This is a genomic window from Kluyvera sichuanensis (genome assembly GCF_014218705.1).
GTDB lineage: Bacteria > Pseudomonadota > Gammaproteobacteria > Enterobacterales > Enterobacteriaceae > Kluyvera > Kluyvera sichuanensis.
On sequence record NZ_JABBJF010000007.1, the window covers coordinates 112,420 to 170,090 of the forward strand.

52 protein-coding genes and 1 tRNA gene (2 of these 53 only partly in view) are annotated in these 57,671 nt (G+C 51.8%); 37 read left to right on the forward strand and 16 right to left on the reverse strand.

All coding sequences use genetic code 11. The annotated features are described in order from the left end of the window. From uxaC to HII27_RS10635, 3 genes are all read left to right on the forward strand, one after another. On the forward strand, window positions 1-1,071 hold the 3' portion of the coding sequence (gene uxaC / locus HII27_RS10625; RefSeq protein ID WP_185667876.1) for a glucuronate isomerase. Its footprint begins 342 nt before the window's first position; the window shows 1,071 of its 1,413 coding nt (coding positions 343-1,413); its start codon lies off the left edge, out of view; its stop codon occupies window positions 1,069-1,071. A gap of 14 nt (window positions 1,072-1,085) precedes the next feature. After that, entirely contained in the window at window positions 1,086-2,573 is a 1,488-nt protein-coding gene (locus HII27_RS10630) for a UxaA family hydrolase (protein ID WP_185667877.1), read from the forward strand. Between the two features lie 81 nt (window positions 2,574-2,654). Next, the gene (locus HII27_RS10635) at window positions 2,655-3,206 is read left to right on the forward strand and encodes a YgjV family protein (protein WP_185667878.1); all 552 of its coding nucleotides are present in this window, start codon (window positions 2,655-2,657) and stop codon (window positions 3,204-3,206) included. Window positions 3,207-3,225: 19 nt separating this feature from the next. On the opposite strand, the gene sstT is transcribed toward HII27_RS10635, so the two are convergent. The 4 genes from sstT to HII27_RS10655 form a co-directional block, all read right to left on the reverse strand. Beyond that, on the reverse strand, window positions 3,226-4,476 hold the full coding sequence (gene sstT, locus HII27_RS10640) for a serine/threonine transporter SstT (RefSeq protein ID WP_185667879.1): 1,251 nt from the start codon (window positions 4,474-4,476) through the stop codon (window positions 3,226-3,228). Between the two features lie 282 nt (window positions 4,477-4,758). Beyond that, window positions 4,759-5,727, reverse strand: a complete 969-nt coding sequence (locus tag HII27_RS10645; protein WP_185667880.1) for a TerC family protein — start codon at window positions 5,725-5,727, stop codon at window positions 4,759-4,761. A 273-nt stretch (window positions 5,728-6,000) separates the two neighbouring features. Then, window positions 6,001-6,987 carry a Gfo/Idh/MocA family protein gene (locus HII27_RS10650; protein ID WP_185667881.1) on the reverse strand — a complete coding sequence of 329 codons (987 nt, stop codon included), beginning with the start codon at window positions 6,985-6,987 and terminating at the stop codon, window positions 6,001-6,003. Window positions 6,988-7,059: 72 nt separating this feature from the next. Then, complete coding sequence (locus tag HII27_RS10655; protein ID WP_185667882.1) at window positions 7,060-7,560, reverse strand: YgjP-like metallopeptidase domain-containing protein; 501 nt, start codon at window positions 7,558-7,560, stop codon at window positions 7,060-7,062. Window positions 7,561-7,643: 83 nt separating this feature from the next. On the opposite strand from HII27_RS10655, the gene rlmG reads away from it, so the two are divergent. Further along, on the forward strand, window positions 7,644-8,780 hold the full coding sequence (gene rlmG, locus HII27_RS10660; protein WP_185667883.1) for a 23S rRNA (guanine(1835)-N(2))-methyltransferase RlmG: 1,137 nt from the start codon (window positions 7,644-7,646) through the stop codon (window positions 8,778-8,780). A 68-nt stretch (window positions 8,781-8,848) separates the two neighbouring features. On the opposite strand, the gene HII27_RS10665 is transcribed toward rlmG, so the two are convergent. After that, window positions 8,849-10,867: an NADPH-dependent 2,4-dienoyl-CoA reductase gene (locus tag HII27_RS10665; RefSeq protein WP_185667884.1), complete on the reverse strand. Its 2,019-nt coding sequence runs from the start codon at window positions 10,865-10,867 to the stop codon at window positions 8,849-8,851. 145 nt (window positions 10,868-11,012) lie between these two features. Next, the gene (gene ygjG / locus HII27_RS10670) at window positions 11,013-12,404 is read right to left on the reverse strand and encodes a putrescine aminotransferase (RefSeq protein WP_185667885.1); all 1,392 of its coding nucleotides are present in this window, start codon (window positions 12,402-12,404) and stop codon (window positions 11,013-11,015) included. Between the two features lie 365 nt (window positions 12,405-12,769). Between ygjG and HII27_RS10675 the strand changes: the two genes are divergently transcribed. After that, window positions 12,770-14,290 (forward strand): methyl-accepting chemotaxis protein, encoded by a 1,521-nt coding sequence (locus HII27_RS10675; RefSeq protein ID WP_185667886.1) that lies wholly within the window; start codon window positions 12,770-12,772, stop codon window positions 14,288-14,290. Here the strand turns inward: HII27_RS10675 and HII27_RS10680 are convergent. Continuing rightward, entirely contained in the window at window positions 14,287-14,868 is a 582-nt protein-coding gene (locus HII27_RS10680) for a PadR family transcriptional regulator (RefSeq protein WP_185667887.1), read from the reverse strand. The two genes, HII27_RS10675 and HII27_RS10680, sit on opposite strands and share 4 nt — an antisense overlap. Window positions 14,869-15,104: 236 nt before the next feature. On the opposite strand from HII27_RS10680, the gene HII27_RS10685 reads away from it, so the two are divergent. The 4 genes from HII27_RS10685 (at window position 15,105) to HII27_RS10700 (ending at window position 20,622) form a co-directional block, all read left to right on the forward strand. Then, window positions 15,105-15,869, forward strand: coding sequence for a siderophore-interacting protein (locus HII27_RS10685; RefSeq protein WP_185667888.1), 765 nt, complete (start codon window positions 15,105-15,107; stop codon window positions 15,867-15,869). A gap of 573 nt (window positions 15,870-16,442) precedes the next feature. After that, window positions 16,443-17,996: a peptide MFS transporter gene (locus HII27_RS10690; RefSeq protein ID WP_185667889.1), complete on the forward strand. Its 1,554-nt coding sequence runs from the start codon at window positions 16,443-16,445 to the stop codon at window positions 17,994-17,996. A gap of 204 nt (window positions 17,997-18,200) precedes the next feature. Then, window positions 18,201-18,500 (forward strand): DUF1889 family protein, encoded by a 300-nt coding sequence (locus tag HII27_RS10695; RefSeq protein WP_191092061.1) that lies wholly within the window; start codon window positions 18,201-18,203, stop codon window positions 18,498-18,500. A gap of 1,027 nt (window positions 18,501-19,527) precedes the next feature. Beyond that, window positions 19,528-20,622: a porin gene (locus HII27_RS10700; protein WP_185667891.1), complete on the forward strand. Its 1,095-nt coding sequence runs from the start codon at window positions 19,528-19,530 to the stop codon at window positions 20,620-20,622. 94 nt (window positions 20,623-20,716) lie between these two features. Here the strand turns inward: HII27_RS10700 and prpR are convergent, their stop codons facing one another. Further along, a complete protein-coding gene (prpR, locus tag HII27_RS10705) occupies window positions 20,717-22,318 on the reverse strand; it encodes a propionate catabolism operon regulatory protein PrpR (protein WP_185667892.1) in 1,602 nt (533 codons plus the stop codon). Window positions 22,319-22,568: 250 nt separating this feature from the next. Between prpR and prpB the strand changes: the two genes are divergently transcribed. The 4 genes from prpB (at window position 22,569) to prpE (ending at window position 28,103) form a co-directional block, all read left to right on the forward strand. After that, window positions 22,569-23,450 (forward strand): methylisocitrate lyase, encoded by an 882-nt coding sequence (prpB, locus tag HII27_RS10710; RefSeq protein ID WP_185667893.1) that lies wholly within the window; start codon window positions 22,569-22,571, stop codon window positions 23,448-23,450. A gap of 63 nt (window positions 23,451-23,513) precedes the next feature. Further along, a complete protein-coding gene (gene prpC / locus HII27_RS10715; RefSeq protein ID WP_185667894.1) occupies window positions 23,514-24,683 on the forward strand; it encodes a bifunctional 2-methylcitrate synthase/citrate synthase in 1,170 nt (389 codons plus the stop codon). 39 nt (window positions 24,684-24,722) lie between these two features. Continuing rightward, entirely contained in the window at window positions 24,723-26,174 is a 1,452-nt protein-coding gene (locus HII27_RS10720; protein WP_185667895.1) for a bifunctional 2-methylcitrate dehydratase/aconitate hydratase, read from the forward strand. Between the two features lie 39 nt (window positions 26,175-26,213). Continuing rightward, window positions 26,214-28,103, forward strand: a complete 1,890-nt coding sequence (prpE, locus tag HII27_RS10725; RefSeq protein WP_185667896.1) for a propionate--CoA ligase — start codon at window positions 26,214-26,216, stop codon at window positions 28,101-28,103. A 104-nt stretch (window positions 28,104-28,207) separates the two neighbouring features. Here prpE and HII27_RS10730 read toward each other — a convergent pair whose 3' ends face one another. Next, the gene (locus HII27_RS10730) at window positions 28,208-28,498 is read right to left on the reverse strand and encodes a hypothetical protein (protein ID WP_185667940.1); all 291 of its coding nucleotides are present in this window, start codon (window positions 28,496-28,498) and stop codon (window positions 28,208-28,210) included. Window positions 28,499-28,862: 364 nt separating this feature from the next. Between HII27_RS10730 and HII27_RS10735 the strand changes: the two genes are divergently transcribed. The 4 genes from HII27_RS10735 (at window position 28,863) to HII27_RS10750 (ending at window position 32,791) form a co-directional block, all read left to right on the forward strand. Beyond that, window positions 28,863-29,069 (forward strand): hypothetical protein, encoded by a 207-nt coding sequence (locus HII27_RS10735; protein ID WP_185667897.1) that lies wholly within the window; start codon window positions 28,863-28,865, stop codon window positions 29,067-29,069. 198 nt (window positions 29,070-29,267) lie between these two features. Next, window positions 29,268-30,206: an SEL1-like repeat protein gene (locus HII27_RS10740; RefSeq protein ID WP_185667898.1), complete on the forward strand. Its 939-nt coding sequence runs from the start codon at window positions 29,268-29,270 to the stop codon at window positions 30,204-30,206. A gap of 650 nt (window positions 30,207-30,856) precedes the next feature. Next, on the forward strand, window positions 30,857-32,173 hold the full coding sequence (locus HII27_RS10745) for a tyrosine-type recombinase/integrase (protein ID WP_185667899.1): 1,317 nt from the start codon (window positions 30,857-30,859) through the stop codon (window positions 32,171-32,173). A gap of 3 nt (window positions 32,174-32,176) precedes the next feature. Beyond that, window positions 32,177-32,791, forward strand: coding sequence for a Fic/DOC family protein (locus tag HII27_RS10750; protein WP_185667900.1), 615 nt, complete (start codon window positions 32,177-32,179; stop codon window positions 32,789-32,791). Here HII27_RS10750 and HII27_RS10755 read toward each other — a convergent pair. The 3 genes from HII27_RS10755 to HII27_RS10765 all read right to left on the reverse strand — a co-directional run bounded on the left by HII27_RS10755 (window position 32,788) and on the right by HII27_RS10765 (window position 35,045). After that, complete coding sequence (locus HII27_RS10755; RefSeq protein ID WP_185667901.1) at window positions 32,788-32,946, reverse strand: hypothetical protein; 159 nt, start codon at window positions 32,944-32,946, stop codon at window positions 32,788-32,790. The genes HII27_RS10750 and HII27_RS10755 overlap by 4 nt on opposite strands. A 300-nt stretch (window positions 32,947-33,246) precedes the next feature. Then, window positions 33,247-33,849: a hypothetical protein gene (locus tag HII27_RS10760; protein ID WP_185667902.1), complete on the reverse strand. Its 603-nt coding sequence runs from the start codon at window positions 33,847-33,849 to the stop codon at window positions 33,247-33,249. A 740-nt stretch (window positions 33,850-34,589) separates the two neighbouring features. Next, window positions 34,590-35,045, reverse strand: a complete 456-nt coding sequence (locus HII27_RS10765) for a HigA family addiction module antitoxin (protein WP_185667903.1) — start codon at window positions 35,043-35,045, stop codon at window positions 34,590-34,592. A 182-nt stretch (window positions 35,046-35,227) separates the two neighbouring features. Here HII27_RS10765 and HII27_RS10770 point away from each other — a divergent pair, with 182 nt between their 5' ends. From HII27_RS10770 to HII27_RS10795, 6 genes are read left to right on the forward strand one after another with little or no spacing between them, the layout of a single operon-like run. After that, window positions 35,228-37,588 carry a type I restriction-modification system subunit M gene (locus HII27_RS10770; RefSeq protein ID WP_185667904.1) on the forward strand — a complete coding sequence of 787 codons (2,361 nt, stop codon included), beginning with the start codon at window positions 35,228-35,230 and terminating at the stop codon, window positions 37,586-37,588. Beyond that, a complete protein-coding gene (locus HII27_RS10775) occupies window positions 37,588-38,943 on the forward strand; it encodes a restriction endonuclease subunit S (RefSeq protein WP_185667905.1) in 1,356 nt (451 codons plus the stop codon). The genes HII27_RS10770 and HII27_RS10775 overlap by 1 nt, the downstream gene beginning before the upstream one ends. Further along, the gene (locus HII27_RS10780; RefSeq protein ID WP_185667906.1) at window positions 38,940-42,188 is read left to right on the forward strand and encodes a type I restriction endonuclease subunit R; all 3,249 of its coding nucleotides are present in this window, start codon (window positions 38,940-38,942) and stop codon (window positions 42,186-42,188) included. The genes HII27_RS10775 and HII27_RS10780 overlap by 4 nt, the downstream gene beginning before the upstream one ends. Before the next feature lie 29 nt (window positions 42,189-42,217). Further along, a complete protein-coding gene (locus HII27_RS10785; RefSeq protein WP_185667907.1) occupies window positions 42,218-44,200 on the forward strand; it encodes an AAA family ATPase in 1,983 nt (660 codons plus the stop codon). Then, window positions 44,197-45,555 carry an McrC family protein gene (locus tag HII27_RS10790; RefSeq protein WP_185667908.1) on the forward strand — a complete coding sequence of 453 codons (1,359 nt, stop codon included), beginning with the start codon at window positions 44,197-44,199 and terminating at the stop codon, window positions 45,553-45,555. Before HII27_RS10785 ends, HII27_RS10790 begins: the two co-directional genes overlap by 4 nt. Before the next feature lie 21 nt (window positions 45,556-45,576). Next, window positions 45,577-46,194: a hypothetical protein gene (locus tag HII27_RS10795; protein WP_185667909.1), complete on the forward strand. Its 618-nt coding sequence runs from the start codon at window positions 45,577-45,579 to the stop codon at window positions 46,192-46,194. Window positions 46,195-46,464: 270 nt separating this feature from the next. On the opposite strand, the gene HII27_RS10800 is transcribed toward HII27_RS10795, so the two are convergent. The 4 genes from HII27_RS10800 to HII27_RS10815 form a co-directional block, all read right to left on the reverse strand. Continuing rightward, window positions 46,465-46,535: transfer RNA gene (locus tag HII27_RS10800), tRNA-Met, on the reverse strand. A 15-nt stretch (window positions 46,536-46,550) separates the two neighbouring features. Then, a complete protein-coding gene (locus HII27_RS10805) occupies window positions 46,551-47,636 on the reverse strand; it encodes a phage integrase (RefSeq protein WP_185667910.1) in 1,086 nt (361 codons plus the stop codon). 3 nt (window positions 47,637-47,639) lie between these two features. Continuing rightward, on the reverse strand, window positions 47,640-48,533 hold the full coding sequence (locus tag HII27_RS10810) for a BRCT domain-containing protein (RefSeq protein ID WP_185667911.1): 894 nt from the start codon (window positions 48,531-48,533) through the stop codon (window positions 47,640-47,642). Between the two features lie 11 nt (window positions 48,534-48,544). After that, window positions 48,545-49,168, reverse strand: a complete 624-nt coding sequence (locus tag HII27_RS10815; RefSeq protein ID WP_317983848.1) for a phage repressor protein CI — start codon at window positions 49,166-49,168, stop codon at window positions 48,545-48,547. 100 nt (window positions 49,169-49,268) lie between these two features. Here HII27_RS10815 and HII27_RS10820 point away from each other — a divergent pair, with 100 nt between their 5' ends. From HII27_RS10820 to HII27_RS10885, 14 genes are all read left to right on the forward strand, one after another. Beyond that, a complete protein-coding gene (locus tag HII27_RS10820; protein WP_185667913.1) occupies window positions 49,269-49,505 on the forward strand; it encodes a regulator in 237 nt (78 codons plus the stop codon). A 34-nt stretch (window positions 49,506-49,539) separates the two neighbouring features. Continuing rightward, the gene (locus HII27_RS10825; RefSeq protein ID WP_185667914.1) at window positions 49,540-50,049 is read left to right on the forward strand and encodes a phage regulatory CII family protein; all 510 of its coding nucleotides are present in this window, start codon (window positions 49,540-49,542) and stop codon (window positions 50,047-50,049) included. Window positions 50,050-50,056: 7 nt separating this feature from the next. Then, window positions 50,057-50,302, forward strand: a complete 246-nt coding sequence (locus tag HII27_RS27135; RefSeq protein WP_223883196.1) for a phage filamentation protein Fil family protein — start codon at window positions 50,057-50,059, stop codon at window positions 50,300-50,302. Between the two features lie 162 nt (window positions 50,303-50,464). After that, window positions 50,465-50,806, forward strand: a complete 342-nt coding sequence (locus HII27_RS10835) for a DUF5347 domain-containing protein (RefSeq protein ID WP_185667915.1) — start codon at window positions 50,465-50,467, stop codon at window positions 50,804-50,806. Window positions 50,807-50,873: 67 nt separating this feature from the next. Next, the gene (locus HII27_RS10840) at window positions 50,874-51,107 is read left to right on the forward strand and encodes a DUF2732 family protein (RefSeq protein WP_185667916.1); all 234 of its coding nucleotides are present in this window, start codon (window positions 50,874-50,876) and stop codon (window positions 51,105-51,107) included. Next, on the forward strand, window positions 51,107-51,334 hold the full coding sequence (locus HII27_RS10845) for a TraR/DksA family transcriptional regulator (RefSeq protein WP_185667917.1): 228 nt from the start codon (window positions 51,107-51,109) through the stop codon (window positions 51,332-51,334). Before HII27_RS10840 ends, HII27_RS10845 begins: the two co-directional genes overlap by 1 nt. Beyond that, window positions 51,331-51,936 (forward strand): hypothetical protein, encoded by a 606-nt coding sequence (locus HII27_RS10850; RefSeq protein ID WP_185667918.1) that lies wholly within the window; start codon window positions 51,331-51,333, stop codon window positions 51,934-51,936. The genes HII27_RS10845 and HII27_RS10850 overlap by 4 nt, the downstream gene beginning before the upstream one ends. Then, window positions 51,933-52,232, forward strand: coding sequence for a DUF3850 domain-containing protein (locus tag HII27_RS10855; RefSeq protein ID WP_185667919.1), 300 nt, complete (start codon window positions 51,933-51,935; stop codon window positions 52,230-52,232). Before HII27_RS10850 ends, HII27_RS10855 begins: the two co-directional genes overlap by 4 nt. Continuing rightward, a complete protein-coding gene (locus HII27_RS10860; RefSeq protein ID WP_185667920.1) occupies window positions 52,229-53,107 on the forward strand; it encodes a DNA adenine methylase in 879 nt (292 codons plus the stop codon). Before HII27_RS10855 ends, HII27_RS10860 begins: the two co-directional genes overlap by 4 nt. Then, window positions 53,104-54,102, forward strand: coding sequence for a DNA cytosine methyltransferase (locus HII27_RS10865; protein ID WP_185667921.1), 999 nt, complete (start codon window positions 53,104-53,106; stop codon window positions 54,100-54,102). The genes HII27_RS10860 and HII27_RS10865 overlap by 4 nt, the downstream gene beginning before the upstream one ends. Before the next feature lie 20 nt (window positions 54,103-54,122). Then, window positions 54,123-56,561: a replication endonuclease gene (locus HII27_RS10870; RefSeq protein WP_185667922.1), complete on the forward strand. Its 2,439-nt coding sequence runs from the start codon at window positions 54,123-54,125 to the stop codon at window positions 56,559-56,561. A 147-nt stretch (window positions 56,562-56,708) separates the two neighbouring features. Beyond that, on the forward strand, window positions 56,709-56,897 hold the full coding sequence (locus HII27_RS10875; RefSeq protein ID WP_001154444.1) for a hypothetical protein: 189 nt from the start codon (window positions 56,709-56,711) through the stop codon (window positions 56,895-56,897). 12 nt (window positions 56,898-56,909) lie between these two features. Next, entirely contained in the window at window positions 56,910-57,143 is a 234-nt protein-coding gene (locus tag HII27_RS10880) for a DinI-like family protein (RefSeq protein WP_087898578.1), read from the forward strand. Between the two features lie 321 nt (window positions 57,144-57,464). Continuing rightward, window positions 57,465-57,671: the beginning of a DNA cytosine methyltransferase gene (locus tag HII27_RS10885; RefSeq protein ID WP_032414742.1), read on the forward strand. 822 nt of this gene lie beyond the right edge of the window; the window shows 207 of its 1,029 coding nt (coding positions 1-207); it begins with the start codon at window positions 57,465-57,467; the stop codon falls past the right edge of the window.

Sequence of the window (57,671 nt, forward strand, 5' to 3'; positions counted from 1 at the left end):
ACCGGTAAACTGCTTTCACCGTCTACCGCTGGCGAAATCTGGGATGAGTGCAACGAGCTGCTGGCTCAGGACAAATTCTCCGCGCGCGGCATCATGAAGCAGATGAACGTGAAAATGGTCGGCACCACCGATGACCCGATCGATTCTCTGGAACATCATGCGGCCGTCGCGAAAGACGGTTCCTTTGACGTGAAAGTGCTGCCGAGCTGGCGCCCGGATAAAGCGTTCAACATTGAACTGGCAACCTTCAACGATTACATGGCGAAACTGGGTGAAGTGTCTGACACCGACATCCGTCGCTTTGCTGACCTGCAGACTGCGCTGACCAAGCGTCTGGATCACTTCGCCGCGCACGGCTGTAAAGTCTCTGACCACGCGCTGGACGTTGTCCTGTTCGCGGAATCTAACGAAGCGGAACTGGATAGCATCCTGGCACGCCGTCTGGCCGGTGAAACCCTGAGCGAGCACGAAGTCGCCCAGTTCAAAACCGCCGTACTGGTCTTCCTGGGCGCTGAATACGCACGTCGCGAATGGGTACAGCAGTACCACATCGGCGCGCTGCGTAATAACAACCTGCGTCAGTTCAAACTGCTGGGTGCGGACGTCGGCTTCGACTCCATCAATGACCGCCCAATGGCGGAAGAGCTGTCTAAGCTCCTGAGCAAACAGAACGAACAGAATCTGCTGCCAAAAACCATTCTGTACTGCCTGAACCCGCGTGATAACGAAGTGCTGGGCACCATGATCGGTAACTTCCAGGGTGAAGGTATGCCGGGCAAGATGCAGTTCGGTTCCGGCTGGTGGTTCAACGATCAGAAAGACGGTATGGAACGTCAGATGACTCAACTGGCACAGCTGGGCTTGCTGAGCCGCTTCGTCGGCATGCTGACCGATAGCCGTAGCTTCCTGTCTTACACCCGTCACGAATACTTCCGCCGTATTCTGTGCCAGATGATTGGCCGTTGGGTTGCTGCGGGCGAAGCGCCTGCTGACATCCAGCTGCTGGGTGAGATGGTGAAAAACATTTGCTTTAACAATGCGCGTGACTACTTCGCCATTGAACTGAACTAAAGTCTGGGGTTGGTATGCAATACATCAAGATCCATGCGCTGGATAACGTCGCAGTCGCGCTCGCTGATTTGGCCGAAGGAACCGAAGTCACCGTTGATGGGCAGGTGATTACCCTGCGTCAGGCGGTCACGCGTGGCCACAAGTTCGCCTTACGCGATATCGCGAAGGGTGAAAACGTCATTAAATACGGTTTACCGATTGGTCACACGCTGGTGGATGTGGCGGCGGGCGAGCATATTCATGCTCATAACACGCGCACCAATCTGAGCGATCTGGACACGTATAGCTACCAACCTGATTTCCAGGCAGAGGTTGCCCAGCCCGTCGATCGTGACGTGCAGATCTACCGCCGTGCGAACGGTGATGTGGGGGTGCGTAACGAACTCTGGATCCTGCCGACCGTGGGCTGCGTGAACGCCATGGCTCGTCAGATGCAGAACCGTTTCCTGAAAGAGACCAACGATGCCGAAGGTATCGACGGCGTTCATCTCTTCAGTCACACCTACGGCTGTTCGCAGCTCGGCGACGATCACATCAACACCCGCACCATGCTGCAAAACATGGTGCGTCACCCGAATGCGGGTGCGGTGCTGGTGGTTGGCCTGGGTTGTGAAAACAACCAGGTCGATGCGTTCCGCGAAACCTTAGGGGAGTTCGATCCTGAACGCGTTCACTTTATGGTCTGCCAACACCAGGAAGACGAAGTGGAAGCAGGGATCGAACATCTCCATCAGCTGTACAACGTGATGCGCAATGACAAACGCGAGCCGGGTAAACTGAGCGAGCTGAAGTTTGGTCTGGAATGCGGCGGGTCTGATGGCCTGTCCGGCATTACCGCCAACCCGATGCTGGGTCGTTTCTCCGACTACGTGATTGCCAACGGCGGCACCACCGTGCTGACCGAAGTGCCGGAAATGTTCGGCGCCGAGCAGCTGCTGATGAGCCACTGTCGTGACGAAGAGACCTTCGGCAAGCTGGTGACCATGGTCAATGACTTTAAGCAGTACTTCATTGCCCACGACCAGCCAATCTACGAGAACCCATCGCCGGGCAACAAAGCGGGTGGTATCACCACGCTGGAAGATAAATCACTGGGCTGCACGCAGAAAGCGGGTTCCAGCAAAGTGGTTGACGTTCTGCGCTACGGTGAACGCCTGAAGACGCACGGTCTGAACCTGCTCAGCGCACCGGGTAACGATGCGGTGGCGACCAGTGCCCTGGCGGGCGCGGGCTGCCATATGGTGCTGTTCAGTACCGGTCGCGGTACCCCTTACGGTGGTTTCGTGCCGACGGTGAAAATTGCCACCAACAGCGAACTGGCTGAGAAGAAGAAACATTGGATCGACTTCAATGCTGGCCAACTGATTCACGGTAAAGCGATGCCTCAGCTGCTGGAAGAGTTCGTGGACGTTATCGTCGACTTCGCCAACGGTAAGCAGACCTGCAACGAGCGCAATGATTTCCGTGAACTGGCCATCTTTAAGAGCGGCGTCACGTTGTAATAAAAATGTGATCTGATACGATAAAACGGCGTTTCATTGTGTGAAACGCCGTTTTTTTATGCTGTTTAACAAGGACCTCTCATGACGGCGTATTGGCTGGCCCAGGGCGTTGGTGTTCTGGCATTTATCATCGGTATCACTACCTTCATCAACCGCGATGAACGGCGCTTTAAGTTCCAGCTCTCCCTCTACAGCGCCACCATTGGCGTGCACTTCTTCCTGATGGGGGCGATTCCCGCCGGGATGAGCGCCGAGCTGAACGTTATACGAACCATTATTTCGGTCTACACGCGCCGGATCTGGGTGATGTTCGTCTTTATTGCGCTGACGCTGATTCTCGGGCTTGGCAAATTGCACCATGCAATGGAACTGCTGCCGATTGCCGGCACGGTGGCCAGCACCTGGGCGTTGTTCCGCTGTAAAGGGCTGACGGTGCGCTGCGTGATGTGGTGTTCAACGGCCTGCTGGGTCATCCATAACTTCTGGCTCGGCTCGATTGGCGGCACGATGATTGAGGGCAGCTTCCTGGTGATGAATGGCCTGAACATCATTCGCTTCTGGCGGATGCAGCGTAAAGGGATTGACCCGTTCAAGGTTGAGAAGAAAGTACAGGAAGAGAACCCCTCCGCCTGATGGCGAAGGGGCCAGAACGTTAGCTACGCAGAGCGTTCTTCGCCAGACGCGCGTCTTCTGCCTGACATACGGCCGCGGTGAACATCACGTCGGTGGAGGAGTTGATAGCCGTTTCGCAGGAGTCCTGCAGTACGCCGATAATAAAGCCGACGGCCACCACCTGCATGGCGATTTCGTTCGGGATGCCGAACATATTACAGGCCAGCGGGATCAGCAGCAGTGAACCCCCCGCCACGCCGGAAGCCCCGCAGGCGCAGAGCGATGCCACGACGCTCAGCAGCAGCGCGGTTGGCAGGTCGATAGCAATACCCAGCGTATGCACGGCCGCCAGCGTCAGCACGGTGATGGTAATCGCCGCCCCCGCCATATTGACCGTGGCCCCCAGCGGGATAGAAACCGAATAGGTATCACGATCCAGATTCAGCTTCTCACACAGTGACATATTGACCGGAATATTTGCCGCCGAGCTGCGGGTGAAGAAAGCGGTCACGCCGCTTTCGCGCAGGCACATCAGCACCAGCGGATACGGGTTGCGGCGAATCTGCAAATAGACCAGCAGCGGGTTAATCACCAGCGCGACGACCGCCATACAGCCCACCAGCACCAGCAGAATCTGCGCGTAGCCCCACAGCGCGGAGAAGCCGGTTGTCGCAAGCGTCGAAGAGACCAGACCGAAAATACCGACAGGTGCAAAACGAATCACCACCTTCACGATAAAGGTGACCGCATTTGACAGGTCATTGACCAGATTTTTGGTGGTTTCATTACTGTGGCGCAGCGCAAAGCCCAAACCGACCGCCCACACCAGAATGCCGATGTAGTTGGCGTTAATCAGCGCGTGGATTGGGTTAGCGACGATGCTCATCAGTAAACCATGCATGACTTCCACAATGCCGGTCGGCGGTGAGATATCCGTCGCGCCAGTGGTGAGTTGCAGCGTGGAAGGGAAGATAAAGCTGACCAGTACGGCGGTCAGGGCTGCGGCGAAAGTGCCGAACAGATAGAGCCACAAAATAGGGCGAATATTGGTTTTCTGTCCCTGCTGATGGTTGGCAATGGAGGCCATCACCAGCGTTAGCACTAGGACTGGGGCTACGGCTTTCAGCGCACCGACGAACAGCGTACCGAGCAGGCCGGTGGCAATTGCAGCCGGTTTTGAAACCAGCGCCAGAAGGATACCGAGGATAAGTCCAACCAGGATCTGTTTTACCAGACTACCCCGAGTCAGAAGACGCATAAAACCGGATGATGCGGGTTGTTGTGTCATCATTGCATTCCTTAACGTGATGAGTTGTGTCTTTCCAGCGACGTATTATTTGTTACGTTTATGTCTGGATGTAAAAAAATGTTTGCTCGATCGAGTATAAGGAAAGTCGTGGTTTGGGGAAGTGTAAAATGCTGGAATTTACGCCATGCATCATATTTTTTAACTAATAATTTACATTGTGTGACGTAGATTGAAGTATGAAAGTAGCCCGGGCGAGGCGTTCACGCCGACCCCGGGAAGCCTCGGAGCGACTCCCGGCGTCGCTTTGCTCGGCCGGGCTACGGGTTACATCTTCTGCTTTTTCAGATCGTTACGGTGGTTAACCCAGGCGTTGAGGATCAGGGTGAATGCCAGGATCCCGCCGACCACGCCCAGCGATACCGAGATTGGGATATGGTAGAAATCGACGATCAGCATCTTGATACCGATAAACACCAGGATTACCGACAGCCCGTACTTCAGCATCGAGAAGCGCTCTGCCACGCCCGCCAGCAGGAAGTACATCGCACGCAAACCAAGGATCGCGAACAGGTTAGAGGTCAGCACGATAAACGGATCGGTGGTGACCGCAAAGATAGCCGGAATACTGTCGACCGCGAAGATAACATCGCTCAACTCAACCAGAATCAACACCAGCAGCAGCGGTGTGGCAAACAGCACGCCGTTCTTACGGGTAAAGAAGTGCTCGTTCTCGATTTTGTCGGTCATCCGCAAATGCCCGCGCAGCCAGCGCACCAGCGGTTTATCGCCAATCCCGCCTTCATCTTCCTTCGCCAGCGCCATCTTAACCCCGGTGAACAGCAGGAATGCGCCGAAGAGATACAGCAGCCATTCGAACTGGGAGATAAGCCAGCTTCCCGCGAAGATCATGATAGTACGCAGCACGATCGCGCCCAGTACGCCGTAGACCAGCACGCGGCGCTGCAGCGCCGCAGGCACCGAGAAGTAGCTAAACAGCATCAGCCAGACGAAGACGTTGTCTACCGCCAGCGATTTTTCGATCAGGTAGCCGGTGAGGAAGGCGAGCGCCTGCGGGTCAGCGACCGCGCGGCCCTGAGTTTCCGCCAGGTACCACCAGAACGCGGCGTTAAACAGTAACGAGAGGGTGACCCACACCAGCGACCAGGCTGCCGCCTGTTTCATGGACATGGTGTGCGCGCCGCGACGGCCCTGCAGGAACAGGTCGATAGCGAGCATAATCACCACGACGACAGCGAATCCGCCCCACAGCAACGGTGTGCCGACTGTATTCATAGAATTTTTCCTTACGCATAAAAAAACGGCTAACGTCAGAAGACGATAGCCGCTGCTTTTTTATGCATAGACCTCGCCTTCCGGCAAGGTCTCACTTACAACTAAAAACGAATGCGGTGGCGCATTCGTTTTCCGTTGCTCGGCGACCGGATACGGTTTTGCACGTATCGTAATGACGATCCACCGACAAGGAAGTTACTCCCCTTTGCACGTAACAAAATATGACAAGCCATTGATTTCGTCAATGGCCTGTAACATGTGCTTTACGTTGTTTTACGCGGCAGGGACATCCGCCGGGAAAACAACGCCGGTCTGGCGACGAATTTCCGTCTGAACCTTCGCGGTGATACGGCTCACTTCAAGGGCGGGATGGTCCACTTCGTTGTTTTCGACCAGGCGCGCAAACTCCTCGGCTTCATACAGCATAGTATTAATATGCTGAGGCTGGCTGAGATCCTGCGCTTTGCTGCCGCGCGGGATGAAGGAGACCTTCTGGCACTCGGAGATTTTCTCCACCACCAGCGCACCGGCTTCGCCCTGAATTTCACTCGGCAGGGTAGAGTCGCTGACCTTAGAGTGCTGCAACGTCACGCTGAAATCGCCGTAGTCGAGCACCGCGATACCGTGCGCATCAACGCCGCTATCCAGCAGGCTGGCAGACGCCTGTACCTGCTTCGGCTCACCCCACAGGGCTACCGCAGAGGCCAGACAGTAGAAACCGATATCCATAATCGAGCCGTTGGAGAAGGCCGGGTTAAAGGTATTTGGATTTTCACCGTCCAGGTAGCGCTGGTAGCGCGAGGAGTACTGGCAGTAGTTGATAAACGCCTTACGAACCGGGCCCACTTTCTCCAGCGACTGCTGCAAAATCTGGAAGTTGGGCAGGCTGGCGGTTTTAAACGCTTCGAACAGCACCACCTGATTTTCCCGCGCAAGGGCGATAGCCTGCTCGACTTCATGCAGGTTGGAGGCCAGCGGCTTCTCGCAAATCACATGTTTTTTATGCTGTAAAAACAGCTTTGTCTGCGGGAAGTGGAGCGAGTTCGGGCTGGCGATATACACCGCGTCAATGTCTTCGCTTTGCGCCATGGCGTCCAGCGACGTAAACAGATGTTCGACGGGATAATCGTTGGCGAAGGTCTGCGCCTGCTCAAGGCTGCGGGAATAGACGGCGGTCAACTTGTACTTGCCGGTCTCATGCGCGGCATCGACAAACTGGCGGGTGATCCAGTTTGTCCCAATCACTGCGAAACGTATCATAAACGCCTTCTGGCTCCATAAAGGGATTCTTTCGTCAATGTAACACGCCTTTATGACATTGCCAGTGGGCGACTACGCAGATTCCTTTAACGAAAGGTGCGTCAGCCACAAACGGGTATCAAACTCCAACTGATGGTACTGCGGCTCCATGTGGCAGCACAGCTGATAGAAGGCTTTGTCGTGCTCTTTTTCTTTTAGGTGCGCCAGCTCGTGTACCACGATCATCTTCAAAAAAGCCTCCGGCGCGCTGCGGAATACGGTCGCCACGCGGATCTCTGCTTTGGCCTTCAGCTTGCCGCCCTGCACGCGGGATACCGCCGTGTGCAGCCCGAGCGCGTTCTTCAGCACGTGGATCTTATTGTCGTACATGACTTTATTGATGGGCGGCGCGTTACGCAGGAACTGGCTTTTCAGATCCTGGGTATACTGCCAGAGGGCTTTATCGGTGGCGAAATCGTGGGTACCCGGGTAGCGTTTTTCCAGCACCGCCCCCAGACGCTGTTCAGCAATCAGCGTTCTCACTTGAGAAAGCAAATGTTCCGGGTAGCCCTGGAGGTAAGTTAGTTGGTTCATCTTTGCCCATGCCAATCATAAAAAGTGTATACTCACGCACCCTTTTCAGGGATACGCCGAAATTTTACCATTCAGGAGGGCCGATGAGCCACACAGACAACGGTTTCCGTTCACTGACACTTAAACGTTTCCCGGAGACGGACGACGTTAACCCACTGCTGGCGTGGGAAGCAGCCGATGAATATCTGCTGCAACAGCTGGACGATACTGAGATTCGCGGCCCGGTGCTTATCCTGAATGATACCTTCGGTGCGCTGGCCTGCGCGCTGGCGGAGCATACGCCGTACAGCATCGGCGACTCTTACTTAAGCGAGCTGGCGACGCGTGAAAACCTGCGCCACAACGACCTTGCCGAGTCGAGCGTGAAGTTCCTCGACAGCACCGCGGAATACCCACAGGCGCCGGGCGTCGTACTGATTAAGCTGCCGAAAACCATGGCGCTGCTGGAGCAACAGCTGCGTGCGCTGCGCGACGTAGTCACGCCAGAAACGCGCATTCTTGCCGGTGCAAAAGCGCGTGATATCCATACTTCTACGCTTGAGCTGTTTGAAAAAGTGCTGGGCCCAACCACCACCACGCTGGCATGGAAAAAGGCGCGCCTGATCAACGGCACCTTTACCAAACCGGCGCTGGCTGAAACCGCCCAGACCCTGAGCTGGAAGCTGGAAGGCACCGACTGGACTATCCACAACCACGCGAACGTCTTCTCCCGTACTGGGCTGGATATCGGCGCGCGCTTCTTTATGGAGCATCTGCCGGAAAACCTGGAAGGCGAGATTGTCGATCTCGGCTGCGGCAATGGCGTGCTGGGCATGACGCTGCTGGCGAAAAACCCAGAAGCCAGCGTGGTGTTTGTTGATGAATCGCCGATGGCGGTCGCTTCCAGCCGCCTGAATGTGGAAACCAACCTGCCGGACGCGCTGGATCGCAGCGAGTTTATGATTAACAACGCGCTCTCCGGCGTAGAACCGTTCCGCTTTAACGCGGTGTTCTGCAACCCGCCGTTCCACCAGAAGCATGCGCTGACCGATAACATCGCGTGGGAGATGTTCCACCACGCCCGCCGCTGCCTGAAAATTAACGGCGAACTGTATATCGTGGCGAACCGTCATCTGGACTATTTCCACAAGCTGAAGAAGATTTTTGGTAACTGCGAAACCATCGCCACCAACAACAAGTTTGTGATCCTCAAAGCGGTGAAGCTGGGCCGTCGTCGTTAATGGGATAGAACCTTTCCCGGCGTCGCATTCGCTCGGCCGAGCGAATGCGACGCCGGGGGCATGCTGATTTAAATATCTAGCGCCAGCTTCGTCCCCTGCGCAATCGCCCGCCGAGCATCCAGCTCACTGGCCACATCACAACCACCGATAAGATGCACCGTCTTACCTGCCGCTTGTAACGGTTCCTGCAACGCACGGTTTGGCTCCTGACCGGCACAAATAATCACGTTATCAACCGCCAACACCTGCGCTTCACCGCCTATCTCAACGTGCAGCCCTTCGTCGTCTATCTTCTGATAGCTGACCGCCGGGATCATCTTCACGCCGCGTGAAAGCAGGGTGGTGCGGTGGATCCAGCCGGTGGTTTTGCCCAACCCTTCGCCCGGCTTGCTGGCTTTACGCTGCAGCATCACAATCTGCCGCGAGCTGCGGGCCAGATGCGGCCCTTCCGGGCGCAGGCCGCCTGCCTGCTGCAGGCTGGTATCAATGCCCCATTCTACGCAAAACTCCGCGATATTCTGGCTGGTGGGCACGCCCGGCTGGCTTAAGTACATCGCCGTATCAAAACCGATGCCGCCGCAGCCGATGATCGCCACGCGCTGCCCCACCGGCGTCTTGTCACGCAGCACGTCCAGATAGGTCAGCACTTTCGGATGATCGATGCCGTCGATCGGCGGGGTACGCGGCGCGATCCCGGTAGATAGGATCACTTCATCAAAGCCGAGGAGATCGTCGGCACTGACGCGCTGGTTGAGCTTCAGCGTCACACCGGTGACGTCGATCATCCGGCGGTAGTAGCGCAGCGTTTCGTAAAACTCTTCTTTGCCGGGGATCTGTTTGGCGATATTAAACTGCCCGCCGATCTCCGCGCTGGCGTCGAACAGCGTCACCTGATGGCCGCGCGCGGCAGCGTTGATCGCAAACGCCAGCCCCGCCGGGCCTGCGCCGACGACCGCCAGGTTTTTGCGCGTGGTCGCTAGAAGGATCGGCATTTTGGTTTCGTGACAGGCGCGCGGGTTGACCAGGCATGAGGTTACCTTGCCAACAAAGATCTGATCCAGACAGGCCTGGTTGCAGCCGATACAGGTGTTGATCTCATCGCTGCGTCCCGACTGAGCTTTTGACAGCAGCTCGGCATCGGCAAGGAACGGACGGGCCATCGACACCATATCGGCATCGCCGCGTGCCAGAATATCGTCCGCCACCTGCGGATCGTTAATGCGGTTAGTGGTAATCAGCGGAACGGTGACCACACCTTTTAATTTGCGCGTCACCCAGCTAAACGCACCGCGCGGTACCGGCGTGGCGATGGTTGGGATCCGCGCTTCGTGCCAGCCGATCCCCGTGTTGATGATCGTTGCGCCCGCGGCTTCGATCGCCTGAGCGAGACGTACGGTTTCATCAAAGGTGCCGCCGTTGTCTACCAGGTCGAGCATCGACAGGCGATAGATAATAATAAAGTCTTTCCCGACACGCTGGCGTACGGCGCGCACCACTTCTACCGCGAAGCGCATGCGGTTCTCATAACTGCCGCCCCATTGATCGTCGCGCTGGTTGGTGCGCGCGGCGAGAAATTCGTTAATCAGATAACCTTCCGAGCCCATCACCTCTACGCCGTCGTAGCCTGCTTCCCGCGCCAGCTGGGCGCAGCGGGCGAAGTCGTCAATCAGCGCGAGGATACCTTCGTGGGTGAGTTCGCGCGGCGTAAAGCGGTTGATGGGGGCCTGAAGTGGGGAAGGGGCGACCAGGTTTGGCTGGTAGCTGTAGCGCCCGGTATGCAGGATCTGCAGCGCAATTTTGCCGCCTTCCTGATGGACGGCATCGGTAATGGTGCGGTGGTGCGGCAATTGGCTGATATCGTTCAGCATCGCGCCGCCGGCCATCCCTACGCCGGTAGCATCCGGTGCGATGCCGCCGCTGACGATCAGCGCCACGCCGTGACGCGCGCGTTCCGCGTAGAACGCTGCCAGACGCTCGGCGCCATCGGGATACTCTTCCAGCCCGGTATGCATGGAACCCATCAGCACGCGGTTTTTCAACTGGGTAAAACCGAGATCGAGCGGGGCAAACAGCGACGGATAGCTCATAAGGATGTCCAGTATGTGAAATTATTGTTATGTGGTCGGATGAGTTACTAATTTAGCCGTCGGCGGGAAAAAGGGAAAAGGGGAATGCGATGATTGTGATGGGATTCAAAGAACGCCCCCCCACCAAAGGGTAGGGGGCGTGAGTTTACTGCTCGGTGGCAACCTGACTCTGGCTGACACGCAGGGCCGCCAGCGCGTTACGCGCGGCCTTAAGCACTTGGTCGCATTGTTCCATCGTTAAGGTTAACGGCGGTTCGATGCGGATGGTCTTGGCATTGTTGAGCGTCCCGGCAACCAGCACGCGCTGGCGGAACATCTCGCTAGCAAAGTTATAGCCGATTTCGTTATCGACAAACTCAATGGCCATCAGCATGCCTCTGCCGCGCGCTTCACGGACTAGATCCGGATATTCACGCGCCATGCTGCGGAAACCGTCCAGCAGAATATCGCCTTTCTGCTCCGCCTGAGCGGGCAGGTTTTCGGTCAGCAGCACGTTGATGGTCGCCAGCGCGGCCGCACAGGCCAGCGGGTTACCGCCAAAGGTGGTGGTGTGCAGGAACGGGTTGTCGAACAGCACCGAGAACACCTCTTCGGTGGCGATGGTCGCGCCAATCGGCATCACGCCGCCGCCGAGTGCTTTCGCCAGGCATAAAATGTCCGGCTGAACGTTCTCATGCTCGCAGGCAAACATCTTACCGGTGCGCCCCATGCCGGTTTGCACTTCGTCGAAGATAAGCAGCGCGCCAAACTCGTCGCACAGCTTACGCACGGCGGGCAGGTAACCTTGCGGTGGCAGAATGACGCCACCTTCACCCTGGATGGGCTCGAGGATCACCGCCGCCACGTCATCGCCAGTTTTCTGGCATTCGCTCAGCATCGTGCGCATGGCGTCGAGATTACCGAACGGCACGTGGCGGAAGCCCGGCAGCAGCGGCATAAACGGCTTGCGGAACGTTGACTTAGCGGTGGCCGACAGCGCCCCAAGCGATTTGCCATGGAACGCGCCGCTGGTGGCGATAAAGGTGAACTTGCCGCGCGGCGACTGGTAGGCTTTTGCCAGCTTCAGCGCCGCCTCTACCGACTCGGTGCCGCTGTTGCTAAAGAAGCTGTACTTCAGCTTGCCCGGCGCCAGCGCCGCCAGCGTTTTGGCGAGCATCGCCCGTAGCGGGTCGAGGAGTTCCTGGCTGTGAAGCGGTTGTTTCGCGAGTTGATTCTGTACGGCGGAAACCACAACTGGATTACGGTGCCCCACGTTGAAAATACCAAAACCGCCCAGGCAATCGAGAAACTCCTGACCCTGGGTGTCGACAAGCGTATTTAACCCTCCCGCTTGCCACTCTACGGCTCCGTAATCCCCACCGGCAGTTACAGATTTTCGGTACTCTAAAAACCCCGGATTCACATGTTCTTTGAAGTATTCCCTGACCTCCTGGTTAAGAGCTTTCATCTCCTCATGATCAAGCGTTCGCTTTTCAATGAGATTCAGTGCGTGTGCGCTGCAGGCCAGAGCCGATGCGCTGGAAGGTAACCTGTTCAAAATAAGCTCCTGGGGATCACGTATCACACGATACTGATTTAAGTATTGCAGGGATTACGCCACATCAGCGTTGGCGGTGAAAATCGGGATAAACGCCAGGGGAAATCGCACTTGTACAATATTTAATCGTCCAGCGAAACGGGAGAGTGTGAAAGCGGTCACGCAGAGGTGCGTTGTGGTTGGGCGTATTGCCCTACAAAAGGGCAGGTTTTGCGCCACGACTGAGCAGCAAAGAATGACGTGGTGAAAGTAGGGCTTTTGTCGATTTTGCGATCTAACGCAAAATTAACAATTAAGGTTAATTTAATATCCTCCGATATAACAATTGTAATACATTTCTCTTTGCACCTGAAAAGGATGTTCGTATGTCTACCCTGCCCGACCTGAATTCGTCCGAATCGCTTCTGGACGACCACACCACTTTGATGTCCACCACCGATCTCAACAGCTATATCACCCACGTAAACGATGCCTTTATAAAGGTGAGCGGCTATAGCCGCCACGAGATGTTGGGCCAGCCGCACAATATGGTGCGCCATCCTGATATGCCAAAAGCTGCTTTTGCCGATATGTGGCGTACTCTGAAGCAGGGCGAGCCGTGGAGCGGCATCGTCAAAAATCGCCCGAAACACGGCGGCCATTACTGGGTGCGTGCGAACGCCATCCCCCAGGTGCGTAATGGCAAAACGATTGGCTATATGTCGATTCGCACCAAAGCCAGCGAGGAAGAGGTGGCGGCGGTTGAGCCGCTGTATCAGGCGCTTCGCGAAGAACGCAGCAATAAGCGTCTCTATAAAGGTCGTGTTATCAGTAAACGCTGGTGGGGCAAGCTGTCGGCTATCCCGCTGCGCTGGCGGGTCAGAAGCATTATGCTGGGGTTCTACCTGCTGCTTGCGGTGAGCCTGTTGGCCCTGAGCGCGCCGATTCTGGCGGTGCTGGCGTCGGCGGTGATCCTCTTACTGACCACGCTGGTACTGGAGTGGCAGATTGTTCGCCCGGTGGAAAATGTGGCGCGACAGGCGCTTAGCGTGGCAACCGGTGAACGTAACAGCGTTGATCCGTTGCCGCGCAGCGATGAGCTGGGCCTAACGCTACGCGCGGTTGGCCAGCTCGGGTTGATGTGCCGCTGGTTGATAAACGATGTCTCGACGCAGGTGAATAGCGTGAGCGACGGCAGCGATGTGCTAGCCCGAGGTAATGAAGATCTGAATCAGCGCACTCAGGAAACGGTGGTCAACGTGCAGCAAACGGTGGCGACCATGAGCCAGATGGCGGCATCGGTGCAGAATAACTCTCAGACGGCCGCCGAGGCCGATAAGCTTTCGTTGGCGGCCAGCGGCGCGGCGGCGCAGGGCGGCCAGGCGATGCACCGGGTGGTGCAGACCATGGAAGATATCGCTGACAGCACGCAGCGCATCGGTTCTATCACGACCTTGATTAACGATATCGCGTTCCAGACCAATATCCTGGCGTTGAACGCCGCCGTTGAAGCGGCGCGCGCGGGCGAGCAGGGGAGAGGGTTTGCCGTGGTCGCCGGGGAAGTTCGCCATCTGGCGAGCCGTAGCGCGACGGCGGCAAACGAAATTCGTCAGCTGATTGAGGCCAGCGCCAGCAAGGTGCAGTCGGGCTCCGAGCAGGTTCATGCTGCCGGGCGCACGATGGATGACATTGTCTCGCAGGTACAGAATGTCACCCAGCTGATTGCGCAGATTAGTCAATCTACGTCTGAACAGGCCACGGGGCTGTCTGATTTAACGCGTGCCGTGGCGAAGCTGGATGAGATCACCCAGAAAAACGCCGGACTGGTGGCGGAAAGCGCCAACGTGTCGGCGATGGTAAAACACCGCGCCAGCCGTTTACAGGATGCGGTCACCGTACTGCATTAATCCAGCTGCGAGATCTCCAGCGCCGCGCGGTCGATAATGCCAATCACCTGTTTCAGCTGCGCGTCGCCGATCTCGCCCTGATTCACCTTCAGGTCGAGCACCGCCTTAAAGTTATCCAGCGCCCGCTTCATTTGCGGGTTTTTGCGCAGCTCATGTCCGACCATCCTGGACTTCAGACGTGCCTGAATATGTTCCAGCGGTTCCTGATTTTCTTCCAGCGTCTGGATGCCTTCTGCGGTAATGGCGATTTTTTTACGCCCGCCGTCCTCTTCATGCACGGTAATCAGCCCCTGATCCTGGAGCAGGTCGAGCGTCGGGTAGATAACGCCTGGGCTTGGGCTATAGTTGCCCTGGGTTAGCGCCTCAATGGCTTTAATCAGTTCATAGCCGTGGCTGGCGTTATCCTTCAGGATGTTGAGGACCACCAGGCGTAGTTCGCCGTGGCCGAAGAAGCGCTGGCGACGTCCGCCGCCGCCGTGGCCTTCACCACGCCCGCCACGATGTTCACACTCACCGTGCTCGCCGCGATGTCCGCGACCACCACGGCCACGATGTTCAGAATCAGAGAAAGGTCTCATGATGTTTATCCTTACGTTGTTTAGATATATCTAACTTATATCTAAAGTTATGTCTTTAGCAATATCGAAAATGAGAAAATTATTAATTTATTGATATTTAATGATTTTAATTTTGGTGGTGAGTTTTTTGTGCGCTGTTATTCATATATCTTAAAAATAGCTTGCTTTCTGTTTAGTTGGCAATCATTATCATTTGCAAATGATTTAGATATATCTATTTGTGAGAGAGACGCCGAATGAAAGAGAACAAGTACCCACAGCGCGTGCGCAATGAACTCCGTTTCCGTGAACTGACCGTCCTGCGCGTTGAGCGCATTGGCGACGCTTTCCAGCGCGTGGTGCTGGGCGGCGAGGCGCTGGATGGTTTTAGTTCGCGTGGCTTTGACGATCACACCAAGCTGTTTTTCCCGCAGGCAGGTAGCACCCTGACACCACCGACGATGACCGATGAGGGCATTGTGTGGGCAGACGGTGTACGCCCGCAGGCCCGCGACTATACGCCGCTCTATAACGCCGAGCGCCATGAGCTGGCCTACGATTTCTTTATCCACGATGGCGGTGTTGCCAGCCAGTGGGCAATGGAGGCAAAAGCAGGCGATACGCTGCTTATCGGCGGCCCGCGCGGTTCACTGGTGGTGCCGGAAGATTATGCCTGGCAGCTGTATGTTTGCGATGAAACCGGTATGCCAGCGCTGCGTCGCCGTCTGGAAGCGCTGCAAACGCTAGCGGAGCGCCCGCAGGTAACGGCGCTGGTGATGGTAAAAGACGAAGCGGACACAGCCTATCTGGCCGGGTTTGATGGTTTCAATATCGAGTGGATCTCCGGCTACGATGCAGCCACCGTTGCCGCGCGGCTGGCACAGCTCACGGTGCCGGCGTCGGATTACTTTATCTGGCTGAGCGGTGAAGGGAAGGTGGTAAAAAACCTGACCGATGGTTTTGTGACCGACGCTATCGACCCGCAGCTGGTGCGTTCAAGCGCCTACTGGCACGCGAAATAACCGCATTCCGGTTGCGCTATACGATGACGTGATAGCGCGACCCCCTTCCTGCCATCTCTCTCCCTATGATTTATCCTGATCTCCCATCATCATTATGATGAACACCCCGTTTTCCATACTTTTTATACGATTATTTTGCACGATTATCAGGGCTTTACTTAGCGATTGATTTTTATCTAATTGATTGTTTTAAAATGATTATTACTACTTAAACCTATGGTTATGTGATGTCAATCACTACATTGGGTTTTCCAATACAAAATCTGTAAAACTAGAACTTTGTCGACTTTTCGTCTAAAAATACCGGGTCAAGGGCTAGACACGACCACTTAATGGTTATCAAATGGTTAAAAAATACCGTGTCAGATGTTATTCATCGACAAAATTAAAAAATGGTTAGCCCGCATATACCCTAAATAATTCGAGTTGTAGGAAGGCGGCAAGGGAGTGAATCCCCAGGAGCTTACTCTAGTAAGTGACTGGGGTGAGCGAACGCAGCCAACGCACCTGCAACTTGAAGTATGACGGGTATACACGACTTACCTGCGTTACGACGCACCTTCTGGAGAAACTATGCATTCCTCTGTTAATAAAAACGAAAGCCGAACCTTTTTCGGTCATCCGTACCCATTGGGTTCGCTGTTCTTTACCGAAATGTGGGAGCGATTCTCGTTTTACGGTATCCGCCCGTTACTGATTCTGTTTATGGCGGCAACCGTCTATGACGGCGGCATGGGCTTAGCGCGTGAAAACGCCTCGGCGATTGTAGGGATCTTCGCGGGGACCATGTACCTGGCGGCGCTGCCGGGCGGCTGGCTGGCCGATAACTGGCTTGGCCAACAAAAGGCAGTGTGGTACGGCTCCATTCTGATTGCGCTCGGCCACCTGTCGATCGCGCTGTCGGCCTTTATGGGTGACAACCTGTTCTTTATCGGCCTGATGTTTATCGTGCTGGGCTCTGGTCTGTTCAAGACCTGTATCTCGGTCATGGTTGGTACACTGTATAAAAAGGGCGATGCCCGTCGTGACGGCGGCTTCTCGCTGTTTTATATGGGTATCAACATGGGGTCATTTATCGCGCCGCTGATTTCCGGCTGGCTGATTAAATCCCACGGTTGGCACTGGGGCTTTGGCATCGGTGGTATCGGGATGCTGGTGGCGCTGGTTATCTTCCGCGTGTTCGCTGTACCGGCGATGAAACGCTACGACAGCGAAGTGGGCCTCGACTCCACCTGGAACAGCCCGGTGGCGAAGAAAAACGGCGTCGGCGCGTGGCTGCTGGCGTTAGCGGTGGGCGTGGCAGTGATTATCACCCTGATTGCCCAGGGCATCATTGTGATTAACCCGGTGGCGGTTGCCAGCGTGCTGGTGTACGTGATTGCGGCGTCCGTTGCGCTGTACTTCATCTACCTGTTTGCCTTCGCGGGCCTGAGCCGTAAAGAGCGCGCGCGTCTGCTGGTGTGCTTTATTCTGCTGGTCTCCGCCGCGTTCTTCTGGTCGGCCTTCGAGCAGAAGCCAACGTCCTTTAACCTGTTTGCTAACGACTATACCAACCGCATGATCGGTGATTTTGAGATCCCTGCGGTGTGGTTCCAGTCGATTAACGCCCTGTTTATCATCCTGCTGGCACCGGTCTTTAGCTGGGCCTGGCCTGCGCTGGCGCGTAAAAACGTCCGTCCAGGCAGTATCACCAAGTTCGTTATCGGTATTCTGTGTGCGGCGGCAGGCTTTGGCCTGATGATGCTGGCGGCGCAAAACGTGCTGAGTAACGGTGGCGCTGGCGTATCGCCAATGTGGCTGGTGGGCAGCATCCTGATGCTGACGCTCGGCGAACTGTGCCTGAGCCCGATTGGTCTGGCAACCATGACGCTGCTGGCACCGGAGAGAATGCGCGGCCAGATGATGGGGCTGTGGTTCTGTGCCAGTGCGCTGGGTAACCTGGCGGCGGGTCTGATCGGTGGCCACGTGAAGGCTGACCAGCTGGATATGCTGCCGGACCTGTTTGCCCGCTGTTCTATCGCGCTGCTGATTTGTGCGGCGGTGCTGTGCGTGCTGATTGTGCCGGTTCGCCGGATGCTGGAAAACGCCAAATCCAGCGCGGAGCAAAAGCCAGTCAGCAACGCGTAATCCCGTTCTGACACCTGAGCCGGTACAATGCTGTACCGGCTTTTTTTTGCGCAGCGTGCACCATTTCTTGCGCAAAACAGCCATAAAACGTGATTTTTGATCGAGAATAAGTGCAATAACGTGAGCGGTTCCTTTGAAATTGCGGCGGATTCCGGTCCATAGTATAGACTTGATTACTACGTGGTTAATTTTAAGGACAAGCATATGCCAGCAGTCATTGATAAAGCGTTGGATTTTATTGGTGGTATGAACACGTCTGAGCCAGTACCACAGTCCATGGATGAAAGTACGGCAAAGGGAATTCTGAAATATTTGAAAGAATTAGGTACTCCGGCGAGCGCTGCCGATGTAGCTGAACGCGGCCATCAGGAAGGCTGGAGCGACGGATTTACCGATAAAGTCGCAGGATGGGCCGACAAGGTTGAGTCCGGCGAGCATATGGTGATTAAGAACCCTGAATTTTTCTCTTCCTACATGCGTGAAGAGCTTCGCTCACTGGTGTGAGTTAATCCTGTATAAACCGCAATAACCGATCCCGGATGCTTTCACCTTCAACGTGAGAGCATCCTTTCTTAGTTTGTGCCCTTCATTTTCCAACCCTGCAATATTCGCTTTTTTGCCTCCGCGATGCTGGTATTACGTGTGGCGAAATTAAAATCACATCACGTATTTATTTTAAGCATTTTAAATATTTCATTTATTAGCAGTGATTTTATTACCAGACTATTTATTTCGGCGTTTATTTTATCGTATTTTTTCTATCAAGAAATTTAACCTTTCTTGCCGCTATTATTTTTTTTCATCATCTTAAATTAAAAAATTATGAATAAATTGCTACTAAGGTTAATCGATTACATTATTTTGATTTGCGAAAGCAGCGGTGATGATTAAAGAATCATTGCGGATTTATTGATATTTACCGTTGAAATTTGATTTTAGTCAACAAATCATGCTGATGGTTTATGCTGAAGGCACAGTGGGTATGGGGTTAAACCTACCTGTCATGAGGCTTTGCTGCCATTCGTTACCTATTTTAGAGATGTTGTTTAACAATTAATTCATGTTGACGGAGTTACATTTTAAATATTAGGCTTTACACAAATTTACGACCAGAGGTAAACGCTTTCACACCTATCTGAAAGCCAGTTATTTCTGCGTTGAAAAAAATAAAAGCACCGATAACGAGTGCATAACAAAAAATACCGTAATAAAAACTGCAAAAGCAGATGTGGTGTTTTTTGACGATCCATTATTTGTTAATTGATGAGTGGCAAAATGATACGGAATGGTTCTATGCGGAGCATGATAGCCTCTGCACGTTCGTTCGGCATACGTCAAATCGATTCTGAATCCCGCTTGCATCGCGGGATGCTCGGAAGCCAGCTCATCCTTTGAATTCGGTAATCAGCCTTAGGCTCTCCCTTGCGGGAGGGCTTTTTTAATGACGCGCGATAGCCTCGCGAGCCATTAAAAAAGCCTGGATTACCGGGCAAATCCCTACGGGGAATAATAATCAAAGGAACATAAAAAAATGATGAAAAGCAAGCTGGCAATTCTGATCGGTCTCGTGGCGCTGGCATCCACCGCTCACGCTGCTGAAATCTATAACAAAGACAGCAACAAACTTGATCTGTACGGCAAAGTGAAGGCAGAGCACGACTTCACCTCTTCCGTTGGCAACTCTGACGCGACCTATGCTCGTCTGGGCTTCAAAGGTGAAACTCAGATCGCCAACGGCGTGGTGGGTTATGGTCAGTTTGAACACCAGTTCAACGCTGACCAGGCCGAAGGCCCTGCGCAGACTGAATCTACCCGTCTGGCGTTTGCTGGTCTGGATCTGGGCGACTACGGTTCTATCGACTACGGCCGTAACTACGGTATCCAGTACGACATCGGTTCTTATACCGACGTGCTGACCGAATTCGGCGGTGACTCTTTCCAGAACGTCGACAACTACATGAACCAGCGCACCACCGGTGTTCTGACCTATCGTAACAAAAACTTCTTCGGTCTGGTCGACGGTCTGGCGCTGGGTCTCCAGTACCAGGGTGCTAACGAACGTGAAGATGCGCCGCTGAAGTCAAACGGAGAAGGCTTCGGTACTTCCCTCCAGTACGAAATTCCTGATTCTGGTGTGACTGTAGGTGCAGCATACAGCCGTGCGAACACGACGGATGTGGAATATGAAATCCCGGGAAGTGGCGCTTCTTATAAACCAGCTTTAGGCAATACTGCTGAAGCCTGGTCTGTGGGTGCAAAATATGATGCTAATAGCCTCATGCTGGCCACCACTTATACCGAAACTCATAACATGACCCCACTGAAGCCAGTGATCAATGATGTGATGATCCCGCTCTTCACCGATAAATCTAAAGCGTTTGAAGCTATCGCAGGTTACACCTTTGACTTCGGTCTGCAGCCTACCGTTGGTTACGTACAGCAGCGTGCGGAACTTGCCGGTCACTCTTTCGACGCGGTTAAATATGTTCAGTTGGGCGCTGCTTACTACTTCAACAAAAACTTTGCGGTGGATGCAGCATACAAAATCAACCTGCTGAAAGATGGTAATGACTTCGGTTTCAAAACCGACGATCAGACCGTACTGGGCGCTACCTACCAGTTCTAATTCAGGTAGCAAACTCTCATTAGTTTGTTTTTTTTATATGTGCCTAATTCTTTTGAACGTATTTTGCCCCGCTTCGGTGGGGCTTTTTTATGCCCTAATTTTTGGCTTTTAACCTGCGCCAGAAGGTGGTGCGGCTCACCCCCAGATATCGCGCGGCGGCACCTCTATCGCCGTTAAACTGCGCGAGTACCTGATGCGGTGTAAGCGAGACTGACGGCGACGAGTCGGCGCGGCATTCTGTAAGTTCAGGCAGGCACTGGCGTAAAAAATCACCGTTCAGCTCCGGCTGTGGCTCAACGCTTAAAAACAGCGCCAGCCGCTCCATCATATTGCGCAGCTCGCGGATATTGCCGGGCCAGGCGTAGCTCAGCAGTACCGACTGGCTTTGCATCAGCCCCTGATGCATCGCTTCGCCAAACGGCGCGTGTAATGCCGCTAGCGACTGCTGCAAAAAACCTTCCGCCAGCGGCACGATATCTGCCAGTCGCTCACGCAGCGGCGACAGCTTCAGCCGCAGAATACTCAGGCGATAAAACAGGTCCTGACGAAACTGCCCGCGCTTCATCTCCGCTTCCAGATCGCAGTGGGTGGCGCTAATCACCCGTACATCGACCGGAATCGGTAGGTGCCCGCCAACGCGCGTAACCTCTTTCTCCTCCAGCACGCGCAGCAACCGGGTTTGCAGAGGCAGGGGCATCTCGCCAATCTCATCTAAAAACAGCGTCCCGCCATGGGCGATTTCAAACAGCCCGGTACGCCCGCCGCGCCGCGAGCCGGTAAACGCCCCTTCTTCATAGCCAAACAGCTCTGCTTCTAAAAGCGATTCGGCAATTGCCCCGCAGTTGACGGCGACAAACGGTGGGAAGGATTTACCCTGACGATGACCGAGCCTCGCGAAATATTCACGATGGATTGCCTGCGCCGCCAGCTCTTTCCCGGTGCCGGTTTCCCCCTGAATCAGCACCGCGGCGCTGGAGCGCGCATAGAGCAGGATGGTATGGCGCACCTGCTCCATCGGCGCGGATGCCCCACGCATATCGTCTAATGCATAACGCGTGCGCAGGCCGTTACCGGCGGCATAGCGGCGACTTTGTCGCTGGGTCAGGCGGGTCATATCCAGCGCATCGCTAAACGCCTGGCGGACGGTGGCTTCGGAGTAGATAAAGATGCCGGTCATCCCGGCCTCTTCGGCGAGGTCGGTAATCAACCCGGCGCCCACCACGGCTTGTATACCGCTGGCCTTTAGCTCGTTGATTTGCCCGCGCGCGTCCTCTTCGGTGACGTAGCAGCGCTGGTCAAGGCGCAGGTTAAAGGTCTTTTGAAAAGCGACCAGGGCGGGCAGCGTCTGCTGATAAGTCACCACGCCGATAGACGCGGTGAGCTTGCCGGCTTTTGCCAGCGCCTGCAGCACGTCAAAGCCGCTGGGTTTAATCAGGATAACCGGCACGGAGAGGCGGCTTTTTAAGTACGCGCCGTTGGAGCCTGCGGCAATGATGGCGTCGCAACGCTCGGTCGCCAGCTTCTTGCGGATGTAGTTCACCGCTTTTTCAAACCCAAGCTGGATGGGCGTAATAGTGGCCTGGTTATCGAACTCGAGACTGATATCGCGGAACAGTTCAAACAGGCGCGTTACCGACACCGTCCAGATAACCGGCTTGTCGTCATTCACCCGTGGCGGAAGAGGGGTAGCTGCCATTGTGTGCTCAAAAAAAGAGGGCCGAATATTGGGTGTAGACCATGTTTCATGAATGTTGCAATGAAACGTTATGGAACGATAAGTGAAACGTTAGCTGACACGCTTTAATCGCCAGATATAGCGCAGTGAATGGCTAATCTATTGTTATCAAAGATGTTTAAAGAATGGTGGTGAAAAATCAGCTGTTGGCATACCCCTTGCTTTATCTGAATCAACAGATAGTAACAAGTTGATAACAAGAGGACGGGATATGTCTCTACACTCTCCAGGCCAGGCATTCCGCGCTGCGCTAACGAAAGAAAACCCCTTACAGATTGTTGGCACCATTAACGCTAACCACGCGCTGCTGGCTCAGCGAGCCGGGTATCAGGCTATTTACCTCTCCGGCGGCGGCGTGGCGGCCGGTTCCCTCGGGCTGCCGGATTTGGGCATCTCCACGCTCGACGACGTGCTGACCGATATTCGCCGCATTACCGACGTTTGCCCGCTGCCGCTGCTGGTGGATGCGGATATCGGCTTTGGCTCATCGGCGTTTAACGTGGCACGGACGGTGAAGTCGATCAGTAAGGCCGGAGCCGCCGCGCTGCACATTGAAGATCAGATTGGCGCTAAGCGCTGCGGCCATCGCCCGAACAAAGCCATCGTCTCAAAAGAGGAGATGGTCGACCGCATTCGGGCGGCGGTAGATGCGCGTACCGACCCGGACTTCGTGATCATGGCGCGCACCGATGCGCTGGCGGTGGAAGGGCTGGAGGCGGCTATCGATCGCGCTCGTGCTTATGTCGAAGCCGGGGCCGACATGCTGTTCCCGGAGGCGATTACTGAACTGTCGATGTACCGCCAGTTTGCCGATGCGGTACAGGTACCGATCCTTGCCAATATCACCGAATTCGGCGCGACGCCGCTGTTCACCACCGATGAACTGCGCAGCGCCCACGTGGCGATGGCGCTCTATCCGCTCTCGGCCTTCCGCGCCATGAACCGCGCCGCCGAACAGGTCTACAACGTGCTGCGTCAGGAAGGCACGCAGAAAAGCGTTATCGACATCATGCAGACGCGTAATGAGCTGTACGAAAGCATCAACTACTACCAGTACGAAGAGAAGCTCGACGCGTTGTATACCAAAAAGTAGGCCGGATAAGGCGTACACGGACACCCTCAGTACCCTACACATGATAATAATGACGAGGACAATATGAGCGACACATCGATCCTGCAAAATAGCACCCATGTCATTAAGCCTAAAAAATCCGTCGCCCTTTCCGGCGTACCGGCGGGAAACACCGCGCTGTGCACCGTCGGTAAAAGCGGCAACGACCTGCACTATCGCGGCTACGATATTCTCGACTTAGCGGAGCACTGCGAGTTTGAAGAGGTGGCCCATCTGCTGATCCACGGCAAGCTGCCGACCCGCGATGAACTGCAGGCCTACAAGATTAAACTTAAGGCGCTGCGCGGTCTGCCGGCCAACGTGCGCACCGTGCTGGAAGCGCTGCCGGCGGCTTCTCACCCGATGGATGTGATGCGCACCGGCGTCTCGGCGCTGGGATGCACGCTGCCGGAAAAAGAGGGGCATACCGTCTCCGGCGCGCGCGATATTGCCGACAAACTGCTGGCCTCGCTCAGCTCAATCCTTCTCTACTGGTACCACTACAGCCACAACGGCGAACGCATCCAGCCGGAAACCGACGATGACTCGGTCGGCGGCCACTTCCTGCATCTGCTGCACGGTGAAAAGCCCTCGGCCAGTTGGGAGAAGGCGATGCACATTTCGCTGGTCCTCTACGCCGAGCATGAGTTTAACGCCTCCACTTTTACCAGCCGGGTGATTGCCGGGACCGGTTCTGACGTTTACTCGGCCATTATCGGCGCCATTGGCGCGCTGCGCGGCCCGAAACACGGCGGGGCCAACGAAGTGTCGCTGGAAATTCAGCAGCGCTATGAAACGCCGGATGAAGCCGAAGCGGATATCCGCAAGCGGGTGGAAAACAAAGAGGTGGTGATTGGTTTCGGTCACCCGGTTTATACCATCGCCGACCCGCGCCATCAGGTGATTAAGCGCGTCGCCAAACGACTCTCTCAGGAGGGTGGTTCACTCAAAATGTACAACATTGCCGACCGTCTGGAGTCGGTGATGTGGGATACCAAGAAGATGTTCCCCAACCTCGATTGGTTCTCGGCGGTCTTCTACAACATGATGGGCGTCCCGACCGAAATGTTCACCCCGCTGTTCGTCATCGCCCGCGTGACCGGCTGGGCGGCGCACATTATTGAACAGCGCCAGGACAACAAAATTATCCGTCCTTCCGCCAACTACACCGGCCCGGAAGACCGCGAATTTGCGCCGCTGGATAAGCGTCAGTAATCCCTTACTGCTAACGATAAAAAACAGGAAAAGTACCTTATGTCCGCTCAGATGATGAATGTTCGCCCGGAGTTTGATCGTGAAATCGTGGATATCGTGGATTACGTGATGCACTACGATGTCACCTCAAAAGTGGCCTATGACACCGCCCATTACTGCCTGCTTGATACGCTGGGCTGCGGGCTGGAAGCGCTGGAATACCCGGCTTGTAAAAAGCTGATGGGGCCGATTGTCCCGGGCACCGTCGTGCCGAACGGCGTACGCGTGCCGGGCACCCAGTTCCAGCTCGACCCGGTGCAGGCGGCGTTTAACATTGGCGCGATGATCCGCTGGCTCGATTTTAACGATACCTGGCTTGCCGCCGAGTGGGGTCATCCATCCGATAACCTTGGCGGAATTCTGGCGACGGCGGACTGGTTGTCGCGCAACGCCGTTGCTACAGGCAAAGCGCCGCTGACCATGAAGCAGGTGCTGACCGGGATGATTAAGGCCCATGAAATTCAGGGCTGTATTGCGCTTGAGAACTCCTTTAACCGCGTCGGCCTCGACCACGTACTGCTGGTGAAAGTGGCGTCTACCGCCGTGGTGGCGGAAATGCTGGGGCTGACGCGCGATGAGATCCTCAACGCGGTTTCTCTGGCGTGGGTCGATGGCCAGTCGCTGCGCACCTATCGTCATGCGCCGAACACCGGGACGCGTAAGTCCTGGGCGGCAGGGGACGCCACCTCCCGCGCCGTGCGTCTGGCATTGATGGCGAAGACCGGTGAGATGGGCTATCCGTCGGCACTGACGGCGAAAACCTGGGGCTTCTATGATGTCTCGTTCAAGGGCGAAGCACTCCGCTTCCAACGCCCGTACGGCTCCTACGTGATGGAGAACGTGCTGTTCAAAATCTCCTTCCCGGCGGAGTTCCATTCGCAGACGGCGGTCGAAGCGGCGATGACCCTGCATGAGCAGATGCAGGCGGCGGGCAAAACGGCCGATGATATCGAGAAGGTGACCATCCGCACTCACGAAGCCTGTATTCGCATCATCGACAAAAAAGGCCCGCTGAATAACCCGGCCGACCGCGACCATTGCATTCAGTACATGGTGGCGATCCCATTGCTGTTTGGCCGCTTAACCGCTGGGGACTACGAAGACAGCGTGGCGCAGGATAAACGCATCGACGCCCTGCGCGAGAAGATGAACTGCTTTGAAGACCCGGCGTTTACCGCCGACTATCACGCGCCGGATAAACGCGCCATCGCCAACGCCATTACCCTCGAATTCACCGACGGCACGCGCTTTGAAGAGGTGGTGGTGGAGTACCCGATTGGTCACGCTCGCCGTCGCACCGACGGTATTCCGAAGCTAATCGACAAATTCAAAATCAACCTGGCGCGTCAGTTCCCGACTCGCCAGCAGCAGCGCATTCTGGATGTCTCCCTCGATAGAACCCGTCTGGAGCAGATGCCGGTCAATGAGTATATGGATCTGTTCGTTATCTGAAACACGACTCATCAGGCGTAAGTTCAACAGGAGAGCATTATGTCTTTTAGCGAGTTTTATCAGCGTTCCCTTAGCGAACCGGAGTCGTTCTGGGCCGAGCAGGCCCAGCGTATCGACTGGCAGACGCCATTTACGAAGACGCTGGATAGTAGCCATCCGCCGTTTGCCCGCTGGTTTTGCGGTGGTACTACCAACCTGTGCCACAACGCCATCGACCGCTGGCTGGACCAACAGCCGGACGCGTTGGCGCTGATTACCGTTTCATCGGAGACCGAAGAGGAGCGTACTTTTACCTTTCGTCAGCTCTATGAAGAAGTGAATGCCGTGGCGTCGATGCTGCTGTCGCTGGGCGTGCAGCGCGGCGACCGGGTGCTGGTTTATATGCCGATGATTGCTGAAGCACAGATTACGCTGCTGGCCTGCGCGCGCATTGGTGCCATTCACTCGGTGGTGTTTGGCGGTTTCGCCTCGCACAGCGTGGCGGCGCGTATTGATGATGCCAGGCCAGCGCTGATTGTCTCGGCGGATGCGGGCGCGCGCGGCGGCAAAATCATGCCGTACAAAAAGCTGCTTGATGATGCCATCGACCAGGCGCAGCATCAGCCGCGTCACGTGCTGCTGGTAGACCGCGGGCTGGCAAAAATGGCGCGCGTTGCCGGGCGCGATCTGGATTTCGCCACGCTGCGTCAGCAGCATGAAGGCGCACGGGTACCGGTGGCCTGGCTTGAGTCCAACGAGACCTCCTGCATTCTCTATACCTCTGGTACCACCGGTAAACCGAAAGGGGTGCAGCGCGATGTGGGCGGTTACGCGGTGGCGCTGGCAACCTCAATGGACACCATTTTCGGCGGCAAAGCGGGCGGCGTGTTCTTCTGCGCTTCGGATATCGGCTGGGTGGTCGGGCACTCCTATATTGTCTACGCGCCATTGCTGGCGGGTATGGCGACCATCGTTTACGAAGGGCTGCCGGTTTATCCCGACTGCAGCGTGTGGTGGAAAATCGTCGAGAAATATCGGGTCAACCGCATGTTCTCCGCGCCAACCGCTATCCGCGTACTGAAGAAGTTCCCGACCGCGCAGATCCGCCACCACGATCTCTCCTCGCTGGAGGCTCTTTACCTGGCCGGTGAACCGCTCGACGAACCGACCGCTGCGTGGGTGACCGAGGCGCTGGGCGTACCAGTAATCGACAACTACTGGCAGACCGAATCCGGTTGGCCGATTATGGCGATTGCCCGCGCGCTGGACGACCGACCGTCACGCCTCGGCAGCCCCGGCGTGCCGATGTATGGCTATAACGTCCAGTTGCTCAATGAAGTGACCGGTGAGCCCTGTGCGGTCAACGAGAAGGGGATGCTGGTGATCGAAGGGCCACTGCCGCCGGGCTGTATCCAGACTATCTGGGGGGATGACGAGCGCTTTGTAAAAACCTACTGGTCGCTGTTTTCCCGCCAGGTGTACGCCACCTTTGACTGGGGCATCCGCGATGCTGATGGTTATTACTTCATTCTTGGTCGCACCGACGATGTGATTAACGTTGCCGGGCACCGACTGGGGACGCGAGAGATAGAAGAGAGTATTTCCAGCTATCCGAACGTCGCGGAAGTGGCGGTAGTGGGCGTCAAAGATGCGTTAAAAGGGCAGGTCGCCGTGGCGTTTGTGATCCCCAAGCAGAGCGACAGCCTGGACGATCGCGAGGTCGCCCATACCGAGAAGGAGGCGATCATGGCGCTGGTGGACAGCCAGATTGGCAACTTTGGCCGCCCGGCGAACGTCTGGTTTGTCTCGCAGCTACCGAAAACGCGATCCGGCAAGATGCTACGCCGCACTATTCAGGCGATATGTGAAGGGCGCGATCCGGGGGATCTGACCACGCTCGACGATCCGGCAGCATTGCAGCAGATCCGGCAGGCGATTGAGGCGGGGTGATTTGCAGGAAGGCTGAGCGCTAAAAATTTTTTTGTAGAATAATGACGCGTAACGTGAACAGGTAAATAAGCGCTATTTTTCCGATAGCGCTTATTTTTTGTTAATTAACAGCGACCTGCTTTTTTCGATAACGCATCGCAGGTTTTGGTATTCGAGCCCGCATTTCCACCTGCGCAAATCGCATCAGATACCGTACTGCTGCCACCCAGCGATATCACGCCATACAATTTCGGTTCAGCGGCTTTTGTAACGTAACAACGGTGAGTTGTTGTGCCGACGGTCGCAACAAAATTGGTTTTTACGCCATCCTGGCGAATATCCGAAATGGTCACCTGAGATGCATCGACGTTCAATGCAAAAGAGGCGGCGTCCCGGACTTCACTCTCCGTGGCGATAGGCGGTTTAGCCACGCATCCCGCCAGCAGCAGTACCGACAGCACACATGTAGTTATATTTATTTTTTTCATTCTTCAATCCCTCGAGGTATTTGGTGTGAAAGCAGGTATAGATTATTTATTGGTTTTATTCATTGATTTTAATCATTGGTTTTTTTGCGTTGGAAAAAGTATGGGGTTGAGTTATTTGATTGTTGTATGTGGAAGGGCATATATATTGATGGGTTTTTTTTATCGTTGTAAAATATATTTAGATTAATGTGTTCGAAAATAAATATAGCCTGATCAGATATATTTCTGCATATACATTGCAGTATCTTTATCGAAGAAAAACCTAAAAGCACGTCCTGTTGTAGGAGAGACTATGTACATGACACTTAGCGACCGCCTGCAGTTGTTGCTCATTGAGAAAAATGTACTGGCTTGGAGCGTGATGATTGACCGTCATTGTGCGGTAGTCTCTAGGAAGACTGAAAAGGAGTTGGCGCTCCTCAATCGGGCGGGCGGTACAGTTTTCAGCGTGCGTGGAAGTGCCTATAACGCCTGGGAAAAATGGGAAAAGCGATGCTAGAATATTCAGAAACCGAAGAGTGCCAGGGTTTATAAAATTTCTTCTTCACCTAAATTGGTAGGTGATATTGTGGTCTTGCAATTTGACAATATTTTTACGTATAAGACAATGGCTGATCTATATTCGCCTACAATAATATTAGGCCAGCACTTGCTTGCAGCCATCCGACATAAAGCATATATCTCAGGGTTAATAAAAATGGAACAACTAAAGCCAAATTTAATTTCTGACCGGGATTACCATTCCACCTACGCTTCTGCCTCTTCAGGTGATATGAAAGCTCAAACTAAACTCGGTTATATGTATCGTGATGGTGACGGGGTTGAGAGAGACGGCGACAAAGCTGTTGAGTGGCTGACCAAGGCTGCTAACCAGGGACACACTGAAGCTAAATTTAGTCTGGCCTATATGTACATGGATGGCGATGATGTCCCTTTAAATTATTCAAAGGCCATTGAGTGGTTTACGTCAGCTGCTGACGACGGGGACATGGATGCTTTGGTATGGATTGGAATTCTACATCAAAGGGGCCATGGGTTTACACAAGACTTCTCTAAGGCAGCTGAGTGTTACTCCGTGGCCGCATCGAAGGGAAACAGTTACGGGCAATATAATCTCGGAACCTCTTATCGGGATGGGAAGGGTGTGCCTCGTAATAGCGATAAAGCCTTAGAACTTCTTACTCTGTCTGCTGATCAGGGAAATGAACTTGCTATGGAAGCGCTGGGTGAGTTTTACATTGCACAGCGTGACTATGAAAAGGGTAAGGAATATCTTCGCCGGGCAGGTGAGAAGGGCAGCCAAAGCGCTCTTGAAACGCTAAGGAAAATTGAAGCGGTTCAAGAAAAACACAGAATCGAAGACAGTATCAAGAAAATCACCTGTCCCTTCTGCGGCAAGACTAGCGTTTGGAAGGCAAAATATTGCCATGGCTGCACAGCTCGGATTACGTACGAACCTATAAGGGAATATGAATGGATAGGTATAGGTATAGGTATTATTTTCGCTGTAGTTGGAATTTCAATGGACCCGAATCATATTGGCAGAATGCTATTTTACGCCTTCATTATATGGAGTCTATCCCTCATCCTCGGTAAATTGTTCGGTAAACAAAGAGCTATGTTCAGCAAAGACTAAGTCTTCAGTCTCACATATCGGTTTTATTTTCATCTGATTTGGGCAGTGAGGTGCTGGTTGGCAAAATTCCGAAGTAAAGCTTGTTGAGCTAAAACAATAAGTAAAAAATTTACTGAACGTAAACGTGCGCCACGTTTTTCGTCGTCACCGTCCCGGCGAAAGATGATCCCAGCCGTGAAGATACCCCCTTCACGGCTTCTTTCCTGGAACGAATCGTGACACCTGAACAACAAAAATGACTAGAAGAAGAACTCGTATTCATGACCGAAATGGAGCGCGATAAGCCGTTCCTGGCTGATGCCTTCTACACCTGCAAGCAGAACATTACCGCGATGCTTGAGGCCAGACCAGGGCTATAGGTACCCTAGAAATAACTAAGGGCCTACATGTATATGTAAGCCCTTGAAATTTTGTGGCCCCTGTTGGGTTTGAACCAACGACCAAGCGATTATGAGTCATAGAATACCTGTTTTCTCAAACTTTCTGATTTGTTCTGGTTTGTACTTTAAATTGCTTTAAATCATGGTGTTGTGACTTTGTCGTCGTTTTGATTTGTTCCTAAATGTTCACGACAGTAATATCGTTACCTGACCCATTACCTGACCCAAAATTTGATTGGGTCAGGTAAGCGAAAATGAACAGGTGATGACGTGGCAACGCATTTAACGGATACGGCAATACGCGGGCTCAAGCCTAAAAGCACGTCCTACTATGAGTGGAGTAATAGCGGCCAACGCGGCGCAGGGCGGCTTGGCGTAAAAGTGCAACCTTCTGGCAGTAAGGTTTTTTACTTTCGCTATTACGTTGATAAAGGCAAGAAAGAGAAGTTTATCCAGTTGGGTATCTGGCCTGAGATGAAACTGGTGACGGCCAATGAGCTGGCGAAAAAGTATGGCGCATGGCTTATTGAGGGCAAAGAGCCGCAACAAGAGCTTGAGCAACAACGTCTGGCCGAGCAGCACATCATGCAGCTACATCGTTCACAGGGTTCGTTCGAAGAGCTGGTGCATGGCTATGTTAACAAGATGAAGCTCGACAATAAGCGGACCTGGGCTGATGTGTTGAAACGGCTAGAGAAAGAGTGCTACTCAATTATCCCTCGAGAAATGAAAGCAAAAGATGTCACGTCCTCCCAGGTTAAAGAAATTCTGGCTGGCATCATTCAACGCGATGCAGTTGTCCACGCGAACCGTATCCGTTCGTATCTGATGGCCGCGTTTAATTACGGTCTGAAAGCAGATAATGATCCGATGAACATCAGTGTAGGCATTACGTTCGGACTGCAGATTAACCCTGTTTCGGTTATACCAAAACAATCTGCCGCGGAGAAAGTCGGCGATATATGGCTAACGCTTGAAGAACTGCGCTTTGTCATTGAGCAGTTCGCACAGGCCACAAACGTTGGGCCACTGATGCAACATCTGATTCGGTTCTGCGTATACGCTGGTGGTCAGCGTCCATTCGAAATGATTGCCAGTCAATGGAGTGCGATCGACTGGCAGCAAAAGACGTTACTGGTCATAGCTGATGTATCGAAAAACAAGCGTGAGCACCTGATCCCGTTGACTGAATCGGCATTACAGGAATTAGCCTCGGTGAAAGAGCTGACTAAGGAAAGTCATAGTCCCTATATTTTCCCGCTATCAACCAACGGTGAGCGGCCAGTGCGTACTGATAGCCTGGCGCGTTCCATCATGTATTTCCGCGCGTTCAATCCGGAGTTTAAGGTCTTCACCGCTCGCGATTTGCGTCGTACCTGTAAAACACTGATGGGGGAAGCAGGAATCAGCAAAGAGATCCGTGACCGTATCCAGAATCATGCTTTGAATGATGTCAGCTCGAAACACTATGACCGTTATGATTATCTGTCTGAAAAGCGTAGGGCGCTTGAGATTTGGGAAGACAGGGTCAATTCCTATCAACGACAGCAGGAACACAATGTCGTGAACTTGTTCGGACGGAGGTAATGCTTGTCAAAATATGAGCTTAATTCAGCAGAAGAGCGGTATCAGCCGGGCTCTGGTGATTTAGTTTTAGCGAATAAGCTGGACATTATCGACGTGGCTGAAATGGATGCATTGGAATCAGGGCTGCTGCTCATGTTGTATGAGCAGCTATTTATCAGCCAGCAACCACCAGCAACCTTGAGTTTTGAGCATATTCGCGAGTGGCACCGCAAATGGCTAGGTAATGTCTACGACTGGTCTGGAAAGTTCCGTAACGCGAACCTTGCAAAAGATGGGTTTCAGTTTGCCGCTGCGGACAGGATTCCGCTGCTGATCGCAGGCTTTGAAAAACAATACCTTTCCCGCGTCACGGAATTGAACACACTGTCTCGCGCCGAGCTGGCTGGTTTTTTGGCTGAATGCCACGTGGAATTTATTTTGATCCATCCCTTTCGGGAAGGTAACGGGCGTTTGTCGCGCTTACTTTTTGATGTACTGGCGGTTCAGGCGGGTGTTGGGGTGCTGGATTACAGCTTATGGGATGAGCATAAAGCATTTTACTTCAAGGCGATTCAGGCTGGTGTATCAGGTAACTTTGCTCCCATGATCCGGTTGGTTAGCGATATTCTTCCTGATTAACGAGCCAAACCAACCGCTTTAGCCTGTGCCTGAAAGCGCTTGAGCTGCTTCTCGATTTTCTCTACAGAAACGCCGGTTTCAATTGCAGTGGAGCTGGCAACGGTGCGGAAGAGCTGCGTTTTAGTGACGACTGGAAGTGCCGTTTTCTTTGTCATGGGTAGAGCCTCGTAGTTGATGCCTACATTCTAGTTCGCCCTGATAATGCTCACAAGAGGGCTCTTTATCGTCTGTCGTTTGCGTATTGCTAGTACGCCGTATCTGTTTTAGTGAGAGTATTTCTAAAGTGCCTGCTAGATCTGTACATTGGTTTCTCATGAGAGCACTACTCGGTTGTAGGCATCTGCTTGAATCACGCATTGGTGAATGGGGCATTTCAGGGCAAGGCTAGTGTACGGGTACATCGGCGCTATGATGCTTAACGACCCGCCTCAAACAATAGACCCGACGGCGCTCACTTATCCATTAATGTAGTGGTATATCTTCCAGGTGATGGATACAGTCAAAAATATCAACCAAAACCAGTGTCGTTTTTTGAATACCTTATCTTCTGTGATCTCCTGAACCTCTTTAACTTTCCTTCGCTTACCGTCCTGTTTTTTTATAACACTGGGATTAACCTGCGGGGCTACGCTCGTAACGGCGGCGGATTTTGCCTTACTTTGCTTCGTAGGTTTGTTATCCATCACACTCAAATGGCGGCGGCAGACCAAAACGCTCCCTTCCATAGACGTGATTATTCGGTGCTCATTACTAATAGTAATAGAATTGGAAAACCATTGAGACCTGTCGCTCCCTCGTAAAGTACCGTTAAAGTCCCGGTACGTGACGCTTGCGCCAGAACCTTTGTATGCGATGGCCCCGCCAGGCATTTCAAGGATCGTGGCGCCGTTATTGCCTTTAATTAAATTTCCACCTGCGACAGCGATGTAACGAACGGTTCTGCAATCCCCAGAAACGGTGACTAAACCTTTTGTTGGCCGTAATTTAATACGCTTGCCAGGTGCCAGGTCACGACAATGTGCCATTGCTATAATCTTCACATAATCGGTAGGGTTCATAGGTCGATTTTTACCGTTATCTTAATGCTAGCCATGGTGCTAGTTGTTACATCTTGCGTGTTCGGCTGTACTAGTTCACGTATCAAAAAATGCTGCTTATCTACAGCGTTTTGAACTGTTGATAAGCTGGGAAGGATTACTTTTGTCATTTCACTTTCTCATGCTGAATCGCTACTCAACTCTAGGGCAGCGCATGCCTTGGAACGGAATAACACGTACCGAGATAGCATTATCAAATGCTAGTTTTGGCTCTTGCGATGTTGAGGCTAAACGGCGGTGAATTTAAGACAAGCTCACACCCTGCAGCAATCGGAAACAGGCTGTCATTACAAAAAGAGCATGGAACACCAGTAAAGGTAATTTTCTTGATAATTAGTGCTTTAAGGAAATGTAACGCTATAGGTGATTGGTGACGGCAATGTTAAGGGGAATCACTTAATTCCTGGAATTGTTGGTCGGAGAAAATGACCAACCTTGCCAAACCGATGATGGTGTTTAGCGTTCTCACACTAAGCCCAAAATGGATGAATGGCTCGCTTTTGCAGCTGAACACATGAACAACAAAATCAAAAAAGGCTGGCGGTCGCGTCTTTCACACCCGGTGAAACGTGATCACTACGGCTAAAGCCAGTCACAGCAAGGGCTGGCAGGTGGGGATCATTTTTTGTATTGGTTTTTTCGGTGGTTTTTGATGATCACTTTGGAAAATGATCATCAAGTTTTCACTCAGTAGTTTACTTTCAACAATATGATTTATTGGGGTTAAACATCGTTACGGCCAGACGTGACAGTGAGCGTTTATCCACTTTGATCTGCAGTAATTCGTAATCATTTTGCATTTTCAACCAGTGCTCAGGCGTTCCGCCTAATACATAGCTGAGCCGAACGGCGGTTTCTGCTGTGATCCGCGAGCTGCCGTACACCAGATAATGACAGGCTGAAAGGCTCATGTTCATCGCTCTGGCGAAAGTGGTCAGCGTGATTTCATTCAGGGCAAGAATTCCTCTGATTCTTTCTGCCGGGACAGGGCTTTGCAGATTTTCATAGCCTTGCATCCAGCGAGAGCAGGAGCGTAGTGCTCTGCGCTTAGCCTGGCGGGCCCGTTCGTAGGCATAATCAGTTGGCATGAAGAGGGTTCCATTTACAAGCGTGTTCTGGTGCCCAGCCTGGTCATCAGAAATGAGGTTTTGCGCCATTCTAACCTGTAACTGATGAGTGCAGGACGTGGGTAACACGCTCATTCTGGCCACCGTTCATTTCTTTGTCCTGTATCGTTTGCGATAGTCTTCGTAGCAGGTATTATTTTGCGCACTGCATTCCAAAATTGAATTTTGCCTGAGCATTTTGCTCTAGGGCTGCAATCTCTTCCGAGGGCTTCATGACTAACACGAACTTTTCTCAAACGGCTGCGTTTATCTGGTCGGTGGCCGATCTGCTGCGCGGTGATTTTAAACAGTCTCAGTACGGGCGTGTGATCCTGCCCTTTACACTGCTGCGCCGTCTTGAGTGCGTGTTGGCGGAGACCAAAGATGCGGTGGTGGCGAAATATGATGAGTTAAAAACCAGCTCACTGCCGGAAGATGCCAAAGAGAAGTTTCTGCTGCGCGCCAGCACACTTTCCTTCTTCAACACCTCGAAGATGGATCTGGGCAAGATGGGGCAGAACGACATCAAAGCCAACCTGGAGAACTACGTCCAGTCGTTCTCACCCGATGCGCGTGAAATCTTCGAACACTTCAAATTCAGTGAGTTCGTCGGCCTGCTGGAAGACGCCAACCTGCTATTTAAAGTGGTGAAAAAATTCGCCACCACCGATCTCAGTCCGAAAGCAATTTCCAACTATGAGATGGGCCTGGTGTTTGAAGAGCTTATCCGTCGTTTCGCGGAAAGCTCTAACGAGACCGCCGGGGAGCACTTCACCCCACGTGATATTGTGCGTTTGACTACCTCGCTGGTGTTTATGGAAGATGATGAAGCCCTGACGCAGCCTGGTATTATCCGCACCATTTATGACCCGACGGCCGGGACCGGCGGCTTCCTCTCTTCAGGCATGGAATACGTGCACGAGCTGAACCCTAACGCGGTCATGCGCGCCTTTGGTCAGGAGCTGAACCCGGAATCCTACGCTATCTGTAAAGCCGACATGCTGATCAAAGGTCAGGACGTCAGCCGTATTAAGCTGGGCAATACCCTCTCTAACGACCAGCTGCCGCTGGATCAGTTCGACTACATGCTCTCTAACCCACCGTTTGGTGTGGACTGGAAGAAGATTGAGGGCGAGATTAACGACGAACATACGCAGAAAGGCTTTAACGGTCGCTTTGGCCCGGGCCTGCCGCGTGTATCCGACGGCTCGCTGCTGTTCCTGATGCACCTGATCAGCAAAATGCGCGACAACCACAATGTGGATGGCACCGTGAGCAACGGCGGGCGTATCGGGATTATCCTTAACAGTTCCCCACTGTTTACCGGTGGTGCGGGCAGCGGTGAGAGTGAAATCCGTCGCTACATTCTGGAAGCCGATTTGCTGGAAGGCATCGTCGCGCTGCCAACAGACATGTTCTACAACACCGGCATTGCCACCTACGTCTGGATCCTCTCCAACAAGAAAGCGCCTGAGCGTAAAGGCAAAGTACAGCTGATCGATGGCACTAACCTGTGCGGCAAAATGCGTAAATCGCTGGGTTCCAAGCGTAACCTGATGGGCGAAGACGATATCAAGCTGATCACGCAGACCTTCGGTGATTTTGAGGTGGTGGATGCCACAACACTGGAAGAGCTTGGTCTGGAGAAAGCCGCCGAACAAAAATCCAACCGTGGTCGCCAGCCTGCCACCGCCAAAACCGAAGCGCCGAAAACCTTCGCCAGCAAAATCTTTAACAGCACCGACTTTGGCTATCGCCGCCTGACCATTGAACGCCCGCTGCGTTTATCTGCTCAGGTGACGGATGAGGCAATTGCGACTCTGCGCTTTGCACCGAAGCCGTTTAACGCACCGATGGAACGTCTGTATGAAGAGTTCGAAGCCCAATGGCAGGAAGAGACCTATGGTGATTTCTTCGAACTGGAAGCCGATGCGCGCGCCATCATCAAAGCTGAATTTGTTGAGCTGAAAGAGAAGCAGATTAAAGACCTGCTCGACAGCAAACTGTGGCTGGCGCAGCGCGGGTTAATGGAGAAGGCACAGCAGATTCAGGCAGCTCTGGGTGTGCAGGCGGGTGGTAAAACGCTGGTGAGCAATGACTTCAACCAGTTCCAGTTGACCCTGAAAGGGGCCATCAAAACGGCTGGCGTGAAGCTTGATGCGAAAGAGAACAAGCAGTTTATCGATGCCATCACCACGAAAAACCCGGATGCCGTACCTGTGGTGAAGAAGGTGCTGAAAGAAGCCGCTCAGCCGCTGTACGGTGCATTTGAATACAAAGGCAAAGTGGTCGAGTTCGAACAGGACGGTGACCTGCGCGATAACGAAAACGTGCCGCTGAACCCGGCTGTGTCCACCAGCGATCTGATTGAAAACTACTTCAAAACAGAAGTACTACCGCACGTGAATGACGCGTGGATCAACGCTGATAAGCGCGATGCGAAAGATGGTGATGTGGGGATTGTTGGTTACGAGATTCCGTTTAACCGCCATTTCTATGTCTATCAGCCGCCGCGCCCGCTGGAAGAGATTGATGCCGACCTGGATGCGGTCAGCGCCGAGATTATGAAGCTGCTGCAGGAGGTACATTCCTGATGGCTAAGTATAAGGCGTATCCGGAGTATAAGGATTCTGGGGTTGAGTGGTTGGGGGTTATTCCTAAGGGCTGGACTATAAGTAAAGTAAAATATCTGGCTCCATTTCAGGTTGGTTGGACTCCGCCAACTAAGAATGATGCCAACTTCATTGGTGATAATCTATGGGTCAATATTTCTGACTTAAGAGATAAATTTATTTCATCTACAGCAAAATGCATCTCTGATAAAGCTGCAAAAGAAGCATCAATGGATATCACCCCTAGGGGTTCTCTGTTATATAGCTTTAAGCTATCGGTTGGCGCAGTTTCATTTGCAGGATGTGATCTTTATACAAATGAAGCTATCGCATCATTTTTGGACCGAGCCCAACTGCCTCTATCGTATTTGTACTATGCACTCCCGATATTTATTATTGAAAATGCATCAACCAATATCTATGGTGCAAAAATATTAAACCAAGAGCTGATAAAAAACTCATTTTTACTTGCGCCTTTACATAGTGAAGCAGAAAAAGTTGCTAATTTTTTGGATCACGAAACCGCAAAAATCGATAACCTGATCGAGAAGCAACGGCAACTGATTGAACTGCTGAAAGAAAAACGTCAGGCAGTGATTAGCCATGCTGTCACCAAAGGGCTAAACCCTGATGTGCCGATGAAAGATTCTGGCGTGGAGTGGTTGGGGGAAGTGCCGGAGCATTGGGTTCCAATACAATTAGGAAAGGTTTGTTATCAAGTATCAGATGGGCCTCATTTCTCTCCTAACTATGTTGATTCAGGAGTTTTATTTATTTCTGCAAGAAATATAAAAGTTAATGGGTGGTCATTAGATGATGCTAAATATATAACTGAAAAGGATTACAATGAGTTTTCCAAAAGAGTGATCCCTGAAATAGGTGACGTTTTATACACAAAAGGTGGGACGACGGGAATAGCTAGAACTGTTGATATTGAAGATAAATTTCAAGTATGGGTTCACGTAGCTGTATTAAAAATATTAAAAGACAAAGCTGTTCCAGATTTCATAGCATATTCTTTAAATGGCACATCTTGCTACGCCCAATCTCAACTTTATACCCAAGGTGCAACGAATAATGATCTTGGGCTCACTCGTCTGATAAAGATATGGTTGGCTTTGCCACCAAAAAATGAACAGCAGGAAATTGTTGATGCTTTAAATAGTATTACAAAAAAATATGATGTGGTTACCGACAATGCTATGACCGCAATAACCATTCTCCAGGAACGCCGCACTGCCCTTATCTCCGCCGCCGTTACCGGAAAAATCGACGTCCGCGATTGGGTTGCCCCCGATAAGCAGGACGTTGAGGAGTCACAGGAGGCCACCGCATGAGCATGGACAGCACCAAAGAGCTGATCTTCCAGAATGAGATGATTGCTCAGATGGAAGCAAAAGGCTGGATTTGTGGTCAAACCGGCGGCTACGATCGCGAACGTGCGCTGTACTCGCAGGATGCACTGACCTTTGTGCAAACCACACAGCCGCAGGAATGGGAGAAGTTTGCCAAAATTTACCCTACCGATACCGAGCGTCATTTCCTCGATGCGCTGGTGGCTCAACTGAAAAAAGCGGATATCAACGCCACTGATATGCTTTCGCGGACTTACGGTACGCTTGGCGTGCTGCGTCATGGTATCAAAAGCCATAACGCGCGTTTTTCCCTGTGCCAGTTTAAGCCGGAACATAACCTCAACCCGGAAACCCTGACGCGCTACCAGCAGAATATCTGCCGCATCGTGCCGGAGCTGGTTTACAGCCCGCATGCGTCGAACGCCGCCTTTGAAGAAACCGGCGTTAAGGCGAAGAAATGGCGTATCGACCTGGTGTTGTTCGTCAATGGCCTGCCGATAGCGACCCTCGAACTGAAGTCTGAATTTAAGCAGACGGTACAAAACGCCATCACGCAATATAAGAAAACGCGTTTGCCGAAAGATCCTGACACCAATAAACCTGAGCCGCTGCTGACCTTTAAACGCGGCGCGCTGGTGCACTTTGCCGTCAGCCAGTACGAAGTGTTTATGGCGACCAAACTTGAGGGTGATAAAACCTTCTTCCTGCCGTTTAACAAAGGCACCCATGACGGCGGCGCGGGGAATGATATCCCGGAAGATGCCAATGACTACGCCACCAGCTATCTGTGGAATGAGGTGCTGCTGCCGGACAATCTGCTGAAAATTCTCGCGAGTTTCGTACATCTTCAAATCGTCGAAAAAGAAAATGCCATTGGCCTGAAGTACAAAAGCGAGAGCCTGATTTTCCCGCGCTATCACCAGTGGGATGTGGTGAACAAACTGATCACCGCCGCAACGGTAGAAGGCACCGGCAATAAATACCTGATTCAGCACAGTGCGGGGTCGGGCAAATCCAACTCTATCGCCTGGACGGCCCACCAGCTTTCCCGCCTGTACGATGAAAATGGCGAGAAGCAGTTCCACTCGGTGATTGTGGTGACGGACCGCACCGTGCTTGACGATCAGCTGCAGGACACCATCTACCAGTTTGAACACCAGGATGGCGTGGTCGGGCGTATCAATAACAAAGAGGGCGACGGTTCTAAATCGGAGAAGCTGGGGAATGCGCTTTTAAACGCGCAGCCGATTATCATCGTCACCATTCAGACCTTCCCGTTTGTTCTTAAGACGATAGAGAGCAACGTCAGCCTCAAGCAGCGAAAATACGCGGTGATTGCCGATGAAGCGCACTCCTCGCAGAGCGGCTCTACGGCGCGACAGCTGAAAGAAGTGCTGATGACGGAAGAGGCGGATGACGATGTGGAGATGTCTTCAGAAGATATTCTGGATGCTACCGTCGCCGCGCGTAAAGGCAGCAACAACCTCAACTATTACGCCTTTACCGCCACGCCGAAAGCCAAAACCCTGGAGCTGTTTGGTCGTCGTCCTAATCCGCAGGAACCGGCCTCGAAAACGAACAAACCGGAAGCGTTCCACGTTTACTCCATGCGGCAGGCCATCGAAGAGGGCTTTATTCTTGATGTGCTGAAGAACTACACCAACTACAAGGTGGCGTATAAGTTGCTGCAAAAGCTGGACGATCCTGACCGGGAAGTGGACAGCAAGAAAGCAAAGATCAAACTGAACCAGTGGGTGTCGCTGCACGACCATAACGTGTCGCAGAAAGTGAAGGTGATTGTTGAGCACTTCCGTAAGCATGTGATGCACTTACTGGCCGGCCAGGCAAAAGCGATGGTGGTGACCAGTTCGCGTAAGGCGGCGGTGCGCTACAAGCTGGCGTTCGATAAATACATCGCCGAGCAAAAGTACGACAAGATAAGCGCTATGGTGGCGTTCTCCGGGGAAGTGGAATTCAACGAAGATGACCACAACAGCCTTGCGCTGCTTCACCAGAAGTTCACCGAGATCAATATGAACCCTGGCCTGAAGGGCCGGGATATGCGCAAAGCGTTTGATACCGACGACTACCAGGTGATGCTGGTGGCCAACAAATTCCAGACCGGTTTTGACCAGCCCAAACTGTGCGCCATGTATGTGGATAAAAAGCTGGGCGGCGTGGAGTGCGTACAGACCCTGTCGCGCCTGAATCGTACTTATCCTGGGAAGGCGCAATCCGGAACGTTTGTATTTGATTTCTACAACGAGCCCGATGAGATTCTGGGTGCTTTCCAGCCGTACTACCAGACAGCGGAACTGACGGATGTCAGCGATCCGCAGCTCGTCTTTGAACTGTTTGAAAAGCTGCGCACCAGCGGCATTTTCCTGTGGAACGAAGTGGAGCAGTTCTGCGAGGCTTTCTTCAGCAAAAACAAATCCAATGCGGCCATTAGTAATATCTGCAAACCTGCGGTGCAGCGCTGGAAAAATCGCTACACCTCAGCGATTGATGCGTATGTCCTCGCCAAGGAGATGTTTGAACGTACCAAAAAGACCGGCGATATTGTGTTGATCACCAATGCGGAAAACACCTTTAAAGAGTGCGAGAAAGAAAAAAGTAAGCTGGATATCTTCAAAAAAGATCTCGGTAGCTTTGTCCGTTTTTACGAGTTTATGTCGCAAATCGTCGATTACGATGACAAGAATCTGGAAAAGCTGAGCCTGTTTGCCCGCCATCTGCGCCCGTTGCTGCACGAACAGCGCATCGAAGAAGATGAGATTGATTTAAGCAACGTCGAGATGAGCCATTATCGCCTGTCGAAGCTTCACGAACAGCACCTGAAGCTGCAGAAAGATGCGGCGGAATACAAAATCAAACCGGGGAATGATGTCGGCACAGCGAAGCCGAAGGACAAGAAAGAAGAGTTTCTGTCAAATATTCTGGCGCGCCTGAACGAGCTGTTCGTCACCGATAATCTCACCGATAAAGACATGATTAATTATGCCTTTGCGGTGCGCGATAAGCTGTCAGAAAACCAGGCGGTGATGACCCAGATTGCCAACAATACGCGCGAACAGGCGATGCTGGGCGATTTCCCGAAAGCCATTGATGATGCCGTGATGGACAGCAACGACGCCCAGCAGGAGATGATGGTGCAATACCTCTCTAACCCTGAACTGGCGAAAGGTTTTGCCCGCGTGGTGTTTGATATGTTGAAAGGGGCTTAACGCTTTTTCATCAAGGAGTGGTGTAAGAAATGCTGAATTCGCTCGAGATATACCAGGCGTTGAATGAATTGGGGTACCGGCTTGAGGCTGGAAACTTCGAGCCAAGCTATGCGTCCGAGCATGCACTCGGGAATGGAAAGTATCTGTACGTCAAACGTAGCCAGGACGGCGTGGTCAAAAAGAGCCCATTGGTTCTTGCACCAGAAACTTATGCCCTAAAGACGGAAATTGATCGCATCGAGGGTATCCACTGCCTTTGGGAAAAAGTAAAAAGCACCAGCTACCGCCGTTACCCGAAAGATAATGGTACGTCCCAATATGGTTTTGCGGCAGATGTTGAATCCGTTGAAGCGTTACAGGCGCTGGTGGCTTTGCTGGGCGGCCAACCATCTTTTACCACCCAACCCGAAATAAAAAGAGATAACCAAAACAAGGAACAATCGCCAATGTATCCCTTAAACCAGATTCTCTTTGGGCCACCAGGCACGGGTAAAACCTACAGTACCACCGAAATGGCGGTCAAAATTGCCGATAATGCGTGGTACCAACAGGCTACGTGGGAACATCATGGCAATGACTTACGGGAGTTGGTAAAAGAGCGCTATAAGACGTTGGTAGAAAAGCAGCGCATTATGTTTACCACCTTCCACCAGAGCTTCTCCTATGAAGATTTTATCGAAGGGATTCGCGCAACTACTGATGAAAAATCGGGTGCGCTTCGCTACGAAGTTGTGGATGGTATTTTTAAACAGCTGTGCCTGAATGCCAGGGTTAAAGTTCAGGGGAGTGCAACACAATCTATCTCACTCAAAGGTCGGCGGATCTGGAAGATGTCTCTGGGTAATACCATGGGCGGAGAAGAGGATGTGTATGAGGACTGCCTGGCAAACAATTATGTCCTGCTAGGTTGGGGAGAAGATATCGATTTTAGTAACTGCTCTACCTATGAGTCAGTTAAAGCTCGGATTGCATCAGAAAAACAGTCATTGGAAGGCACCAGTAATTATATGGCTGTTGCCGTGAATACCTTTAAAAATATTATTAAGAATGGCGACTTAGTCGTCGTCTCTGATGGAAATCATAAGTTCCGTGCAATAGCTGAGATTACAGGTGAGTATAGTTATTTACCCAATGATGAACGTGAGTATTACCATCAAATGCGTTCAGTTAAATGGCTAAGGACATACACCCCAAGTCTTCCTAAAGAGCAAATTTTCATCAAGTCACTATCTCAGATGACCCTTTATGAGTTGCAGGATACGACGATTGACCGTGAAAAATTAACCCAGTTGCTGGCTCCTGTTGAGAATGTCGATAGTCAGGATCTACCACATGTACTGATAATAGATGAAATCAACCGCGGTAATATAGCGCGTATCTTTGGTGAGCTTATTACTCTTCTTGAGTCGGACAAACGTCAAGGGGCCGATGATGAGTGGTCGCTGATGCTTCCCTATTCAAAGCAAGCATTCTCAGTACCGCAAAATGTTTATGTCATTGGGACGATGAATACTGCGGATAAATCACTTATCCAAATGGACCTGGCGCTAAGACGACGCTTTAGCTTTACCGAAATGCCCGCACGACCGGAGCTGCTAGCTGGGGTCACTGCGTTCGGTGTTGATGTCGAAACGTTGTTAACGCGTATTAATCAGCGTATCGAAGCGCTGCTGGATAGTGAGCATATGATTGGCCATGCTTACTTTATGCCGCTAAAAAAATTAGAAAATAATGCCGACCGCGAAGCCTGTCTTGCCAGCATCTTCCAGGACAAAATCATTCCATTGCTAAGAGAGTATTTCTTTGATGATTATGAACGCATTGGTTGGGTGTTGAATGATTCGGTGAAAGCGAAAGAAAACCGTTTTATTTTATTGCAGCAGTCAGCTCAACTACCGGCATTTTCTGCACTATTCCCGAAAGCTATTGCGGATAGTTTGTCTGACAGGCGCTTCCGTATCAATGAAGATGCTTTCGCGTCGGCAGAAGCTTATCAGGGTATTGTCGCATGATGATCCAGGTCCGGGAATATGCTCTGCTTACCTGTGATAACTCTCAACCAGTCAGTATGGATTTGGGAATTGTCTCTGAGGCAACCTTTTCCTGGCTTGAGCAATTGCAACAAACGTGGAGTGGGACCTCTCAAATTCTCAGCCGAGAAGGGAAGCGGTTTTTGCGTTTGGGAAGCTATGTCGGTTATCTACAATCCCCGAATGGCGAGTCAATTGAAATTCTGCCAAAAACCACATTTGAAGCGCCAACGGAGGTAGACCCTCTACGTCAGCTTTTACGCCGAATGCTAAGTGCCTCTTTAGGAATTACGCCCCGTGAGGCGGACCAGGCAGCCTTGCAACGTAGTGAGCAGCCTCTACATGAATGGATAATCAGTGAGTTTTTGCGACATCTTGCTGATTTAGTACGCAAAGGACTGCGTTTCGATTATCACCTCATCGAAGACGAACATAGCGCGTTCATCCGCGGTCAATTGAATGTCACTGCGCAAATGAGAATGCCCCCGGGCAGAGGCACTCAGTTTCATGTGCGCTATGCGGAGTTCTCTCCTCAGCGTATCGAAAACCGTCTGTTACGGACGGCTTTGGTTTGGGCGCTTAAAATGACCAGGCAAGGGCAGAGCTGGAGACAAGCAAATTCACTTAGCCACCAACTGGATGGAATAGAGCCTATTTGTGGCAGTACAACACAATCCTTGAGGCAATGGAGTGACGGCAAGTATCTCCTCGGCTATCGTGCCATAAAGCCGTGGTGCCAGCTCATTCTTGAGCAGATGAATCCAGATTTTCAACATGGCCCTCATCAGGGTATTTCCCTGTTGTTCCCGATGGAGAGGTTATATGAAGGCTGGGTAGGATACGGCCTGGCTGGAGCGTTGTATCATGATTACAAACTTATAGAACAGACTAAGAGCCAGTACTTGTTAGAGCATGTCCCTGTTGGTGAAGAGTCATCTCAACGATGGTTTATGCTTAAACCGGACTTTCTTATCAACGGTGAGCAGACGGTGGTTCTGGATTCCAAGTGGAAGCTATTAGATAGCAGAGCCGGTGACAGTCTGAAGAAGTATGAAATAAGCCAGGCTGACCTGTATCAGATGTTCGCCTATGGGCAAAAGTACCTTCATGGGCAAGGCAATATGATGCTGATTTATCCGCGTCATCAGTACTTTGCTACACCATTGCCGGTGTTCCGTTTCGACGAAGATTTATCTCTATGGTGTGTGCCCTTTGACCTTGAATCTGCCGAGTTGGTAAAAGGTGAGTGGCAGGATTCGTTCCGTTGTTTCCCCGGTGATGATCCTTCAAAAGTTTATGACGAACAACAAAGTAGCCACGAATTACTTGTGGGTTAGAGAGATGAGGGAGGAGTAATAATGGCCTATAAGGATTTCTACCATTTACTGTTGGAATCTTTTTCCCAACCTGTTGAGCTGTTCACAGGGTCAAGGAATGTACCTTTTACACTTTATGCTGAAGAGGCAAAACTGTTTGTTCGAAATGGAAAAGATAATATCAGCCGTATCGATCCTAAAGAAGTTGCCGCATTTGTTGAGAGATTTGAAGAAATCGAAAGCTTGTTAGCGAAAGACTACCAGGATGTAACTTTCAAAGCCTCCTATTTGCTAGCTGCAATGAAATATATTACTGGACAACATGCTTCCATTGTACGATTTCACAGCGAGGAGCTTTCTAACAGCGAAGCGCAATATAAAGACTGGCTTAATTCAAACCCTGAAGGCTATGTTTTAAATTTGCTAAAAAGGAGTGAGGTAAGCCATGGACTGGATCCTACAAATTCAACTTGCCTGCATTCAGCTAGTTGCGCTTCGGTGAATAATGAGCGCAGCTATTCTCATTCTGAGCCATTCACTGGCAATGATTACTTTAAAATTTGCTCAGTAAACCTCGGTGAACTTGAGCAAGCGGCCATCAAAGCAACAAGGCTTAGCATCGTGAAAAGACATTCTTGTTTAAAGAGTAAGGAGCGTTAATTCTACTTTAACGCTTTATATAGGCTCAACGTTTGTGTAGGCAGTTGGTCGCTATCCTCAAAACTGATCCCAATCCGTTTTCAGCCACCAGTAAGTTATGTCGGGCAACCTCAAGATGTGATAGCAAAGACTGATCGTTTTACTCTCAAGTTTGGGGTTTCTTCGCTGACGAGTCGTTGCAGCAGAGCATGAATGTTCGCGCTACCTGACCCCATTTCGACGCAAACAAAAAGGAGTTAGACGAATTCTCGCCTAACTCCTTATTTTATCTGGTGGCCCCTGTTGGGTTTGAACCAACGACCAAGCGATTATGAGTCCGAATTAATAACCAATAAAATCAATAAATTACATAAAAATCAGGCGCATAGTAATTCGTATATTGTCGAAAAGCGTTGCATAGTGCTTAGCTCTGCTGCCACTTTGCTGCCATTAATCAGGTTTAACGGGTTAAGGCTTACAGCCTCGGTTAAGTGGTCCGGCGCGAAGTGAGCATAGCGCATTGTGACCTTAATATCCGTGTGACCGAGGATGCGCTGCAGCACCAGAATATTCCCCCCGCGCATCATAAAGTGGCTGGCAAAAGTATGCCGTAGAACGTGGGAGAGTTGACCGTCTGGCAGCTCAATGCCTGCACGCTTAATGGCGCCACGAAACGCAGAATAACAGCCAGTGAACAAAGGTTTTGAAGTTCGGTTTTTGGGGAGTTCTTCAAAAAGCTCATCACTAATTGGAACGGCCCGGTTCTTTTTGCCTTTAGTTTTAATGTAGGTAATTTTCCCGGGGCTGATTTGTTTGCCGGTCAGAGATTCAGCCTCACCCCAGCGTGCGCCGGTCGCCAGGCAAATTTTAACAACCATCAATAAATCACCAGCCCGGCTTTTCTCGCATTCTTCCAAAAGCCGGGTTGCTTCTTCCACTGTCAGCCAGGCCAGCTCGGCCTCATCTATTTTAAACTCACGGACGTTATCTAGCGGGTTGGGAGCATTCCAGTCATCAAGGCGTTTAAGTTCGTTAAACATGGCCCGGAAGTAGGCTAGTTCCAGGTTAACCGTGCGAGGGGTTACAGCCTTAACTCTGTCTGAGCGTGTGATTTTCCCGCTTAGGCGCTGTTGACGGTAGGTGGCGAATAGTTTTGCGTTGAACTCAGTTGCCAGCGGGTTGCCCATGGCTAAGCAGGCAAATTCCATTGCACCTTTTCGCTTTAGACCGTCAGCTAGGGTAACGCCGTGAGAGTCATACCAGGTCTGGACAAGATCGATAACCCGCCGCTTATCTGCTTTCTCTCCTAACCAGGGCTTATCCTGTACCTGTTCTTTGTAATGGCGCTCATAAGCAAGGGCTTCCCCTTTGGTTGCGAACTGGCGGCGTATGCGTTTACCGTCGCGTCCATTGGGGAAAAACTGCGCCTGCCATTTTCCGTTGCTTAATTTGCTGACAGCCATAACTTAACCTTGGTTTGTTGAGCGCATTAGGCTTTGCCAATGTTCCTCACTGAGGATTTTAAGAGGAGCACCTTTATTATCTCGGTAGTCAATGGCCTGCTCAATTTTTCTGCCAAAACTTTGGAATTTCCAATCTTTAGAGCTAAGTGCTCCTATGATGAGGTAATCCAAATCTTGGGTTACGCGATCGGATATTTTACACCCAAGTTTAATTAGGTCGGTTTCACATTGGCGACGGGAGCCACATAAGAACTTCCCGGTGAGGCATACCTTGCTGCTTTCTGGGTTGAACTTCTCGATCAGGTCTACTGGTGATGTTGTGGAGTACCCGTCTACTATCCCCTCGGAAATGTTAGAACCTGTGAAAGCAGTGATCTCCTGCAACAATGCAATACGTTCGTCCTCAGTTATGACCCCATCACTGAGAATCTCTTTGACTAATTCATATAAATGTTTGCCGGGATAGTTATTTTTAAGGCTGGCATTATTGGAGAGGAACCAATTAAGATATCTGATTTCATCATTGCTCAGATGATAATCAGAAGCCATTCCTTTGCATAATCCTTCCAGTAGATGCTTGTCTGAATCAACGGAATAAAGGTCAATATTTGGCGTGTCAATCAGGCCGCGTTGCATCTCAAGTAACAATTCTTTTAAATCATCTAGTTCGTTTTGTTCTACGATGCCATCAGAAAGAATGTCTGCAATCCTATCTCTAATGCAACCCACATAATAGTTTTGCGAAATTATTTCCGATTCTAATAACCATGTATCAAGAAAAATCATTTCCTTTTCGCTGACTTTTCCGTCGCAGGTCATGCCTTCGATAATATTGATAAGGTTTGCAATAGCCTTATCTCTATTATGTGAATAATTTAATGCGCTGAACTGACTCATTTTAAATCTCCTTATTCCATAAACTCAGTTTTGCTGATGACTTTCCCGAGAACCTTGATTTCAGATACAGAGCATTCAAATGATGCTTTGCCGTTCTCTACGCGTATACGGCCTCCTGGGAAGCGGTAAAGCTCTCGTACACTAGCGATTCCATCAATTTCAATAAACCAGAAACCGTCTACCAGCTCACCTTCATAGCTGTCTGCTAGATACGTTGTTTTATCAGCTGTCAAAATGAATGGTGATGTTAAGCCGTCAGGAATGGTTGACGTATCAGTGATAATTTCTTTTTGGGTAACAATGTTCCCATTTGTGATGTCTATATGTTTTAGATGCACGGTTTCGTGATCGCGCCCATCCACAAATTTATTGCCAGTGCCCGTACTTAGCCAGATTAACGATGCGCCCGTTTCGAGATGGCAAACTATGACCCAATCAGCCGGAAATGTGTCGCGCGCATACCTATTCGCCATGGTGCTCTGAGATACACCTAATTGATTACAAAGGGAAATTCTGGTCGTAAATCCATAGGCATCAAGGATGCGCCCTATTACCTCTTTACCACCTCTATTCTGAAATATGAAATCTCGAATCAAGCTGATGTCATCTTTTTTCGTTAAGTTTGTGGTTGACACGTTCATTTGGTGATCCTAATATCTCGATTCAAGATGTTGTGAATAGTGTGAAACAGTGACGAATAGTGAGTTCGTCGCTCAAACTGAGGAATAGTGCATCATGAATCGTAACTTTTCAATGCGCCCCAGCATCAATCTTGTGGTGTCTGAGCCATTCATCACACTGGATGAGTTCTGTCGTCGCACCGGCTACAAGCTTAGCTATGCCCGCCAGATGGTCCGCGAAGGGCGTTTACCTATTCGTAAAAAAGAAGGGGTAAACAGCCTGGTCGAAGTAAACATGTTCGCGTTGACGATGGAAGCAGCTCAAGGCTGTGAAATCGCAATGCGAGCCTGATAGTTCCATTTTGGGATATAGAGAGGCACTTAACATGTTTGATTATAAGATTTCCAAACATCCTCACTTTGACGAAGCCTGCCGCGCTTTCGCGCTGCGCCACAATATGGCGAAGCTGGCAGCTAGCGCCGGAATGAACGTCCAGACTCTGCGCAACAAGCTGAACCCAGACCAGACGCACCAACTGACGCCGCCGGAAATCTGGCTGCTAACCGATATCACTGAGGATTCCACGCTGGTTGATGGTTTCCTGGCACAAATCCATTGCCTGCCGTGCGTGCCGCTGAATGAAGTGGCAAAAGAGAAAATGCCGCAGTACGTCCTTAAAGCAACGGCTGAGATTGGGCACGTCGCTGCCGGTGCTGTTTCCGGTGAGCCACTGACGACTGCAGGACGCCGCCAGATTATCGACAGTATCAACTCTGTTACTCGCCTGATGGCATTAACCGCGGTATCGATGCAGGCGCGCCTGCAGTCCAGCCCGGCTATGGCTAGTGCTGTTGATACAGTGACGGGCCTTGGCGCGTCGTTCGGCCTGCTGTGAGGTGCTTATGCTGACTAAAGAGCCATCTTTTGCATCGCTGCTCGTTAAGCAAAGCCCGGCCCCGCACTACGGTCACGGCTGGATCTCTGGAACGGATGGCAAGCGCTGGCATCCATGCCGCTCGCAGGATGCGCTGCTGGCTGGCCTGTCTACCACAAAAACTGAGGCGCCAAAATGGGGAGTGGTTCGGTTGGGGTGTTTTATCAGTTCAGCCATAAAGGCGAACGCTATGAGATTCATGAGGAAGAACTGATTTGCTGTTACCCGTCCATAGCAGGTGACGGAAGTTATTTTTTTACGTTAAAGGATGGGACTTTTTTTCGGGGTGAGCAGGTTAAAGAGGTAATACGTAAAAGCGCGTCACCTCTTGATGCTTATCACCAGCCTATCAATCTGTGATGTTAGGGAGTGGGTTATGGCTATTGACGGTGATGCTGCGACTGTTCCGCTAAGTGCTGGCCTCCGCCTTAATGGGTTAAACCACATCGCGGAATTAAGGGCGAAAGTGTTTGGCTTAAATACTGATTCAGAACTAGGGCGCTTTATTAGCGATATGCGGGACCAACGGGATATTAACCATGAGCAGAATAAACGCGCACTAGCCGCAATATTCTTTATGGCAAAAATTCCGGCGGAACGTCATAGCGTCAATGTTAGTGAGCTGACGACTGACGAAAAGCGGGAGCTGATTAAAGCAATGAACCATTTCCGTACAGTGGTGAGCTTATTTCCAACTCGGCTAGCCATGCCGAATTAACCAACCACAGAAATTAAAGGCGTAAACCCGCCGGGTATTCCTTTGCCCAAATTCAGGAGAACGAACGATGCGAAATATTGAAACCCGATTCACCAAAAGCGGCCCAGATGATGCTGGCCTTAATCAGTTGCTGACGGATGTGCGCATGGAAGAACGCCGCGCGCGTGCTGCAGCAATGGTTGCCCGCCTCGATAGCCTGGCTAGCCGCATTATTTCCCGCCAGCTTAACCACGTTGAGGCTGCAGAGCTGCTGCGCGCCACGGCTGAAAACATCCAGAACGAAGCGCAGGAGATCCACTGATGGCTGATTCTATGGACCTTGTACAGCTGCGCGTTGAAGAAGAACGCCAGCGCCATATCCACCACGCCCGCAGCCGAAAGGCTGGGGCTTCTTCTCTTGAGTGCGAGAGCTGCGGAATTGTCATTCCGGCAGAACGCCGCGCTGCAGTTCCGGGCTGTGATCTCTGCGTCACCTGCCAGGAAATTGCAGAGCTGAAAGGCAAGCATTACGTAGGGGGTGCTGTATGAAAGAGCAGTTGATTAAACATGCGTTAAGCCGGGCTGTAGTCGAGAGGGCAGTAATTGAAGCCACAGAATCACCGACCATTCGCCGTGACTATTGCAACGAGTTGGTGTTGCATGAAATTGCGTTGGCAGCGCTGACCGCTGTGCCTGTTGGTTACATAAACAGGAATACGGGGGTGTTTCATAAGCCTGAATCAATGCCGGTGAATACCCTGGATACTGCGCTTTACTTCCCTGTATTTGGCGCTCATCAGGTGGTTGCCGCCGAACCTGCGCCTATCGAGGAATTAACTAGCCCGATTACTGATAGTGAATTATCTCGGCTTATCTGGGGGCTGAAAGCCGCAGGGAACAATGAACGTCAGGTGGCTGCACTAGTCGAGCTGCAGCAGCGCCGCATATCTGGTCCCCAAAAAATGCAGTGGGTTAACGGCTGCAGTAAAACAGTGCCTGCTGCGCTGCGTTACCTTGCTGAGAATGAGCGCCCTAGTGGTGGAGAATCAACCTTTAACACCGCGCATCTGTATCAGTTAGCTCGTGAAGTTGAACATATGGTTCAGCTATCACTAGGTTGCGCCACGATTTCTGAAGGTGGTGCCGAATGAATATCAAAGTCCATACCTTAAAAATTGCACCGAAACACCTTAATGATGTTATGGCGGGGCAAAAAAAAGCTGAATTAAGACGGGATGATGATCGCGGTTATAAAGCCGGTGATGTTCTTATTTTGTGTGAATGGAAACATGGCAAATATACCGGGCGCGAATGGACGGCTGTAATCACTCATATCCTGCCAGTTTGTGACGTTATTAATAATGTTGATGGCTGGGTGATGCTCTCTATTAGTTCACTGAATCCAATTGATGCGATGTTCTATATGCTTTCAGGAGGTGCTGCATGAGCACAATCCTGAAATGGGCTGGCAATAAAACTGCCATCATGCCGGAATTGAAAAAGCACCTACCAGCAGGTCAGCGCCTTGTTGAACCTTTCGCTGGTTCGTGCGCTGTCATGATGGCGACAGACTATCCTCATTATCTTGTCGCTGATGTGAATCCTGATTTAATTAATCTATACAGTGTCATTAAAGACGATGCTGATCATTTGATATCTATAGCTAAAGACCTATTTGCTAAAAATAATTCAGCAGAATGCTATTACGATATTCGAAAAGAGTTTAATCATGGTCGTGATTGGTCCGCTGTTTGCCGTTCGGCTATGTTTATTTTTCTTAATCGTCATGGTTATCGTGGCTTATGTCGTTATAACCTGAAAGGTCAATTCAACGTCCCATACGGTAATTACAAAGCACCTTATTTCCCTGAAAGCGAAATCAGAGCATTTGCCGAAAAGGCAAAGCGTGCCACCTTCATTTGCGCCAGCTATGAAGAAACATTGGCAATGCTGCAGTCGGGGGATGTTATCTACTGCGATCCTCCGTATGACGGTACATTTTCCACTTACCACACAGACGGATTTACCGAGGATGATCAGTATCATCTGGCGTCTATCCTTGAACGTCGCTCATTAGAAGGTCATCCGGTCATCGTATCCAATAGCGATACATCCCTGACTCGCTCTCTTTATCGCAACTTCACCCGCAATTGCATCAATGCAAAACGCAGCATGGGCGTGGCTGCCGGTGAAGGTAAATCTGCAGCTGAAATCATTGCCGTTTCTAAAGCACCCGTTATCTATTCGGATGAATTGCCATGGTTCGGTTTTGATCCTGCCGGTCGTCGTGATTGCTCTGTGATTCATGAGGTTAAGGCATGAGCGCTTGGGCTTATTACAACGAGATTGACCCATTTGCAGCTGCACGGCTGCGTGTCCACATGGCGGCCGGTCGCATTATGCCCGGCGTAGTTGATGAACGGAGTATTGAAGATGTCAGACCCGATGATTTACGAGAATTTGCTCAAGTCCATTTCTTTGCAGGGGTTGGTATTTGGCCCTATGCCTTGCGCCGCGTGGGCTGGGAGGACAGCAGAGAGGTCTGGACGGGTTCCTGTCCATGCCAACCTTTCAGCGCGGCAGGCAAAGGAAAAGGGTTTACTGACGAGCGGCACTTATGGCCCGCCATGCATTGGCTGGTCGGGCAGCGCCGCCCTTTCGTTGTCTTTGGCGAGCAATCTGCAAGTGCTCACGCAAATGACTGGATCGACCTTGTACAAGCTGACGTGGAAGCCTTGGGTTATGCCTTCGGCGCGTGTGCGTTTCCGGCTGCGAGCGTCGGTGCCCCGAACATCAGAGACCGCACTTATTGGGTGGCCCACACCCACAGCGAACGCATGGAAGCATCCCAGCAACTCGGGGCGCCAGGGCGGTTTGAATTTGCAGACGGCAGCGCAGCTATCCGGTTGGACGACTCCGAGCGCCAGCGACAGCACGCGGGGAGGGAGAGGGATTACCGAGGGCATGTCGGGCAGCAGCTTGGCGCAGCAAGTCAAGATGGCTGGCTGGCCCACGCCAACGGCAAGCGATCACAAGGGGGGATACCCCGGGGGGAGAATGCGAAATGGGAAAATATCGATAGATCGGTTGGATGTTGTGGCGCAGATAGCAGGCCCGGTCCGGTTAACGGCTTCTGGGCAGGTGCTGATTGGCTCGGATGCACGGATGGAAAATGGAGGCCAGTTAAACCCGGCCTTGAGCCTCTGGTTAATGGGGCTGCCTCCAGAGTGGGACGAATTCGAACCTACGGAAACGCCTTAAACGCAGAGGCTGCTGTGGTCGCTATCAGGTCTTACATGATGGCGGTTGGCCTGTGAAACAGAATAACGATAACGTAATGGCAAAAAGAAGCGCTGGTGACGCTGCAGCTTCTTTTGCCTGGAATAAAACCCCAAAAGCGATTAACCCATACACGGACCCGGCGGAAGTTGCGCCGGTGTCTGCGCTTTCAAACCTGATCACTCTGTATGCCGCTGATAATGAGCAGGACCAGCTGCGCCGGGAAGAAGTGAGTGATGAGGCCTGGGAACGCTATTTCTATAACGAAGCCCGTGATCCAGTTCTGCGTGAAATGGAGCAGGACCGGCTGATCAGCGGCGCCAAAATGGCACGCGAGCAGCAGCGGTTTAACCCCGATCTGGTCATTCTGGCAGACGTAAGCGCCGAACCATCACACATCAGCAAGCCTCTGCTTGAGCGCATTAAATATTTTCATGGTCTGGGCCGTCCGCAGGCATATTCCCGCTATCTGCGAGAAACCGTCAGGCCATGCCTTGAACGGCTGGCGCGTGCGCGTGACAGTCAGGTGTCTGCTTCTTTCCGATTTATGGCGAGCCATGAAGGGCTGGAAGGGCTGCTGGTTCTGCCTGAAATGAATCAGGATCAGGTCAAGCGCCTGTCCACGCTGGTTGCGGCTCATATGAGCATGTGTCTGGAAGCTGCCTGCGGTGATCTCTATTCCACTGACGAAGTGAAGCCGGAAGAAATCCGCCAGGCGTGGGAACAGGTTGCTGCGGAGGCGATGCGTCTTGATGTTATTCCGCCAGCGTTTGAGCGTCTGCGCCGTAAGAAACGCCGCCGCAAGCCTGTGCCCTATGAGCTTATTCCCGGCTCGCTGGCGCGTATGCTGTGCGCGGATTGGTGGTATCGCAAATTATGGCAGATGCGCTGCGAGTGGCGCGAGGAGCAGCTGCGCGCAGTGTGCCTAGTAAATAAAAAGGCGTCGCCATATGTCAGCTATGAAGCAGTGATTCATAAGCGCGAACAGCGCCGTAAATCATTGGAGTTTTTCCGCTCACACGAATTGACCAATGAGCAGGGCGACACGCTGGATTTAGAGGATGTGGTAAACGCCAGCGCCAGCAATCCGGCGCACCGCCGTAACGAAATGATGGCCTGTGTTAAAGGGCTGGAGCTTATCGCGGAAATGCGCGGCGACTGTGCCGTGTTTTATACCATCACTTGCCCGTCACGATTCCACGCCACGCTCAACAATGGCAGACCAAACCCGAAATGGACCAGCGCTACAGTACGACAGAGCAGTGATTATCTGGTTGATACGTTCGCCGCATTCCGTAAGGCCATGCATAAAGCCGGGTTGCGTTGGTACGGTGTGCGAGTCGCTGAGCCGCATCATGATGGCACTGTGCACTGGCACCTGCTGTGCTTTATGCGCAAGAAACACCGCAAAGCGATCACGGAGCTGCTGCGCAAGTTTGCCATTCGTGAGGACCGCGAGGAGCTGGGAAACAATACCGGCCCGCGCTTTAAGTCCGAGCTAATCAATCCGCGCAAAGGCACGCCAACTAGCTACATCGCTAAATACATCAGTAAGAATATTGATGGGCGCGGCCTGGCTAATGAAGTCAGCAAGGAAACCGGTAAATCTTTGCGCGATAACGCGGAGAACGTGAACGCTTGGGCATCACTGCATCGCGTCCAGCAATTCCGCTTTTTCGGTATTCCGGGCCGCCAGGCTTACCGTGAGCTGCGACTGCTGGCGGGCCAGGCTAAACGCGACCTTCCCCCGTTAAAACCAGTTCCGGGGAAACCTGAGCTGACGCCAGAGATTCTGGCGGCCCTCGCAAATGCGCGTCCTGTTATCGGCAACCCGCGTCTTGATGCTGTCCTGGCTGCAGCTGATGCCGGCTGCTTTGCAACTTACATCATGGCGCAGGGCGGTGTGCTGGTCCCTCGTAAACACCATCTGGTCAGAACAGCCTACGAGCTGAACGATGAGCCGAGTACCTATGGCGATCATGGTATCCGTATCTATGGTGTCTGGTCCCCTATTCAGGAAGGGCGGATTTGTACGCACGCGGTGAAATGGAAAATGGTTCGTAAGGCCGTTGACCTGCAGGAGGCGTCAGCCGACCAGGGCGCTAGCGCCCCTTGGACTCGTGGCAATAACTGTCCCCTGGTGGAAAAAATGAACGATTCAGAGGCAGATAATGAACCTGCAGCGCCTGACATAACCACCATGAATGAGCAGGAGCTGCAGGATTACCTGCACGGGATGGGGAAAAAAGAACTGCGGGAACTAAACACGCGATTGCGCCTGGTAAAACCGAAACGCCGGAAAGGTTACAAACAGGAAATCGACGATCAGCAGCGCCTGCAGCTGGAGTATGAGCTGCGGTCCAGGGGCTTTGACAGCGGCGACACTGAGATCGATTTGCTTCTGCGTGGTGGCAGTATTCCATCCGGCGCTGGCCTGCGCCTTTTCTACCGTAACCAGCGACTGCAGGAAGATGATAAATGGCGTCAGTGGTATTGATTTTCATAATGATTTGATCCCTCTCAGAACTATCTAATTGAAACCAAAAAAGAGTTTTACAATTCGAAAGAGCTTACTATACTGTATGTATAAACAGTGGATATATGTACAGTTAATCGTTCGATAGTTGTAGTGATAGGAGGGAAAATGCAGGACTACCTTTTGGAGTCGTTGAAGCTCCAGCGCATTGATTTTTTTATCAAGCTTGTAGCGGCTAGTGAGTGTAGCGACGAAGAAAAGCGGCTGGCTATCCAGTGGGTTTCTGAGCTGACGGATGAGCTGATGGCAAAAATCAGAAGTCATGAATATAGCCGTTCAATGGATGTAACCAGCTAAAGGTGGCCTCTTATGCGTGTCGAAATAATGATTGATAAAGAACAGAAAATTAGCCAGGCGACACTGGAAGCATTAGAGGCAGAGCTTTATCGAAACCTGCAACCTCTGTATCCCAAAACCACGATCCGCATTCGTAAGGGCAGCACAAATGGCATTGAGTTGAGTGGTGTAAAACTTGATGAAGATAAAAAACACGTAATGGAAATCATGCAGCAGGTCTGGGAGGACGATAGCTGGCTCCACTAACTAACCTTGCTGGCAGCAGAATTACTTTTCTGACGCCAGCAAGGTTTAACAACGAGTGTAGCGAGGCGTTAGGATAGAATCATCAATAAGGTGCCTATACAGCAACATTATGTAGTTCAGACACCATGGTCTTCATTGAAGTTGGAGTCGAAAGGTTATGATAAACATGCTTTTGATGATACATTTCTGCCTTTAGTAGTCGTTTTATATCTATAAATCAACTATTTCAATAGCTTATGAATGATTGCTTTATGGTATTGAAGTCGCTCGATGTCTTAGCAATTCTTAGCTAAAATAGGAGGCGTTAACGGAGAGGAAGTTATGTCTAAAATTTATGCAATTGACCTTTTTTGCGGTGCGGGTGGTTTGACCCATGGACTAATACAAGCTGGGATAAATGTAATTGCTGGTATTGATTTAGATCCTGATTGCCAGTGGGCCTATGAGCATAACAATAAGACTAAATACATAAATTCGGACATTAGCGATGTGACCGGACAAGATCTGATGCGTTTGTGGCCCTCAGAT

Bases quoted from the DNA above. Each gene is read 5' to 3' on its own strand.
- HII27_RS10630 (WP_185667877.1), top strand. From the start codon at position 1,086: ATGCAATACATCAAGATCCATGCGCTGGATAACGTCGCAGTCGCGCTC.
- HII27_RS10635 (WP_185667878.1), top strand. From the start codon at position 2,655: ATGACGGCGTATTGGCTGGCCCAGGGCGTTGGTGTTCTGGCATTTATC.
- sstT (WP_185667879.1), bottom strand. From the start codon at position 4,476: ATGATGACACAACAACCCGCATCATCCGGTTTTATGCGTCTTCTGACT.
- HII27_RS10645 (WP_185667880.1), bottom strand. From the start codon at position 5,727: ATGAATACAGTCGGCACACCGTTGCTGTGGGGCGGATTCGCTGTCGTC.
- HII27_RS10650 (WP_185667881.1), bottom strand. From the start codon at position 6,987: ATGATACGTTTCGCAGTGATTGGGACAAACTGGATCACCCGCCAGTTT.
- HII27_RS10655 (WP_185667882.1), bottom strand. From the start codon at position 7,560: ATGAACCAACTAACTTACCTCCAGGGCTACCCGGAACATTTGCTTTCT.
- rlmG (WP_185667883.1), top strand. From the start codon at position 7,644: ATGAGCCACACAGACAACGGTTTCCGTTCACTGACACTTAAACGTTTC.
- HII27_RS10665 (WP_185667884.1), bottom strand. From the start codon at position 10,867: ATGAGCTATCCGTCGCTGTTTGCCCCGCTCGATCTCGGTTTTACCCAG.
- HII27_RS10675 (WP_185667886.1), top strand. From the start codon at position 12,770: ATGTCTACCCTGCCCGACCTGAATTCGTCCGAATCGCTTCTGGACGAC.
- HII27_RS10680 (WP_185667887.1), bottom strand. From the start codon at position 14,868: ATGAGACCTTTCTCTGATTCTGAACATCGTGGCCGTGGTGGTCGCGGA.
- HII27_RS10685 (WP_185667888.1), top strand. From the start codon at position 15,105: ATGAAAGAGAACAAGTACCCACAGCGCGTGCGCAATGAACTCCGTTTC.
- HII27_RS10690 (WP_185667889.1), top strand. From the start codon at position 16,443: ATGCATTCCTCTGTTAATAAAAACGAAAGCCGAACCTTTTTCGGTCAT.
- HII27_RS10695 (WP_191092061.1), top strand. From the start codon at position 18,201: ATGCCAGCAGTCATTGATAAAGCGTTGGATTTTATTGGTGGTATGAAC.
- HII27_RS10700 (WP_185667891.1), top strand. From the start codon at position 19,528: ATGATGAAAAGCAAGCTGGCAATTCTGATCGGTCTCGTGGCGCTGGCA.
- prpR (WP_185667892.1), bottom strand. From the start codon at position 22,318: ATGGCAGCTACCCCTCTTCCGCCACGGGTGAATGACGACAAGCCGGTT.
- prpB (WP_185667893.1), top strand. From the start codon at position 22,569: ATGTCTCTACACTCTCCAGGCCAGGCATTCCGCGCTGCGCTAACGAAA.
- prpC (WP_185667894.1), top strand. From the start codon at position 23,514: ATGAGCGACACATCGATCCTGCAAAATAGCACCCATGTCATTAAGCCT.
- HII27_RS10720 (WP_185667895.1), top strand. From the start codon at position 24,723: ATGTCCGCTCAGATGATGAATGTTCGCCCGGAGTTTGATCGTGAAATC.
- prpE (WP_185667896.1), top strand. From the start codon at position 26,214: ATGTCTTTTAGCGAGTTTTATCAGCGTTCCCTTAGCGAACCGGAGTCG.
- HII27_RS10735 (WP_185667897.1), top strand. From the start codon at position 28,863: ATGTACATGACACTTAGCGACCGCCTGCAGTTGTTGCTCATTGAGAAA.
- HII27_RS10740 (WP_185667898.1), top strand. From the start codon at position 29,268: ATGGAACAACTAAAGCCAAATTTAATTTCTGACCGGGATTACCATTCC.
- HII27_RS10755 (WP_185667901.1), bottom strand. From the start codon at position 32,946: ATGACAAAGAAAACGGCACTTCCAGTCGTCACTAAAACGCAGCTCTTC.
- HII27_RS10760 (WP_185667902.1), bottom strand. From the start codon at position 33,849: ATGAACCCTACCGATTATGTGAAGATTATAGCAATGGCACATTGTCGT.
- HII27_RS10765 (WP_185667903.1), bottom strand. From the start codon at position 35,045: ATGGCGCAAAACCTCATTTCTGATGACCAGGCTGGGCACCAGAACACG.
- HII27_RS10770 (WP_185667904.1), top strand. From the start codon at position 35,228: ATGACTAACACGAACTTTTCTCAAACGGCTGCGTTTATCTGGTCGGTG.
- HII27_RS10775 (WP_185667905.1), top strand. From the start codon at position 37,588: ATGGCTAAGTATAAGGCGTATCCGGAGTATAAGGATTCTGGGGTTGAG.
- HII27_RS10780 (WP_185667906.1), top strand. From the start codon at position 38,940: ATGAGCATGGACAGCACCAAAGAGCTGATCTTCCAGAATGAGATGATT.
- HII27_RS10785 (WP_185667907.1), top strand. From the start codon at position 42,218: ATGCTGAATTCGCTCGAGATATACCAGGCGTTGAATGAATTGGGGTAC.
- HII27_RS10790 (WP_185667908.1), top strand. From the start codon at position 44,197: ATGATGATCCAGGTCCGGGAATATGCTCTGCTTACCTGTGATAACTCT.
- HII27_RS10795 (WP_185667909.1), top strand. From the start codon at position 45,577: ATGGCCTATAAGGATTTCTACCATTTACTGTTGGAATCTTTTTCCCAA.
- HII27_RS10805 (WP_185667910.1), bottom strand. From the start codon at position 47,636: ATGGCTGTCAGCAAATTAAGCAACGGAAAATGGCAGGCGCAGTTTTTC.
- HII27_RS10810 (WP_185667911.1), bottom strand. From the start codon at position 48,533: ATGAGTCAGTTCAGCGCATTAAATTATTCACATAATAGAGATAAGGCT.
- HII27_RS10820 (WP_185667913.1), top strand. From the start codon at position 49,269: ATGAATCGTAACTTTTCAATGCGCCCCAGCATCAATCTTGTGGTGTCT.
- HII27_RS10825 (WP_185667914.1), top strand. From the start codon at position 49,540: ATGTTTGATTATAAGATTTCCAAACATCCTCACTTTGACGAAGCCTGC.
- HII27_RS27135 (WP_223883196.1), top strand. From the start codon at position 50,057: ATGCTGACTAAAGAGCCATCTTTTGCATCGCTGCTCGTTAAGCAAAGC.
- HII27_RS10835 (WP_185667915.1), top strand. From the start codon at position 50,465: ATGGCTATTGACGGTGATGCTGCGACTGTTCCGCTAAGTGCTGGCCTC.
- HII27_RS10840 (WP_185667916.1), top strand. From the start codon at position 50,874: ATGCGAAATATTGAAACCCGATTCACCAAAAGCGGCCCAGATGATGCT.
- HII27_RS10845 (WP_185667917.1), top strand. From the start codon at position 51,107: ATGGCTGATTCTATGGACCTTGTACAGCTGCGCGTTGAAGAAGAACGC.
- HII27_RS10850 (WP_185667918.1), top strand. From the start codon at position 51,331: ATGAAAGAGCAGTTGATTAAACATGCGTTAAGCCGGGCTGTAGTCGAG.
- HII27_RS10855 (WP_185667919.1), top strand. From the start codon at position 51,933: ATGAATATCAAAGTCCATACCTTAAAAATTGCACCGAAACACCTTAAT.
- HII27_RS10860 (WP_185667920.1), top strand. From the start codon at position 52,229: ATGAGCACAATCCTGAAATGGGCTGGCAATAAAACTGCCATCATGCCG.
- HII27_RS10865 (WP_185667921.1), top strand. From the start codon at position 53,104: ATGAGCGCTTGGGCTTATTACAACGAGATTGACCCATTTGCAGCTGCA.
- HII27_RS10870 (WP_185667922.1), top strand. From the start codon at position 54,123: ATGGCAAAAAGAAGCGCTGGTGACGCTGCAGCTTCTTTTGCCTGGAAT.
- HII27_RS10875 (WP_001154444.1), top strand. From the start codon at position 56,709: ATGCAGGACTACCTTTTGGAGTCGTTGAAGCTCCAGCGCATTGATTTT.
- HII27_RS10880 (WP_087898578.1), top strand. From the start codon at position 56,910: ATGCGTGTCGAAATAATGATTGATAAAGAACAGAAAATTAGCCAGGCG.